The sequence below is a fragment of the Pseudomonas sp. KB-10 genome, from assembly GCF_018221585.1.
Lineage (GTDB): Bacteria > Pseudomonadota > Gammaproteobacteria > Pseudomonadales > Pseudomonadaceae > Aquipseudomonas > Aquipseudomonas yangonensis.
Genome location: NZ_QYYB01000005.1, coordinates 339,948 through 397,618, shown reverse-complemented (window position 1 = coordinate 397,618; position 57,671 = coordinate 339,948). Strand labels below are relative to the sequence as shown.

The following is a 57,671-nucleotide window of genomic DNA, read 5'->3' as shown; positions in this document are numbered from 1 at the left end:
GCCTGCTGGCACTGAGCCCACGCCTCGGGCCACGCTGGCTGGTGCGCAAACTCAGCGGCCGCCTGACCCGCCCCTTCACTGGCGCCTGATCAACCGGCATTGACCGTTCGTCCATCCGCCCAGGCACGCAAGGCTGCCAAGCGCTCGGCCATCACCACCGACAGCGGCGCGGTGTTCTGCAACGTGCGCAGCAGCAGTTGCTGATCGACCGCCTGCTGCTGCGCCTGTCCGGCGTACAAGGCGCTGACCACGGCCTGCTCGATCTCTGCGCCGGAATAGCCCTCGCTGGCCGCGGCGAGCTGCGCCAGGTCGAAGGTGGCGGGGTCCAGTTCGCGGCGCTGCAGGTGGATACGGAAGATATCGGCACGCACTTCGGCACTGGGCAGGTCGACGAAGAACAGTTCGTCGAAGCGCCCTTTGCGCACCAGCTCAGGCGGCAGGCGGTCGATGGCGTTGGCCGTGGCGACGACGAATACCGGCGCCTTGCGCTCGGCCATCCAGGTCAGCAGGGTGCCCAATACACGCTGGCTCACGCCACCGTCATGGTCGCCACTGGCCAGTCCCTTCTCCACCTCGTCCATCCACAGCACGCAGGGCGCCATCTGTTCGGCCAGGCGCAACGCCTCGCGCAGGTTACGCTCGGTCTCGCCGAAGAACTTGTTGTACAGGCAGGCGAAATCCAGGCGCAGCAGCGGCAGGCCCCAGAGCCCGGCAACAGCCTTGGCGGCCAGACTCTTGCCGCCGCCCTGCACGCCGACCAGCATCACACCCTTGGGCGCATCGATGCCACTACCTTCGAGAAAGCCCGCCTGACGCTCGGCCAACCAGCGCTTGAGGTTGAGCAGGCCACCCACTTCGGCGAAGCGCGCCGTGTCGTATTCGAAGCTGAGCACGCCCTCCAGATCCAGCAGCTGGAACTTGGTCTTGTTCAGCTCGGGAATGTCTTCCTGAGTGATCGCACCGTCGTCGCAAATGACGTTGCGCGCCAGCGCCCGCGCCTCGGCATGACTCAGGCCACGCAGGTTCTTGACCACCTGCTGCAGGGTACGATTGTCGGTGCGTACGCGTGCACCGCGGTTGCCTTCGCTCCAGCGCGCTGCCTCGTCGCGCACGATGCCCAGCAGTTCGTCCTCCGACGGCAGCGCGAGACTGAAGCGCGCCGCGAAACGCTGCACTTCGGCAGGCAACTTGAACGCATGTGACACCAGCACCAGCGTCGGCTTGTGCGCCGCCTCGCTCATGGCGATTTCCTTGAGCAGGCGTACCAGCCGCGGGTTGTCATCGAGAAATGGATGCAGATCGCACATCACGTAGAGATTCGGCTGCGGGTCGGCCTTGATCATGCGCAGCGCCGCTTCCGGCTCCAGGGTCGGCGACTCGTCGACCGGCGCGCCGCCGAAGCCCAGGCGCTGCAAGCCCTCGGTCACCGACCAGGTGTGCAGACCGAGACCGCGCTTGACCGCCAGGCCAGTAAGGGTTTCCAGCACGCGCATCTCGTCCCACGACTCGATCACCACCAGCTTGACCTTGGAATCGAGCACCAGCCCGAGATCATGAATATCGTTCTTCAACACCCGCTCCTTGTGAAGTTTGGCCAGCCGGAAAAGCAGGGTTACCATCCGCGATTTCGCAGAATCGGAGCACACAGCATGGACCGTCTGAACTGGCAGATCGTCGCCGCAGGTCTCACATCGTGCAAGTGCTGAAAGCGCGCTGCGTCACAGCCGTCGTCTCCATTGCCATCGCCACTAGTGCGCTGCTGGTGAACCGAGCGGCCGTCGCCATCGAGGCTATCAGCGATCCACTATCAAGCGGCGGCCAGGGCCCTGAAATGGTGGTTGTTCCGGCTGGCGCGTTTGCCATGGGCGATGCCAACGGTCGCGGCAACGACAACGAGCGCCCGCCAAGGACCATCGCTTTCGATCAGCCCTTCGCCATCGGTCGCTACGAAGTCACTTTTGCCGACTGGCAGAAATACGCCGACGCCAACGAGCTGCCCATGCCCGATAACGAGGGCTGGGGACTTTCCGCGCAGCGTCCGGTGATCCACGTGTCCTGGCGCGACGCCCACGCCTACGCCCAATGGCTTTCACGCGAGACCGGTGCGCGCTATCGCCTGCCGACCGAAGCCGAATGGGAGTATGCGGCACGCGGCGGCAGCTAGAGCTACTTCTGGTGGGGGGACGAACTCGACAGCAACGAACAGGCGCCACGCGCTCATTGCCGCGGATGCGCCAGCTCGCGCCTGCTGCGTAACAAGACGGCCGCCGTCGGCCAGTTCCCGGCCAATGGCTTCGGCCTGCATGACACCGCAGGCAATGTCTGGGAATGGACGGCTTCGAACTACACGCAACGCTTCGACGGCAGCGAAACGCAGAGCGCCGGGCTGCTCGACAACAGCCCGCGCGCGGTGCGCGGCGGCGCCTGGAACAGCGGCCCGGCCTACCTGCGCAGCAGCATGCGCGACCTCAAGCAACCCCATCATCGCGACTATGCATTGGGGTTTCGTGTGCTGCGCGAGCTGCCCTGAGAGACTGCCCAAAGTCTGCTGCGCATCGACCCTGCTGCGTTAAAAACAGGCTCGGAGGCCGCTTGCGGCCAACGTCCTTCAGGGCGGCCCCGAAGGGGCGAGCGGAGCGAGTCATGCTCATGTACAAAAGTACAGTCGCCCGCGACTCCGACCGTTCCTCACCTGTTTTTGCGGGGCCGCCATCGGTATTGCACGATCCTAGCTCGCGAGACTTTAGAACAGCCTCTGAGCCACGGACGGCCTGGCGACTTTGCAGTAGACTAGCGCTGTTGTTACCTCTGGAGGTGCCTTATGGCCAGCGAACGCCAGTATTCCCCCGTCGACCGCCTGCTGCTGCAAGCCGATGCCGCGCTGCGTACCCTGCTGCCCTTCAGCGGCGCATCGGGCCGACCATCACCCGCCATCGTGCAGAACGATACGGAACTGAGCAGCGAGGAGTCGCGCCACGTCGCCGGCCTGATGCGCATCAACCACACTGGCGAAGTGTGCGCTCAGGCGCTCTATCAGGGGCAGGCGCTGACCGCCAAGCTGCCGGAAGTGCGCAGCGCCATGGAACATGCCGCCGATGAGGAGATCGACCATCTGGCCTGGTGCGAACAGCGCATTCGCGAACTGGGCAGCCACCCGAGCGTGCTCAACCCATTGTTCTATGGCCTGTCATTCGGCGTGGGCGCGGTTGCCGGGCTGGTCAGTGATCGCGTCAGCCTGGGATTCGTCGCCGCCACCGAAGACCAGGTATGCAAGCATCTGGATGAACATCTGGAGCAACTGCCCGAGCATGACGCCAAGTCACGCGCCATCCTCGAGCAGATGCGCGTCGACGAGCAACAGCATGCCAACAGCGCCCTGGCAGCTGGTGGCGTACGCTTCCCGACACCGGTGAAGTTCGGCATGACCCTGTTGTCGAAAGTCATGACCAAGAGCACCTACCGCATCTGAACGAACAAGGGCGCCATCCGGCGCCCTTTTCATTTGCAGCGAGCCGGCTCAGCCCAACTCGACGATTTCGTAGTCGTGGCTGATATCGACGCCGGCACGGCCCAACATGATCGAGGCCGAGCAGTACTTCTCTGCCGACAGCTCCACCGCTCGCTTGACCTGGGCTTCCTTCAGGCCGCGACCTTTGACGACGAAGTGCAAGTGAATCTTGGTGAACACCTTGGGCTCCTCGCCTGCACGCTCGGCATCGAGAAAGACCTCGCAGCTTTCCACGGGTTGGCGCCCCTTGCGCAGGATGCTCACCACATCGAAATTGCTGCAGCCACCGAGGCCGATCAGCAACATCTCCATCGGCCGAATTCCGAGATTGCGACCGCCGGCATCGGGCGGACCGTCCATGACGACGGCATGGCCGCTACCGGACTCGCCGAGGAACAGAGCTTCACCGGCCCACTGCACACGCGCTTTCATCGATATTCGCTCCCAGAGTGGCAAAGTCAGGCAGATTAACATAGGTAAAGGACAAACCGATTTGCCCCCGAAGCGAGAAAGTTCCCTTGGCTTGTGTTACCCAGATCGCAAAAAAAAACGTACTCGTAGCACGTCTGTTAAGCTGACGCCGAATCGCTGGCACACTTGGCCAGATAACAAATAAGAAATTGCCGTTGGACAAAGGCCTTCACTTTTCATCTTCGGGACTCGGGCATGGTTGCTATCACCCTTACACCTAAAATCAAGAACCTCGACAAGCTTCTCGCGCACTGTCATCGCCGCCGCTACACCGCCAAAAGCACCATCATCTACGCAGGCGATCGCTGCGAAACCCTGTTCTTCATCGTCAAAGGATCGGTCACCATCCTGATCGAGGATGACGATGGCCGCGAGATGATCATCGCCTACCTCAACTCTGGCGATTTCTTCGGTGAAATGGGCCTGTTCGAGAAGGATGGCGCGGAGAAGGAGCGCAGTGCCTGGGTACGCGCCAAGACCGAATGCGAGGTCGCGGAAATCAGCTACGCCAAGTTCCGCGAACTGACTCAGCAGGATCCGGACATCCTCTTCGCCCTGGGCAGCCAGATGGCCGAGCGCCTGCGCAACACCACGCGCAAGGTCGGCGACCTGGCCTTCCTCGACGTGACCGGCCGCGTCGCACGCACCCTGCTCGATCTGTGCAAGCAGCCGGACGCCATGACCCACCCGGACGGCATGCAGATCAAGATCACCCGTCAGGAAATCGGTCGCATCGTCGGCTGCTCGCGGGAGATGGTCGGCCGCGTGCTCAAGTCCCTGGAAGAACAGGGCCTGGTGCACGTCAAGGGCAAGACCATGGTGGTGTTCGGCACGCGCTGAACAACCAACCCAAAAGAAAAAAGCCGGCTTGATCGCCGGCTTTTTCATGCGTCCTATTCGGGGTCGTTGCCGACCACCGCAGCGCGGCCGCGCTCGGGAAAGAACAGGCGCTGCAATTCACTGCCCGGACTTTCCGCACGCATAAAGGCTTCACCCACGAGGAAGGCGTAGACCTCGTTGATCTCCATCAGCTCAACGTCGGCGCGATTGAGAATGCCGCTCTCGGTCACCACCAGGCGATCACGCGGGATGCGCGGCAGCAGGTCAAGGGTGGTTTCCAGACTGACATCGAAGGTGTGCAGGTTGCGGTTGTTGATTCCCACCAGCGGCGTGTCCAGGGTATGCAGCGCACGCTCCAACTCCTCGCCGTCATGCACCTCGACCAGCACATCGAGGCCGACGTCCTTGGCCACCGAGGCCAGTTCGGCCATGCGCACGTCATCCAGACAGGACACGATCAGCAGCACACAGTCAGCACCCAGGGCGCGTGCTTCTACGATCTGATAGGGATCGACCATGAAATCCTTGCGGATCACCGGTAGCGCGCAGGCCGCACGGGCCTGCTGCAGATACTGGTCGGCGCCTTGGAAGAAATCGATATCGGTGAGCACCGACAGGCAGGTGGCACCACCTGCCTCGTAGCTGCGGGCGATATCGGCCGGGACGAAGTCGGCGCGCAGCACGCCCTTGCTCGGCGAGGCCTTCTTGATCTCGGCGATTACCGCTGGCTGCTTGCGCGCTGCCTGTTCCAGCAGGGCGCGGGCAAAGCCACGCGGCGCATCGGCGGCGCGGGCGGCCGCCTCGAGTTCGGCCAGGCTGACCTGGGCACGGCGCGCGGCAACCTCCTCGAACTTACGGGTGACGATCTTCTCCAGTACGGTTGGCACGCTCACCCTTCGTTCTCCTGTTTGAATACCGCGGTAAAGGACACCAGCTCCTCCAGCTTCTCACGCGCCAGCCCGGTGTGCAGCGCATCATGCGCCAGCTGGATACCTTCGCGCAGACTGCTGGCGTGATCGGCAGCATAGAGCGCAGCGCCCGCGTTGAGCACGATCATGTCGGCAGCCTTCTGGCCGTTCTCGGTCCTGCGCCGGCCCAGCGCATCGCGGATCAGTTCCAGGGACTGCTCGGCGTTGTCGACGGTCAGGCCGATCAGGCTCTGGCTCTTGATGCCGAAATCCTCGGGCTGGATGCGGTACTCGCTGACCTTGCCGTCCTTGAGCTCGGCGACGAAGGTAGGCGCGGCCAGGCTGATCTCGTCCAGGCCATCCTGCGCATGCACCACCAGCACGTGCTCGCTGCCCAGGCGCTGCAGCACTTCGGCCATGGGGCGGCACAGCGCCTGGCTGAACACGCCGATAACCTGATGCCTGGCACCCGCCGGATTGGTCATCGGGCCGAGCATGTTGAAGATGGTGCGCAGGCCCAGCTCACGACGCGGGCCGATGGCATGCTTCATCGCGCCATGATGGGACGGGGCGAACATGAAGCCGACGCCCACGCTCTCGACGCAGCGCGCCACCTGCTCGGGCTTGAGCCCCAGGTAGACGCCGGCGGCTTCCAGCAGATCGGCGCTGCCGCTCTTGCCGGAGACTGCGCGGTTGCCGTGCTTGGCCACCTTGCCGCCGGCCGCCGCGACGACGAAGGCCGCCGCGGTGGAGACGTTGAAGATGTTCATGCCATCGCCGCCGGTGCCGCAGGTGTCGACCAGGCGCTCGGCGTCGATGACCACCGGAGCCGCCAGCTCGCGCATGACGCTGGCGGCGCCGACGATCTCGTCGATGGTCTCGCTCTTCATGCGCATGCCCATGAGGAAGGCGCCAATCTGCGCGTCGGTACACTGGCCGGTCATGATTTCGCGCATCACCGCCTGCATTTCCTCGGTGGTCAGATCGAGCTGGGCGACGATCCGGTTGAGGGCTTCCTTGATATTCATGCGCGCACGCCTCCGGTCTGCTTGAGGAAGTTGGCGAACAGTTCGTGGCCCTGCTCGGTGAGGATGGACTCGGGGTGGAACTGCACGCCCTCGACGTTCAGGGTCTTGTGGCGCAGGCCCATGATCTCGTCGACCGAGCCGTCGTCATGCTGGGTCCAGGCGGTGATCTCCAGGCAATCCGGCAGGGTTTCGCGCTTGACCACCAGAGAATGATAGCGGGTCACGGTGAGCGGGTTGTTCAGACCGGCGAACACGCCCTTGTCCGCATGGAACACCGGGCTGGTCTTGCCGTGCATCACCTGGCGCGCGCGCACCACGTCGCCGCCGTAGGCCTGGCCGATGCTCTGGTGGCCGAGGCAGACGCCGAGGATCGGCAACTTGCCGGCGAAATGCAGGATGGCCTCGATGGAGACCCCCGCCTCGGTCGGCGTGCACGGGCCGGGCGAGACAACGATGCGCTCGGGCTTCAGTGCTTCGATCTCGGCGATGCTCAGTTCGTCATTGCGGATCACGTGCACGTCGGCGCCCAGCTCACCCAGGTACTGCACGACGTTGTAGGTGAAGGAGTCGTAATTATCGATCATCAAAAGCATGGTACGGCTCCTGTTATTCCTGGGCCTGGACGGCAGTCTGTTCGGCGAGCGCAACGGCGCGGAACATGGCGCGGCGCTTGTTCAGGGTTTCTTCCCACTCCAGCGCGGGCACCGAGTCGGCGACGATGCCGGCGCCGGCCTGCACGTGCAGCTCAAAGTCCTTGATCACCGCAGTACGGATGGCGATGGCGGTGTCCATGTTGCCGTTCCAGGCGTAGTAGCCGACTGCGCCGCCGTAGACGCCGCGCTTGACCGGCTCCAGCTCGTCGATGATTTCCATGGCGCGAATCTTCGGCGCGCCGGACAGGGTGCCGGCCGGCAGGATGGCGCGCAGCGCGTCCATCGCCGACAGCTCGGGCTTGAGCTGACCGGTGACGTTGGAAACGATATGCATGACGTTGGAATAGCGCTCGATGACCATCTTCTCGGTGAGCTTGACCGAGCCGATCTGCGACACGCGGCCGGTGTCGTTACGGCCCAGATCGATCAGCATCAGGTGCTCAGCGATCTCCTTGGCGTCGGACAGCAGGTCGTCTTCCAGCGCCTTGTCCGCCTCCTCGCTGGCGCCGCGCGGACGCGTACCGGCGATAGGGCGCACGGTGACCAGACCATCCTCGACGCGCACCAGCACCTCCGGCGAGGAGCCGACCACATGGAAGTCGCCGAAGTTGAAGAAGTACATATAAGGCGTCGGGTTGATGCAGCGTAGCGCGCGGTACAGGTCGATGGGCGCGGCCTTGAACGGAATCGACATGCGCTGGGAGATGACCACCTGCATGCAGTCGCCGGCCAGGATGTACTCCTTGATGGAACGAACCGCCGCCTCGTAGTCGCCCTGGCTGTAGCTGGAGCGAAACGCCGGTTCCTCGCCCAGCGGCGCGGACAGGTCCACGCCCAGGCGCGGGGTGATCGGCTGACGTAGCTTGTGCAGGATCTCGCGCAGGCGCGCATGGCCTTGCTCGAAGGCATCCGGCTGAGCCGGGTCGGCCAGAACGATGCCGTGCATCTTGCCGGCCAGGTTGTCGAACACCACCACCGCGTCGGACACCATCAGCAGGATGTCCGGCGTGCCCAGCGCATCGGGATTGACCCCCGCAGCCAGCTTGGGCTCGACGTAGCGCACGCTGTCATAGCCGAAGTAGCCCACCAGGCCACCGTTGAAACGCGGCAGACCGGCGATGGTCGGCACCTTGTAACGCGCCTTGAACTGCTCGACGAACTCCAGCGGGTCGGCACATTGGTGGCGTTCGACCTCGACGCCGTCGGTGCAGACCACCACGTCATGGCCATGCACGCGCAGCACGGTGCGCGCCGGCAGGCCGATGATCGAATAACGGCCCCATTTCTCGCCGCCCTGCACGGATTCGAGCAGGTAGGAATTGGGCGCGTCGGCCAGTTTCAGGTAGATGGACAGCGGCGTGTCGAAATCCACCAGGGTTTCGCAGGCCAGGGGAATGCGGTTGTAGCCTTCAGCGGCTAAACGCAGGAATTCTTCATGGGTCATGATCAGCCTCATGGCTCGGGGAAAACGGTCGGGTGCAAACGGGCCGCGCGCAGCGGCAGGACGAAATCAGGCGCGCCAGCGCCAACGGGCCAGGGCCTTGATGACCTTCATCCAGAGTTTGCAGCTAACCACCACGGTGCGATCTCGACAGGCGGGGGAATAAGGAGAGCGGCCAAGGTAGCAGCTACAAGCCAAGCCCTGCAAGCGGGGCAAAGCGATAGCTTGTTAGGAGCGGATTTATCCGCGATCCCAATCGCCAGTTTCGCGGATAAATCCGCTCCTACAAAAGCCGAATGGCGTAGCTGAAGATTCGTCAGAGCAACTCGGCGAGGCTATCGACCACCAGGTTCGGTTTCTCTTCGGTGATCGGGCGGCCATGGTTATAGCCGTAGCTCACCGCGACGCAGGGCACACCTGCTGCGTGAGCGGCCAGCACATCGTTGCGCGAGTCGCCGACGAACAGCGATTGCGATACCTCGACACCCGCCAGGCGCATCACCTGGAGCAACGCAGCCGGGTCGGGTTTCTGCTGCGGCAGGGTGTCGCCGCCGATGATCCAGCGGAAATAACCGCCCAGGCCGACCTGCTCCAGCAACGGCGCGACGAAGCGCTCCGGCTTGTTGGTCACCACCGCCAGTTCGACGGCAGCGGTACTCAATGCTTCGAGCAGCTCGTGCACCCCCGGGTAGAGCGCGGTCAGGTCATGACAGTCGGCGTAGATATCGAGAAAGCGTGCCAGCGCCCGCTCTGTCTCGGCCTCGCCCACCGCGGAATGATCCAGGCCACCGGCCAGGGCGCGACGCACCAGCACGCGGGCGCCATTGCCGACCCACTCGCGAACCTGCTCTACACCAGCCGGCGCGCGTCCCAGCTCGACCAGCATGCGGTCGACCGCTGCGGCCAGGTCAGGCACCGAGTCGATCAGCGTGCCATCCAGGTCGAACATCACCAGGCGCGGCAGCTCGCCGCCGCACAGCGCGCGCAGCGGTTTCATCCACGCACCTGGGCCAGTTCGGCGCGCATGGCGTCAATCACCGCCTTGTAGTCCGGCTGGTTGAAGATGGCCGAGCCGGCGACGAAGGTGTCAGCGCCCGCCTCGGCGATCTCGCGAATATTCTGCACGTTGACGCCACCGTCGATCTCCAGACGGATCTCGCGACCGCTGGCATCGATCAGCGCGCGCGCTTCACGCAGCTTGTCGAGGGTACCGGGGATGAACTTCTGCCCGCCGAAGCCGGGGTTGACGCTCATCAGCAGGATCATGTCGACCTTGTCCATCACGTACTTGAGCACGTCCAGCGGAGTAGCCGGGTTGAATACCAGGCCGGCCTTGGCGCCGCCCGCCTTGATCAGCTGCAGCGAACGATCGATGTGCTCGGAGGCTTCCGGGTGGAAGGTGATGTACGACGCGCCGGCTTCGATGAAGTCGCCGATGATGCGATCCACCGGCTTGACCATCAGGTGCGCGTCGATCGGCGCGGTGATGCCGTATTTGCGCAGCGCCGAGCAGACCATCGGGCCGATGGTCAGGTTGGGCACGTAGTGGTTGTCCATGACATCGAAGTGGACGATGTCCGCCCCGGCGGCGAGTACGTTGTCCACTTCCTCACCCAGGCGGGCGAAGTCGGCGGAAAGGATCGACGGAGCGATGGCGAAGGGTTGCATGGCGCACCTCTGAGTGCTGGATCACGGTGGCGCGCATTGTAGCGGCTGTGGCGCCCTTGATCGACAAGCGCAGGAGACAGTGGGAGGCGCTTTAGCCGCGAGCTTCTGGCTTTTGTGCCAAGCCGGTCGCGGCTAAAGCCCCTCCCACAATAGCGACCTGATTCAAATACCGCCGAGGCAGAGGTACTTGATCTCCAGATACTCGTCCAACCCGTACTTGGAGCCTTCACGACCCAGGCCGGAAGCCTTGATGCCACCGAACGGCGCGACTTCATTGGAGATCAGCCCGGTATTGATGCCGACCATGCCGTACTCCAGCGCCTCGCCGACGCGGAAGGCGCGGCCCAGGTCGCGGGTGTAGAAGTAGCCGGCCAAACCGAACTCGGTGTCATTGGCCTGGCGGATCACTTCCGCTTCGTCGCTGAAGCGGAACAGCGGCGCCAGCGGGCCGAAGGTTTCCTCGCGGGCCACGCGCATGTCCGGAGTCACGTCGGCCAGCACGGTGGGCGCGAAGAAATTGCCGCCCAGCGCCTGACCGCCCTGCAACACCCTGGCGCCCTTCTCCAGCGCATCGGTCAGATGCGCCTGCACCTTGGCCACGGCATTGGCGTCTATCAGCGGGCCGGTGGTCACGCCAGCTTCAGTGCCCTGGCCAACCTTGAGCCCTGCCACCGCTGCCGCCAGTTTCTCGGCGAAGGCGTCGTACACACCGTCCTGCACGTAGATACGGTTGGCGCACACGCAGGTCTGGCCGGCGTTGCGGTATTTGGCGACCATGGCCCCCTCGACCGCAGCGTCGAGATCGGCATCGTCGAAGACGATGAACGGCGCATTGCCGCCCAGCTCCAGGGACAGTTTCTTCAGGGTCGGTGCGCATTGCTCCATCAGCTTGATGCCGACGCCGGTGGAGCCGGTGAACGACAACTTGCGCACGATGGGGTTGGCGCACAGCTCACCGCCCACTTCACGGGAGCGCTCGACATCCGCCGGAAGCACACTGAACAGTCCGGCCGGGACGCCAGCGCGTTCGGCCAGCACAGCCAGGGCCAGGGCACTGAAAGGCGTCTGCGGCGCGGGCTTGAGCACCATGGCACAGCCGGCGGCCAGGGCCGGGCCGGCCTTGCGGGTGATCATCGCCGCAGGGAAATTCCATGGAGTGATCGCCGCGGCTACACCGATCGGTTCCTTGGTGACGATCAGGCGCTTGTCGGCCTGGTGGCCGGGAATGGTGTCGCCATAGACGCGCTTGGCCTCCTCGGCGAACCACTCGATGAACGAGGCGGCGTAGAGCACTTCACCGCGGGCTTCGGCCAGCGGCTTGCCCTGCTCGGCGGTCATGATCTGCGCCAGATCGTCCTGGCTGGCGAGCATCAGCTCGTACCATTTGCGCAGACGCGCGGCGCGCTCCTTGGCGGTCAGCGCACGCCAGGTCGGTTGCGCGGCCCGGGCGGCTTCGATGGCGCGGCGTGTTTCGTCTGCCCCCAGGTTCGGTACATGGCCAAGGGACTCGCCGTTGGCCGGGTTGAAAATTTCCGTGACGGCGCCGTCGGGCGCGTCACACCATTGGCCATCGATGTAGGCCTGATGGCGCAGCAGATCGGGATCATTGAGTTTCATGCACTACTCCTGCAGCCGGAGACACAAGGCTCCGGCTGGTCAATTCGAAAAGCTCACTCGCTTGGCGGCAGATCCTTGGTGAAGGTCTGGTCGTTTTCGCCACGGAACATCTGCGCCCCGTAGATCAGCGCGCACAGGCCGACGCCGATGGCGAAGGCCCAGGCGGCACCCTTGATCGCCAGCACCGCGCCGATTACCCCGGCGATGCCCAGATCACGCTGGCTGCGCGCCTCCATGATGCCCAGGCGTACGCTGACGTAGCCCTGAATCAGCAGGGTCAGCGCCAGTGCTACACCGAGAATCGGCTGCAGCAGGGTGACCACCGGCAACAGCAACAGGCCGGTGTTGGTGCCCCAGCGGAACGAGCCGACGCCACCGTAGATGGACTTCATCGCCTGGGCGCCGCCCTTGAAACGCTCGGTGATCACCACCTGCATGGCCGACCACTGCGGGCCGCACATGGCCACGTCAGGGCCGAAAATGCTCATGAAAGCGTTGCGCCCGCCAAAGATCATGTGCGATCGGTTGGGGTTGAAGTCGACCTTCTCGTCACTGCGGATATGGTCGGCTTCGCCCAGAATGGCCTTGGCGCCCAGTACGTCGCCGAACACCACCAGGTAGGCGGCGAACACGGTAGGGATGGCGGTGATGAACATCATCAACGGCGGCATGCCGAGGCCGAACACCGTGTATTCGTTCCACAGGGTGACGAAGTCAGGCTTGCTGATGCCCCACTCGATACTTGGCCACGGCGCCTCGCCGAAGATCGGCGCGACGAACACCGCCAGCAGGATGATCGGGAAGATGCCCAGCTTGGCGAAGTTCCACCAGAAGCGGCTGCGCTTCTTCAACTGCTGGAAGTGCAGCGAGAACACCAGGTAGAAGGCGATGCCGACGGCGATGGAAATGGTCCAGGGGAAGCTGTCGAAGCGCCCGCCTTCCTTGAACACGGTGACCACCGCACTGAGGCCGGCACCCATGATGATGCCGGCCTTGAGCGCCGAGGGCACCAGCGACACCACCTTGCGCGCCATGCCCGTCATCCCCAGTCCTATGGAGAACGCCCCCAGCATCAACTGGAAGGCGATCAGCGCATGCACCCGCTCCGGGCCCTCCGGGAACTGACTGCAGTAGGCCATCAGCAGGGGGATCGCCGGGGTGATCCACCCCGGCACCACCGGGTCGCCGAGTAGATGGTGGGTCAGGTACAGCAGGCCGTTTAGCATGACCACCGCCAGCGCCACCTCGAAAGGCATGCCGAGGAATTCGGTCATCAGCGGGATTGCCGCCAGGTCCACCGCGCACATGAGCAGACCCTGCATGTAATCGGAGAGTTCGAAGCGGTAGTGAATGAACGGCAGCCGTACCTTGAACGGCCCCAGCGGCCAGTACGCGGTTTCGACGCCCAGATTTTGTTGATGCGGTTCGGACATGTGAATCACCCAATGTTATTAGAGTTGTAAGCAGCGAGCCCCGGCTTGGCCGGGGCTGTTGGTCATCGGTAGCGGCGAGGGTTCAGTAGGCGGCGCGGTAGATCTGCTCGATGTCGCCGGCAGTCAGGCGCCGCGGATTGTTGCGCATCAGGCGGTCGATCTTGCTGGCCTCCTCGGCCATCGCCGGGATGGCATCCTCGGGCACGTTGAAGCTGCGCATGCCCTTGGGGATGTCGACGCTGGCGCACAGCTCGGCCATGGCCTCGACGGCCAGGTCGGCAGCAGCCTTGTCGCTCAGGCCGTGAGTCTGCACGCCCAGGGCGGCGGCGATCTCGGCCATGCGCTCGACGCAGGCCAGCTTGTTCCAGGCCATCACGTAGGGCAGTAGCAAGGCATTGCTGACGCCGTGGGCGATGTTGAAGCGCCCGCCCAGCGGATAGGCCAGGGCGTGCACGGCACCAACCCCGGCGTTGCCGAAGGCCATGCCGGCCATCAGGCTGGCGGTGGCCATGTCTTCACGCGCCTGCAGATCGGCCGGATTGGCGTAAGCCTTGGGCAGCGCCTTGGCGATCAGCTTGATGGCGCCGATGGCCAGGGCGTCGGTGATCGGCGAGGCATTCACCGACAGGTAGGATTCCACCGCGTGCACCAGGGCATCGACACCGCTGGCGGCGGTCACGCTACGCGGACAGGTCAGGGTCATCACCGGGCTGACCAGGGCCACGTCGGGCAGCAGATAGTCGCTGACGATGCCCTTTTTCAGCTGCGCCTGCTTGTCCGACAGGATCGACACGTTGGTCACTTCCGAGCCGGTGCCGGCAGTGGTGGGGATGGCGATCAGCGGCGGGCCCTTGCGCTTGACCTGATCGACACCGAACAGCTCCTCCAGGGCGCCGTCATGACCAACATAGCCAGCCACCGCCTTGGCGATGTCGATGGCACTGCCACCGCCGACACCGATCAGACCATCGTGCCCTCCGTCGCGGTAGACCTTGGCGCAAGCCTCGACTATGGCGATCTCGGGCTCCGGTTCCACAGCGTCGAAAATGCCGTAGGCACGCTCGCCGAGCTGCTTGAGCACGTGATCCACGGTGCCGGACTTGAGCAGGATGGCGTCGGTGACGATCAGTGGATTGTCGATTTTCAGACGGGGCAGCTCGTGCGCCAGTTGCTCCACAGCGCCTTGGCCGGTCAAAAGCTTATTGGCGATCTTGAAGGCAGCGATAGTCATCATCAGGCCCTTTTGTGCATTGTAAAAACTGGACGGGTTCGAGGCCTGCCTTAGCCATTCCTGTGCCAGCTCGCGCAAACCAGCGCCCTAGAAGGCTTGCGTCGATTTGTCACAGCTCGACCCAAGGCCCTAGCGATTAGAAAATCAATCAAAAGATCGCCTTATGATCCATTTCCCAATCATCCCTGTTCCCAGCGTTTCATCTTCTGCACCAGCGTCGCCTGGCTGAGGCCAAGGGCCTTGGCCGCCTCGCGTGTGGTCTTGTGCTGCACCAGTGCCTTGCGGATCAGGCGCCGCTCCAGGTTCTCTACCTGCTTGCGCAGCGGCAGCAGGTTATCGTCGGTAGCGTCTTGGCGAGCCGCGCGCACCTCGTCTGGCAGATCGAACAATTCGATCGACTCGCCGATGCAAGTCACCACTAGGCGCTCCACCAGATTGATCAGCTCACGGATATTGCCCGGCCAGGCATAGTCGGTAAGTTCATCCAGAGCTTCCATGCCCCAGGTCAGCGCGCGGCCATAGCGCTGGTTGAATTCGGCCAGGTAGAACTGCAGCAGCGGCTGGATTTCATCGGCCCGCTCGCGCAATGCGGGTATGTGGATAGGCACGACGTTGAGCCGGTAATAGAGGTCGGCGCGAAAACGCCCTTCGGCGACCATCTTGCGCAGGTCGTGGTGGGTAGCGGTGATGATGCGCACATCGACCTCTTTCAGCTCCAGCCCACCGACCGGAATGAAACGACTCTCCTCGATCACCTTGAGCAACTTGACCTGCAGCGCCAGCGGCAGGTCGCCGATCTCGTCGAGAAACACCGTGCCGTGGTTGGCCAACTCCAGCAGGCCGCGCTTGCCCTTGCTGCCGGCACCCGTGAAGGCGCCCGCGACATAACCGAACAGCTCCGCCTCAATCAGGTTCTCTGGCAGCGCTCCGCAGTTGAGCGCCAGGAACGGTTGCGCGGCACGCGCGCTGCTCTTGTGAATGTATTGGGCGATCAGCGTCTTGCCGACACCGGTTTCCCCCTGTAGCAAGACCTTCACGTCGCTGGCGGCAACCTGGCGGGCCTGGGCGAAAATACGCCCCGAGGCCGGACGATCAGCCACCGGCGAGGCATGGAGCAGGTCGTCACGCTGGCCGGCGTGCAACTTCGCCGTGCTGTTACGTAGTTGCTTGAGCTGCTGCAGCTCGTCGCGCTCGTGCTTCATGCGCAGCAGCTCGGTCATGTCTCGCACGGTGCTGACTACGTAGCGCACCTTGCCGTCGGCGGCAAAAATAGGCGTGCCACTGACCAGCAGGCGTTTGCCCTGACTGACGCTCTGCATCAGCGACAACGCCTTACCCTCCTTCAACACGCGCAGCGACACCGACTGCGAGATGACGCCCTGCTCCACCAGCGCCTGCATGTGCTGGCCGACCACATCTTCGCTGCGCAGCCCAGTCAGACGTTCATAGGCGCTGTTGACCTTAAGAGTGATGCCATCGGCATCGGTGATGTAAAGGCCATCGTGCAGCGCATCGATCAGCTCACGAAATCCGGGATCATCGAAGTCCATCTGGCCGCCTTGTTACACAGGAGAAACGGCACATTCTACGCCCGGAAACGACCAAGGCCCCGCCGGTTTCCCGGCGAGGCCTTGGTCTTACAGTTGCGGCGGTTTATTCCGGCGTCGAAGTGCGCAGCTTCTCGCTACGCCCGCGCAGCCACTCCAGGGTCAGCAGCAGCAGGATGGAGAAGCCGATCAACAGTGTGGCGGCGGCGGCGATGGTCGGCGACAGGTTCTCGCGGATGCCACTGAACATCTGTCGCGGCAGGGTGGCCTGCTCGGGGCCGGCGAGGAACAGGGTCACCACCACTTCATCGAACGAGGTGGCGAAGGCGAACAGCGCCCCGGAGATCACCCCCGGCGCGATCAGCGGCAGGGTCACGCGGCGGAAGGTGGTCAGCGGCGAGGCGCCGAGGCTGGCGGCGGCGCGCACCAGATTGTGGTTGAAGCCCTGCAGCGTGGCCGACACGGTGATGATGACGAAGGGCACGCCCAGTACCGCATGCACCAGAATCAGCGAGATGTAACTGTTGCCCATGCCCAGCGGGGCGAAGAACAGGTAGCTAGCGACACCGATGATCACCACCGGAACGATCATCGGCGAGATCAGCAGGCTCATCACCAGCGCCTTGCCACGAAACTCGCCACGGGTCAGGCCGATGGCCGCCAGGGTACCGAAGACCATGGCCAGCAGCGTCGCGGCCGGCGCGATGATCAGGCTGTTCTTCAGCGAACGCATCCAGTCGGCGGACATGAAGAAGTCTTCGTACCAGCGCAGCGAGAAGCCCTGCAGCGGGTAGACCAGGAAGGTGCCGGAGTTGAACGACAGCGGCACGATCACCAGTACCGGCAGGATCAGGAACAGCAGCACCAGGGCGCAGATGATACGCAGGCCGTAGTACCAGAGGCGCTCGACGGGTGACATGTAGGGGCTGAGCATGGCTGTGACTCCATTTAGCGTTTAGCTCCCCTCTACCGCTTGCGGGAGAGGGGTTGGGGGAGAGGGTTTGGTAAACAGCCGCCCTCTCCCGCCCTTCGGGCACCCTCTCCCATGAATGGGAGAGGGTCATCAGATGGTCTGCTACGCAGACCGCTTTTTAACCAAGCCTCAGCTTGCTGGCGCCGACCAGCCAGCTGTACACCACGTAAAGCACCAGGGTCGCAGCCAGCAACAGGCCGCCAAGGGCCGTGGCCATGCCCCAGTTGATGGTGGTGTTGGTGTAGAAGGCGACGAAGTAGCTGATCATCTGGTCGTTCGGGCTGCCCAGCAGCGCCGGGGTGATGTAGTAGCCGATGGACAGGATGAACACCAGCAGGCAACCGGCGCCGACACCGGCCAGGGTCTGCGGGAAATACACCCGCCAGAAACTGGCGAACGGATGGCAGCCAAGCGACACCGCCGCGCGCATGTAGCTGGGCGAGATGCCCTTCATCACGCTGTAGATTGGCAGGATCATGAACGGCAGCATGATGTGCACCATGGCCACGTAAACACCACTGCGGTTGAACACCAGCTGCAGGGGCTGCTCGATGATGCCCAGCGACATCAGCGCGCTGTTGATCAATCCGCCCGACTGCAACAGCACGATCCAGGCCGCCACCCTCACCAGAATCGAGGTCCAGAACGGCAGCAGCACCAGAATCATCAACAGGTTGCCGGAGCGGGTCGGCAGGTTGGCCAGCAGATAGGCCAACGGATAGGCCAGTACCAGGCAGATGGCGGTGATCACCAGGCTCATCCAGAAGGTGCGGGCGAAGATGTCCAGATAGATAGCCTGATCCGGCGTGGCCTTGGCCAGTTCACCGAGATCGTCGATACGATGATCGAGCGCAGCCAGCAGGTAATAGGGCGTGACCGGCGAGGCGTTGCGGCGGATCACTTGCCAATAGGCGGGATCGCCCCAGCGCTCGTCCAGGTCGAGGAAGGCCTCCTGGTAGGACGCCGGCTCCTCGCGCAACGGCAGCTTGCGTGCGGTGCTGCTGACCAGGCTGCGAAAGCCCGCCAGCTCCATGTTCAGGCGCTTGGACAGATCGCCCAGGCTCTGGTTGCGGCGCGCCTCGACGATGTCACTGGCAATGGCCTGGTACACCGACTCGTCCGGCAGGCCGCGGCCATCCCAGGCACTGATCGCCTCGACGGTGCGCGGCAGACTGCCGACCACTTCCGGGTTGTCGACGCTGCGCAGCAACAGGGCGCCGATGGGCAGCAGGAAGGTCAGCAGAAGGAACAGCAACAGCGGCAGGATCAGCGCCTTGGATTTCAGACGATTGAAACGCTCGGCTCGGGCCAGACGCTGCTTCAGGCTCGGCCCGGGCAACTCGGTGGCAGGCAGTACGGCGGCCATGGACAACTCCGCAAGCAAGAAGAAAATTCAGACGGCCCTGCCAGCAGGCAGGGCCGGATCGAGTCGCAGAACCTGTTCACGAGCTGGCGAGCTAGAGCGATGCAAGGCGCTACGTTAGTAACAGCCTTCGGCTGGTCAAAACACGTGAGGAACGGTCGGAGTCGCGGGCGACTTTACGAGCTGTAAATGAGCATTCCGAACATGTTTTTAACGCAGCAGCGCCGACGCGCAGCAGGTCGTAAATCGGTTCTTAGCGCGCGGCCCAGGCGTTGAAACGTTGCTCCAGCTGCTCGCCGTAGTCAGCCCAGAAGGTCACGTCGATGGCCACCTGGTTGGCGATGTTTTCCGGCGTGGTCGGCATCAGGTTCAGACGCTCCGGCGCGAGCAGATCGATGGCCTGCTTGTTGGCCGGACCGTAGGCGATGTTCTCCGAGTAGGTCTTCTGCGCTTCGGGCTTGACCGAATAGGCGATGAACTCCTTGGCCAGCTCGGCGTTCTTCGCGCCACGCGGGATGGCCCAGGAGTCGAAGTCGTAGATGCCGCCGTTCCACACCACCTGCAGGTTGCTCTCGCCCTGCACCGCGGCGATACGGCCGTTGTAGGCCGAGCTCATCACCACATCGCCGGAGGCGAGGTACTGCGGCGGCTGAGCGCCGGCTTCCCACCACTGGATGTTGGGCTTGAGCTCGTCGAGTTTCTTGAATGCTCGATCCTGGCCTTCCTTGGTGGCCAATACCTTGTACACATCCTTGACCGGCACGCCGTCAGCCATCAGGGCGAATTCCAGGGTGTACTTGGCGCCCTTGCGCAGGCCACGCTTGCCCGGGAATTTCGCAACGTCCCAGAAATCGGCCCAACTGGTCGGCGCCGCGCTGAGCTTGTCGGCGTTGTAGGCCAGCACCGTGGACCAGACGAAGAAGCCGACGCCGCACGGCTGAATGGCGCCATCGATGAAGTCGGATTCATCGCCGAACTGCGCCGGGTCGAGTTCCTCGAACAGGCCTTCATCGCATCCGCGGGCCAGTTCCGGCGACTCCACCTCGACCAGATCCCAGCTCACGCTGCGGGTATCGACCATGGCTTTGACCTTGGCCATTTCACCGTTGTATTCGCCGCCCAGCACCTTGTTGCCGGTTTCCTTCTCGAAGGGTTCGTAGAACGCCTTGACCTGCGCCGCCTTGTTCGCGCCGCCGAAGGATACCGCCGTCAGGTCCACCGCCAGTGCCGGCATGGCGCAGCTAACGCCCAGGGCCAATGCCGCCAGCTTCAGGGATTTCGTCATTCTTATCAGCTCCTCTGTGTTACGGGGTAAAGGTGAAGCACTGCGCGAAGCGCTCACTCGGCTTGGAGTGGGTCGAGCGCGCGGACATGCTCGACAGACCAGCCGAGCGGAACCAGGTCACCAACCGCCAGCTGCGGATCGAGCTCGGCCACGGGTTGCTTGACGTAGAAATCGGATTTGCCGCAGACCTCCATGCGGATGCGCACGTGGTCGCCCAGGTAGATGAACTCGGCGATGCGCCCGGAGAAACGGTTCGGGCAGGCCTCGCTGTGACCGTTGAGGCGGATGCGCTCGGGGCGGATCGACAGGCTCACCGCCTCGCCCACGGCGCCGACGTTGACCGCCGTGGCGCGCACTTCCTCGCCGCGTGCCAGTCGCACCACGCACTCTTCACCCTCTCGGCTGACCAGCTCGCCGGCCAGGCGGTTGTTCTCACCGATGAACTGGGCGACGAAGGTGTTGTGCGGCGCCTCGTAGAGGTCGCGCGGCGGGGCGATCTGCTGGATCTCGCCCTGGTGGAACACGGCCACGCGGTCGGACATGGTCAGCGCCTCACCCTGGTCGTGGGTCACGTAGACCACGGTCACGCCCAGGCGCTGGTGCAGGTGCTTGATTTCCATCTGCATGTGTTCGCGCAGTTGCTTGTCCAGCGCGCCGAGGGGTTCGTCCATCAGCACCAGTTGCGGCTCGAACACCAGCGCACGGGCCAGTGCCACGCGCTGCTGCTGACCACCGGAGAGCTGGCCCGGATAACGATTGCGGAAGCTGTCGAGCTGCACCATGGACAGTGCGCGCTTGACCCGCTCGCTGATGTCGGTGCGCGACATGCCGCGCACACTCAGCGGGAAGGCGAGGTTCTCGGCCACGGTCATGTGCGGGAACAGCGCATAGTTCTGGAACACCATGCCGATGTCGCGCTTGTGCGGCGGCAGTTTGTTCAGCGAACGGCCGTCGAGGAGGATCTCGCCGGCGGTCGGAGTTTCGAAACCGGCCAGCATCATCAGGCTGGTGGTCTTGCCGGAGCCGGACGGGCCGAGCAGGGTCAGGAACTCGCCCTTGCGGATATCCAGGTTGAGGTCTTTGACGATCAGCGTCTCGCCATCGTAGCTCTTCTGCACGCCGCGGAAGCTCACCAGTACATCGTTTGCCATCACACCACACCCTTGTTCTTGTCTCAGGCCGATGACCCAAGATTAGGGCGGCTAAGCAGGGTGAAAAATCGGGCGGGATGACAAGCTGATATCAGGCGCGAGGAGAATCTGCTGTAGGAATTGCCCTACAAAATCCGAGTATTTGCTTCGGTTTTCGAGCGCCCGACGAAGCGTAGGAGCGGCTTCAGCCGCGAAGCTCCCGTAGTCAATTCATCGCGGCTGAAGCGGAATGCCGCGCAGCCGCTCCTACAGATTCCGCTATCAGACCAGACGGTGCTCCATCGCGTAGCGCACCAGATCGGCCATCGAATGGGCGCCTAGCTTCTGCATCAGGCGCGCCTTGTGCGTGCTCACGGTCTTGTTGCTGATCGCCAGGTGCAGGGCAATATCGTTGACGCCCTCCCCTCGCACGAGACGCTCGAATACCGAGAACTCGCGCTCGGACAGTTGTGCATGAGGCGGACGCGAATCGGTCAGGCCAACCTCGAAAACCATGCGATCGGCCAGGGCCGGGTCGATATAGCGACCACCGCTGGCCACCTTGCGAATCGCGGTTATCAGCAGCGCCGGGTCGCTGTCCTTGGTGGCGTAACCGGCAGCGCCAGCCTTGAGCGCACGGGCCGCCATCTGCGCCTCGTCGTGCATCGACAGCACCAGAATCGCCGGCGCCTCGGTCAGCGCGCGAATGCGCGGAATGGCCTCCAGACCGTTGACGCCCGGCATGGAGATATCCAGCAGCACCACGTCGCAAGGCGTACGGCGCAGTACCTCGAGCAGCTGCTCGCCGTTGCACGCCTCGCCCGCCACCTCGAGATCGCGGGCCATGCCGATCAGTTGCTTGATGCCTTCCCGCACGATGGTGTGGTCTTCGGCCACCAGTACCCGAATCACGCCGCGATCTCCTCATCCAGGGTTATGCGCGCGTACAGCGTAGTGCCCTCACCCGGCCGGCTGTCAATCTGCAACTGGCCGCCGAGCATGAGCATGCGCTCCTGCATGCCGACCAGACCGAAGGACTGCCCGGGCTTGCGCATGGCGGCATCGAAGCCCTTGCCATCGTCGCTCACCGACAGGCACAGATTGCCCGCTTCCTGCCACAGGCGCACCACCACACTGTGCGCGCCGGCATGACGCATGACGTTGGTCAGTGCCTCCTGGAGGATGCGGAACAGGCCGATGGCCTGAGCATCGGGCAAACGCGGCAAATGCTCGGGCACCTCCACCAGACAGGGGATCTGCGTGCGCTCCTCGAAGCGGCGCACCTGCCATTCGATGGCCGAGGCGATACCGGCATCGAGAATCGGTGGACGCAACGCCGTGGCCACGTCGCGTACCAGCTGGAACAACTGGGCGATCAGGCGCTTCATACTGGCCAGGCGCTCATCCAGTTCGGGAATCTGTCCGGCGCAGACCAACTCGCACATGGCGGTTTCCAGCTTGAGCACCGTCAGCACCTGGCCCAGTTCGTCGTGCACCTCGCGGGCGATGCGCGCCTTTTCCTCCTCACGCACGCTTTCCAGATGCGCGGACAGTTCGCGCAGGCGCGCCCGCGAGTCGGCCAGCGCCAGCTCGGCCAGCTTGTTCTCGGTGATGTCCCAGAGAATGCCGTCCCAGACCACCCGACCGCCGCCGAGCGAACGCGCGGTGGTGCGGATGTCGGCCCACAGCACCTCCTGCTCGGCAGTGAGGATGCGCCCCTGCCAGTACCAGTCGCTCTCGCCTTCCAGCGCCAGCGTCTGGCTGTTGAGGTAGCTGGGGAGATCCTGCGGGTGCACCAGGCTGCGAATGCCGCGATCCTCGCGCTGCAGCTCATGCGCCGGCCAGCCGACCATCTCCTGACTGGCCTCGCTGATATAGGCGAAGTTGACTGTCTGCCCCGGCCCGGAGCGCTCCAGGCGAAACACCAGGCCGGGCACGTTGCCGGCGATGCCCTTGAAGCGCGCCTCGCTCTCTTCCAGTGCCGCGCGCGCACGGCGGCGCTCGGTCACGTCGCTGAGAAACACCACCAGATATTCGGCCTGACGATAGCGCAGAAAGCTCAGCGAAACGTCGGCCGGCATGCGGCTACCGTCGGCGCGCAGGCAATCGATTTCGAAACTTGTCGAGCCACCGCCCTGTTCGCGCACCTGCTTCCACAGGTTGAGCCAGCGATCCATGTCGAGGCCCGGTTCCAGCAGGCTCAGAGGCTTGTCCACCAGCTCACCGGCGGCGTAGCCGAGCATGCGTTCGGCAGCGCGGTTGGCATAGCGCAGGTGACTGTCCCAGTTGACCCAGAGAATGCCCACCGTGCTGTGATCGATGGAGAACTGGCTCAGGCGCAGCGCCTCGGCCGCCTGCTGGTGGCGGTCCAGCTCGCCGCGCGCGCCCAGCAAACCCCGTTCGAGCAGGCGCGTCTGCTGACGCTGGCGGTAGAGCGCCGTGGCGCCGATCAGCAGCAGCAACGCAAGAAACAGCGTGAGGGTCTTCCAGAAGCCGACAAAATCGCTGGACTGCGGGTAACGCAAGGGCATCCAGGTTTCGCGCAGTTCCTCCAGCTCGCGCGCAGGCAGTGCCTGCAGGGTCCGATCAACGATGCCGGACAGCGCTGGCTGGTCGCGGCGCGTGGCCAGGCGCAGCAACTGCGGCAGACCGATGTCGCCGACGATGCTCAGGTTGGCGAAGCGTGATTCCCGCAGCAGCAGGCTGAGGCTCGCTTCATCCAGCACCGCGTAACTGACCTCCTGATTCAGCACCCGCTGCAACGCGGCGCGTTCCGAAGATGCGGCGCGCAGGCGCAGGTTGGTATGGGTGCGCTCCAGGTATTCGGCAGCCTGACTCGGTGAGCGCACAGCGACCATCTGCTCCAGCGGCAGTTGATCGAGATCCACCGCACCGTTGCCGCTGCGTTCGCCCACCACCAGATGCGGCACGCGCAGGTAGGGCATGGAGTAATGCCAGATGCGCAGGCCGGCTGGCGTCTGCTGCAGCCCCGGCGCCAGGTCCACCTCACCCGCGCTGGCCGCTCGCTCCAGCGACTCGTGGTCCGCATACAGGCGCCAGTCAGGGACTACGCCCATGCCCTCCAGCAAACGCTGCATCAGCTCGACATTGGCCCCGGTCAGTTGCCGACTCTGACCGCGCTGAACCCAGGGCGCCTGCTGGACCAGGCCCACGCGCAGCACGGGATGTTCCCTGAGCCAGGCACGCTGCTCGGCATCGAAAGCCGGGCGCAGCGGCATGCGCGGGTTTTCAGCACAGGCGTTGGAGATCACCAACAGCAGCAACAGGGAGAGGGAGGAAAGAAGGGATTTCATGCACGGCGAATCCGCTGACGCGATCCCATACCTTACTCCAGTCTTGCCCGAGTCGCCTGACAAAAGCGGAGCGCGGCATTAGGCTCTGTAGCAGACGACCAGGAGCCTCATCGATGCGCCTTCATTCACTAGCACTGCTCGGTTTCTGCCTGCTCTCCTGCCCCGCAGCCTGGGCCGAAGAGCCGGTCGAGGACGCGCCGGCTGATACTATCGACGCCCCCGGCGCGAACGAGCGTCCGCTGCTGCCCGAACGCAGCATCAGCGACGCGCAGACGCTGGAGCAACGCCTGGACAAGCGTGAACAGCAAATGCTGCAGGCTGGTGCCGAGAGTTTTCTCGCCCTGTGGCTGCCGGCCAACGTCGGCGAGCCCAGCGGTGCGGTGATCCTGTTGCCTGGCGACGTGGAAAACGCCGATGGCGCTGCCGCAGTCGGCCCGTTACGGCGCAAGTTGCCCGATGCCGGCTGGCACAGCCTGAGCATCACCCTGCCCGATCCCGACGGCGACCCGCTACCGCCGCGCACCACAGCCGTCGAAACGCCCCCCGCCACTGAGAACGAAGCCACCGACGCCGTGCCGGAAAACGCTGCCGAGGATTCGCCGGAGCCGCCAGCCGCACCCGCCGCTCCGGAAATCAGCTCCGAACAGCGGCGCCAGGCGCATGTCGAGCGGGTCATGGCCCGCATCGAAGCGGCCATCGCCTTTGCCCAACAGCAGCAGGCCAAGGAGATCGTGCTGCTGGGCCACGGCAGCGGCGCTTACTGGGCTGCGCGTTACCTGAGCGAGCGCAAGCCGGACAATGTGCACAATCTGCTGATGGTCGCAGCCGAGTTGCCAGCAGGCTTCGCTCCACCGCTGGACGAATTGGTGGCGCAGTTGCCGGTGGCCACCGGCGACTTCTATTACAAGGATCAGGTCACCGACCGCACTGCGGCCCTGAAACGCCTGCAGGCGAGCAAACGTGCCAAATTGCCCACCTATATCCAGGTGTCGATGAAAGCTCTGCCGGGGAATCTGGACGTGCAGCAGGAGCAGCTCTACCGTCGTTTGCGCGGCTGGCTACAGCTGCATATCCGCGCGACCGGCAGCTAGCGCAAGCCTCGACGCTGGCGGATCAGCGCATAGGCCTGATGCAACTGACGAGTGGTTTCGGTCGCTTCCCGAATGCGTTCGGGCGAAGCGCCGGAACCAGCCAGCTTGTCCGGGTGATGGCGACTGAGCAGGCGCCGGTAGGCACGCTTGATCTGCTCGGGCTCGCTGCCCTCGGCGACGCCCAACAGACGCAGCGCTTCCTGATAGCTGCCGCCCGCCGGTGCCGGTTGCTGGCTTCGACGCGGCGCATATTCCTCGCCCAGGCTGTCGAGCCGGGCACTGTCCCAGCCGAGCCATTTGCCCCACAGCAGGATCAACTCGTGCTCGCTAGGCGATACCCGCCCATCGACCCAGGCCATGCGCCAACAGGCCCGCAGCATCGCATCGGCGTGCTGGCGCTGGCGCTGCAGCGGCCTGCGCAGATTGTCGCGCCCGGTCTTGCCCCGGGCGAAGGCTTCGATAGCACGGCGCTGAGCAGCGGCGTCCAAGCCGAGTCGCTGCATTTCCGAGCGCGCCTGCTGGATATGACTCTGCACCACACGGCCGCCGCTCTTGGCCAGGCGCCCCAGCATGAGAAACAGCAGGTCATCGTCGGCTGGAGCCGCGCGGCCGCCCAGACGTTGGCGCAGATTGTCCCAGTCATGCAGGCGCAAGCGCCGATCCAATACCTGCCCGAGCAGACCGCCAAGCAAGGCGCCCGGGATGCTGGCCAGGGCCAGTCCGGCCGCAGCGCCTAGCAGAGTCGCCGGCCAAAGCACCTAGCGTGCCTCCTGCAGCAGACGCTCGACTTCAGCCAGGCGCTCGTGCGTGCCGACATCGATCCAGCAGCCGCCGTAATGCTCACCACTGACCTGCCCTGCCGCCATCGCCTCGCGCAGCAACGGCGCCAGCTTGAAGGCGCCTGGAGCACAGGCAGCGAACAGACGCGGATGCAGCACGGCAAGACCGCTATAGGTCAGCCGCTCGCCCATCGTGCCGCTGTCCTGCACCTGGCCGGCGGCCAGGACGAAGTCGCCCCGCGGGTGATGCGCAGGGTTATCCACCAGCACCAGATGCGCCAGACCGGCGAGCGGTTGGCGTAACGCGGCAAAGGCGTAGTCGGTGAAGACATCGCCGTTGACCACCACGAAGGGTTCATTGCCCAGCAGGGGTAGCGCCTTGAAAATGCCGCCGCCAGTTTCCAGCGGCTCACCTTCGGCCGAATAAAGGATGCTCACGCCAAAGCGCGCGCCATCGCCGAGGTAATCCTCGATCTGCTGGCCCAGCCAGGCGTGATTGATCACCAGCTCGGTGAACCCGGCGGCGGCGAGGGCGCGGACGTGATACTCGATCAACGGTACGCCGGCCGCCTTCACCAGCGGTTTCGGCGTATGCAGGGTCAGCGGACGCAGGCGTTCGCCCTTGCCGGCGGCGAGAATCATCGCCTTCATGCAAGCGCCCCTTCTTCTATCGCCAGGCTGGCGAACAGTTCATCCAGCTCGGCCAGCTCCGGCCGACGCGCCAGCACCGCCTGGATATAGGCGAAGAAGCGCGGCACGTCGCCCAGATATTTGGGCTTGCCGTCGCGGTGGCAGATGCGTGCGAAGATGCCGATGACCTTGAGGTGGCGCTGCACGCCCATCAGATCGCTGGCGCGCAGGAAATCCTCAAGCGATGCCTGAACCGGGATACCAGCAGCCCGCGCCCGCTCCCAGTAGCCCTGCAGCCAGCCTCGCACGCGCTCCTCGGGCCAGCTGAGGAAGGCATCCTTGAACAGGCAGGTGATGTCGTAGGTAACCGGGCCATTGACAGCATCCTGAAAGTCCAGCACGCCGGGGTTGGGTGCGCTCTGCATCAGGTTGCGCGGCATGAAGTCGCGGTGCACCACGACCTTGGGCTGCGCCAGGGCACTGTCGATCAGCAGTTGGCTGACGCGTTGCCAGGCGGATTGCTGCTCGGCGGTAAAGGTGCGCCCCAGATGGCGCTGCACATACCACTCGGGGAACAGCTGCAATTCACGACGCAGCAAGGCGTCGTCGTAATGCGGCAGGTTGCCATCGAGCGGCAGGCGCTGCTGCTTGAGCAATGCCTCGATGGCGTCGTCGAACAGCTCATCGGCGTTGTGCTCGTCGATCACGTCCAGGTAGGTCTGGCGGCCCAGATCATCGAGAATCAGAAAACCCTGCGCGAGGTCGGCGGCCAATACCTGCGGCACATGCACGCCGGCACTGGCCAATAGCGCAGCGATACGGACGAACGGCTCGCAGTTCTCCTGCGGGGGAGGCGCATCCATCAGAATCAGGCTGCGCTCCCCCGCCTGCCAGCGGAAATAACGACGAAAACTGGCGTCGCTGCTGGCGGCAGTGAGCTCGGCGGCAGGCACTGCCCCCCAGCCGCGTGCGGCGAACAGAGCGGGCAGTTGCCCGGCGAGCCAGGCTTGCAACTGTTGCAGACGTACATCGTGTTCAGACATCAAGGGGTCTCCGACGGCGCTAGCCGTTGCGCGGGTCATGCTTTATTATCCAGCATCTTTTTCAGCCCATCGAGAGGCGTGCGGCCCCTGGGCCGGTAGCGCGCAGGAAGCCCGGACTAACAAGATGGCAGTAAAACACCCCGCGTTCCGCAAGAAATTCCCACTGCTGGTTACCGGCAGTTTTCTGGCCTTACAGCCCGTGTTCAGCCTACAGTCCTTTGCCGCCGAGCAATACGATTGCCAGGCGTCGCCAACAGGCGGCTGGGCATGCGCGCCGAAATCAGCCGCCAACGCCCTGCCACCACGTCCGGTGCACAGTCGTGACGCTGTCAGCAGCAGCGGCACGACCGGCGAGGCGGTAGCCAAGCAGGACGCCGCTCCGGTGCTGGTGACCGAGAGCAAGGGCCGCGCCCTTGCCTCGCGTAGCCCTGACTACAGTCACTTGGACTGGGTCCCGCGCGATAAGTTGACCGCAGCGCAGCTGGCCGAGGCCGGTCCGTACTGCGCAGGCGCCTACATCGAGCCGCTGCGTCCGGGCATGGATGACACCACGCCGCTGGACGAGTCGCCGATGTACGTGTCTGCCAAGGCCTCGCGCTTCGAGCAGGAAAAACAGATCGCTACCCTCGCTGGCGATGTGGTCCTGCGTCAGTCCGGCATGCAGGTCGAAGCCGATGAAGCCAGCCTGCACCAGACGGAAAACCGTGGTGAGCTGGTCGGCAACGTGCGTCTGCGTGACAAAGGCACCCTGGTGGTCGGCGACCGCGCCGAGCTGCAGCTGGATAACGGCGAAGCCCGTATCGACAACGCCGAGTACGTCATGCATCAGGCTCACGTACGCGGCAGCGCGCTCTACGCCAAGCGCGAAGAGACCGCAATCATCCGTCTTAAGGACGGCACCTATACACGCTGCGAGCCGGGTGACAATGCCTGGCACCTGAAGGGCAACAACGTCACGCTGAACCCGGCCACCGGCTTCGGCACCGCGACCAACGTGACGCTGCGGGTCAAGGACATTCCGGTGTTCTACACCCCGTACATCTATTTCCCGATCGACGACCGTCGCCAGTCCGGCTTCCTGCCGCCCAGCCTCGGCACGTCGAGCAGCAATGGGTTCTCGCTGCAAACGCCCTACTATTTCAACCTGGCGCCGAACTACGACGCCACGCTCTACCCGACCTACATGGCCAAACGCGGCCTGCTGATGGAAGGTGAGTTCCGCTACCTGACCGAAAGCAGCGAAGGCCAGGTCGGCGGCGCCTGGCTGAATGACCAGGAAGACGAGCGCAAACTGCAGTCCGAGTACGAAGACCAGCGCTGGATGTACAGCTGGCAGCACAGGCAGGGGCTGAACTCACGCCTGCTGGCCGAGGTCGACTATACCGACATCAGTGATCCCTATTACTTCCAAGATCTGAACACCGACCTGGGCATCGAAACCCAAACCTATGTCAACCAGCGCGGCACCCTGACCTATCGCGGCGACAGCTACACCGCGCGCCTGAATCTGCACGCCTACGAGCTGGCCAACATCACCGATGTGACCCCGTACGACCGCCTGCCGCAGATCACCCTGGACGGCAAACTGCCCTTCAACCCGGGCGGTCTGGATTTCACATACGGTTCAGAGCTGGTTCGTTTTGATCGTAGCCTGCGAAGCGGGGAGTTCATCAACAAGGACGGTGTCTCCGAAGGTCCATGGCACGATGCGAATATTTCTGGTCTGGCTCGTGCCAATGGCACGCGGCTGCACCTTGAACCCGGCGTGAGCCTGCCGCTTGACTGGAGCTGGGGCTTCGTCAAACCGCAAGTCAAGTATCTGCAGACCAATTACGATTTGGATCTCGACCAGCGCGGTAAAAACACACTCCTGCCCAACGAGCAATACAGCAGCAGCCAGAACCGTGGCGTAGGTCTGTTCAGCGTCGACAGCGGTCTGTACTTCGACCGCAACACAACGCTATTCGGTCGCGAAGCACGTCAAACTCTTGAACCGCGCCTGTTCTACCTCTACGTTCCTGAAGAAGATCAGACCGACATCCCGGTATTCGACAGCAGCGAAAGCACCTTCAGCTATGCGTCGCTGTGGCGTGAAAACCGCTTCACCGGCAAGGATCGCATCGGTGACGAGAACAAGATGTCGCTGGGTGTGACCAGCCGCTGGATCGAGTCCAACGGGTTCGAGCGTCAGCGCATCAGCCTCGGTCAAGCCTTCTATTTCGAAGACCGCAAGGTACAGATGCCGGGCATCGACTACCGCACCCGCGAAGAAGCCCAGTCGTCGGTTTCGCCGTACGCCCTGGAATACATGTACCGCTACAATCAGGACTGGCGTTTCACCTCAAGTTTCAATTGGGACCCAGACAGTCACCGCACCCGTTCCGGCAGCGCCATGTTCCACTATCAGCCTGCCGACAACCCGCGCAAGATCATTAACGCTGGCTATCGCTATCGTAATGACACCCTCAACTACGACCAGAGAACCGGTCGCTGGTCGTACGGTGGCGATTACGGCACCCCAACGGATTCGTACTACATAAAGGACTACTACAAGATCGACCAGCATGACTTCTCCGTCATCTGGCCGTTGGCTCCGCAGTGGAGCCTGATCTCGCGCTGGCAATACGACTACGGCCGCAACCGTACCCTCGAAGCCTTCGGTGGCTTCGAGTACGACAGCTGCTGCTGGAAGCTGCGCCTGATCAACCGCTACTGGATCGATTACGACGAAGTCAGCCTCGACCCATCGCGCAACGACGAGCCGGACCGCGGCATCTTCCTGCAGATCGTCCTCAAGGGCCTCGGCGGCGTTGTTGGCAACAAGGTGGAAACTTTCCTCGACCAAGGCATTCAAGGTTACCGTGAACGTGAAGACCAAGCTTTCTGATTGCCTGCGCCCCCTGTTGTTGGGCGTAGCGCTACTGGCGGCAACGGCTCAGGCCCAGGTTCGCCCACTGGACCGCGTCGTGGCCATCGTCGACAACGATGTGGTCATGCAAAGCCAACTCGATGCGCGCCTGCGTGAAGTGCAACAGACCATCGACAAGCGGGGCGGCTCCCTGCCACCCGAGCACGTGCTCAGTCAGCAGGTGCTCGAGCGCCTGATCATCGAGAACATCCAGCTGCAGATCGGCGAACGCTCCGGCATTCGCATCACCGACGAAGAGCTGAACCAGGCCATGGGCACCATTGCCCAGCGCAACGGCATGAGTCTGGAGCAGTTCCGCGATGCCCTGGCACGTGACGGCCTCTCCTATGCCGACGCCCGTGATCAGGTGCGCCGCGAGATGATCATCAGCCGCGTGCGCCAGCGCCGGGTCGCCGAGCGCATCCAGGTGACCGATCAGGAAGTGCAGAACTTCCTCGCCTCCGATCTGGGCAAGATGCAGCTGTCGGAGGAATTCCGTCTGGCCAATATCCTGATTCCGGTTTCCGAAGGTGCCTCCTCCAGCGAAATCCAGGCCGCCGACCGTCAGGCGCAGGAGCTGTATCAGCAACTGCAGCAAGGCGCGGACTTCGGCCAGCTGGCGGTCTCTCGCTCAGCCAGCGAGAACGCTCTGGAAGGTGGTGAAATGGGCTGGCGCAAGGCCGGTCAGCTGCCGCCGCCCTTCGATAGCATGATCAGTCAGCTGAACCCGGGCGAGGTCACCGAGCCGGTGCGTACACCGGGCGGCTTTATCATCCTAAAGCTGATCGAGAAGCGTGGTGGCGACACTCAGGTGCGTGACGAAGTGCATGTCCGTCACATTCTGATCAAGCCCAGCGAAATCCGCAGCGAAGAGGAAACCCGCCGCCTGGTCGAGCGCCTGTATCAGCGTATCGTGGATGGCGAGGATTTCGCCGAGCTGGCCAAGAGCTTTTCCGAAGACCCGGGCTCGGCGCTCAACGGCGGCGATCTGAACTGGATCGACCCCAACGCGCTGGTGCCCGAGTTCCGTGAGGTGATGAACAATACCGCCAGTGGCGAGCTGTCCAAACCGTTCAAGAGTCCTTACGGCTGGCACGTGCTGCAAGTTCTGGGGCGCCGCGCCACTGACAGCAGCGCGCAGTTCCGCGAGCAGCAAGCTGCCAATCTGCTGCGTAATCGCAAGTACGATGAGGAACTGCAGGCCTGGCTACGCCAGATCCGCGACGAAGCCTACGTCGAAACCAAGCTGTAAAAGCCGTTTCGAAAGACAAAAGCCCGGCCCAGTGCCGGGCTTTTTCGTTCCTGGCCCGGCAGCGTACACTGGCGCCCCACGCATACCGAGAGCGACCATGACTGCTCAGCAATGCTTTGCCCTTACCCCAGGCGAGCCCGCCGGCATCGGCCCCGATCTCTGCCTGTTGCTGGCCCAGCAGGCTCAGCCTGCACCGCTGGTCGCCATTGCCAGCCGGGACCTGTTGGCTGAACGCGCAAGGCAACTGGGACTGGATATCGAGCTGCTGGACGCAGGCCCGACGCAGTGGCCAGATCGCCCTGCCCCTGCAGGCGCGCTGTATGTCTGGGATACACCACTGGCCGCTGCTGCAACGCCAGGCAAACTGACCCCCGCCAACGCTGCCTACGTGCTGGAAACCCTCACCCGGGCTGGCCAGGGCTGCCTGGACGGGACCTTTGCCGGAATGATCACGGCCCCCGTGCACAAAGGCGTGATCAACGATGCAGGCATCGCTTTCTCTGGCCATACCGAGTTTCTCGCCGAGCTGACCCACACCGAGCAGGTGGTGATGATGCTGGCGACCCATGGCTTGCGCGTGGCTCTGGTTACCACTCACCTGCCGCTGAAGGATGTTGCAACCGCCATCACCGCCGAGCGCCTGGAGCGGGTCACCCGCATCCTGCACGCAGATCTGCAAAGCAAGTTCGGCATCGCCGAGCCGCGCATCCTGGTCTGCGGGCTCAATCCGCATGCAGGCGAAGGCGGCCATCTGGGCCGCGAGGAAATCGAGATCATCGAGCCGACGCTGGAACGTCTGCGCAGCGAGGGCATGAACCTGATTGGCCCGCTGCCGGCCGACACCCTGTTCACCCCCAAATATCTCGAACAGGCCGATGCGGTGCTGGCCATGTACCACGACCAGGGTCTGCCCGTGCTCAAGTTCAAGGGGTTCGGCGCGGCGCTCAACGTCACCCTGGGTCTGCCGATCATCCGGACCTCGGTGGATCATGGCACTGCGCTGGATCTCGCCGGTACGGGCAAGATCGACATCGGCAGCTTGCAGGTAGCGCTGGAGACCGCCTACCAGATGGCTGCCAGCCGCAAGCGATGAACCGCTGAGCCCCATGGCCCGCGCCCGCGACGCCATTCGCTGGTAGACTGTGCGACTTTCTTTTTTGTATTTAGCCTCGAGCGCCACGCTTCGGGGCGCTGCGCGGAGCCGCACATGTCCGAATATCAACACCGCGCGCGCAAGCGCTTCGGCCAGAACTTCCTGCATGACGCCGGAGTGATCGACCGCATCCTGCGCGCCATCCGCGCTAAGGAAGATGAGCGCCTGCTGGAAATCGGCCCGGGCCAGGGTGCGATTACCGAGGGTTTGCTCGGCAGCGGTGCGCAGCTCGACGTGATCGAACTCGACCTTGACCTGATCCCCATCCTGCAAAGCAAGTTCGGCGACAATCCGCGCTTTCGCCTGAACCAGGGCGACGCATTGAAATTCGACTTCGCCCGCCTCGAAGCGGCGCCACGCAGTCTGCGAGTAGTCGGCAACCTGCCCTACAACATCTCCACGCCGCTGATTTTCCATCTGCTGGACAACGCGCCCCTGATTCGCGACATGCACTTCATGCTGCAGAAGGAAGTTGTCGAGCGCATGGCCGCCGGCCCGGGTGGTGGCGACTGGGGCCGCCTGTCGATCATGGTGCAGTATCACTGCCGTGTGGAGCATCTGTTCAACGTCGGCCCCGGCGCCTTCAACCCGCCACCCAAGGTGGACTCGGCAATCGTACGTCTGGTACCGCATGAAACCCTGCCGCACCCGGCCAAGGATCACCGCCTGCTCGAGCGCGTGGTGCGCGAGGCCTTCAACCAGCGCCGCAAGACCCTGCGCAATACGCTCAAACAGCTGTTGCCGGCCGAAGCCATCGAGGCGGCCGGTGTCGACGGCAGTCTGCGCCCCGAACAGCTGGATCTGGCCGCCTTCGTCCGCCTGGCTGACCAGCTGGCTATGCAGCCCACTGCTGCGCAGGACTAAACTGCAATCAGGCTCAACGGATCATACGCATGTCCGACCCTCGTTATCAGATCGACGTCAGCGTCACCACCCGCTATCTGGCTGCGCAGTCGCAGCCGGAGCAGAACCGCTACGCGTTCTCCTACACCGTAACCATCGTCAACAATGGCGAACTGCCCGCCCAGTTGTTGTCGCGTCACTGGATCATCACCGATGGCGACGGCCGCGTACAGGAAGTCCGCGGCGCCGGGGTGATCGGCCAACAACCGCATATCGAACCCGGCGCCAGCCACATTTATAGCAGCGGCACGGTAATGGCCACCCAGGTTGGCACCATGCAGGGCAGCTACCAGATGCTCGCCGAGGACGGCAAACGCTTCGACGCGACCATCGCGCCGTTCCGCCTGGCGGTGCCGGGAGCGCTGCACTGATGGCCGTCTATGCCGTCGGCGACCTGCAGGGCTGCCTGAAACCATTACAGTACCTGCTCGAGCGGGTTTCCTTCGATCCGGCCGAAGACCAGCTGTGGCTGGTAGGTGACCTGGTCAACCGCGGCCCGCAGTCGCTGGAAACCCTGCGCTTCCTTTATTCCATCCGCCAGGCGGTCACCTGCGTGCTGGGCAACCATGACCTGCATCTGCTGGCGGTAGCGCACAACATCGAGCGCCTCAAGAAGGGCGATACTCTGCGCGAAATTCTCGACGCGCCGGATCGCAACGACCTGCTCGACTGGCTGCGCATGCAGAAACTGGTGCACCACGACGCCGAGCGCAAGGTGACGCTGGTGCATGCCGGCATCCCGCCGCAGTGGACGCTGAGCAAGGCGCTGCGCCGGGCCGCCGAGGTTGAAGAGGTGCTGCGTGACGACGCCCGCCTGCCGCTGTTCCTCGATGGCATGTACGGTAACGAGCCGGCCAAATGGAACAAGGATCTGCAGGGCGCTGCCCGCTTGCGGGTGATCACCAACTACTTCACCCGCATGCGCTTCTGCAAGGCAGATGGCACGCTGGACCTGAAGACCAAGGAAGGCATCGACAACGCGCCCCCCGGCTTCGCGCCCTGGTTCAGTCACCCGCAGCGCAAGATGCGCGGCGAGAAGATCATCTTCGGTCACTGGGCGGCACTGGAAGGCCATTGCAACGAGCCAGGCCTCTACGCACTGGACACCGGCTGCGTCTGGGGTAATGCGATGACCCTGCTCGACGTCGACAGCGGAGAACTTCACCGCTGCACCTGTCCCAAGGAATAAGCCCGCCAACCCCGGTAAAGGTCCCGAACATGAGCGAATTCAAGCGTATCTCCCCTCAACAGGCGCAAGAGCTGCGCGCCCACGGCGCCGTGGTGGTCGACATTCGCGACCCGCACAGCTTCGCCAATGGCCACATCAGCGGCTCGCGCCATCTGGACAACCACTCACTGCATGACTTCATCACCCACGCCGACCTCGACGCGCCGCTGATCGTGTCTTGCTACCACGGCAACTCCAGCCAGAGCGCTGCTGCCTACCTGGTGGGCCAGGGCTTTTCCGAAGTCTACAGCCTCGACGGCGGTTTCGAGCTTTGGCGCGCCACCTACCCAAGCGAGACGGCACAAAGTTCCGAAGAATAAATTTCTTCACGCGGCAGGCCGCGCCCGCTCTGGCCTGCCGCCGCTTCCCGAGGCACGGTAACATCCAGTTATCGTTGTCCCGACCTTGACGCTCTGCAGAACGAACTATTCTGTTACTCAGGCCATCCCACTGAAGGTAGAGCCGGCCAACCGGCATCGGGCCATCGGAGCGACTTTTAGGTTTTGGGGGATTGTTCCCGACTTCTTCGGAGCCGGCGCCACCCAGCACCTGCATGCACGACCGATCCCGAGCCAGCTTTCAGCATCGAGCGAGGTGAAGTCATGAGCATTTTCAGTCACTTCCAACAACGTTTCGAGGCGACCCGCCAGGAGGAGTACTCGCTGCAGGAGTACCTCGAACTGTGCAAACAGGATCGCAGCGCCTATGCCACTGCGGCCGAGCGCCTGCTGATGGCCATTGGCGAGCCGGAGTTGCTGGACACCTCCAGTGATCCACGGCTGTCACGCATCTTCTCCAACAAGGTGATCCGCCGCTATCCGGCCTTCGCCGACTTCCATGGCATGGAAGAATGCATCGACCAGATCGTCTCCTACTTCCGCCATGCGGCGCAGGGCCTGGAAGAGAAGAAGCAGATCCTCTACCTGCTGGGTCCGGTGGGCGGCGGTAAATCCTCGCTGGCCGAAAAGCTCAAGCAGCTGATGGAGAAGGTGCCGTTCTACGCCATCAAGGGCTCGCCGGTGTTCGAGTCGCCGCTGGGGCTGTTCAATGCCACCGAAGACGGCGCCATTCTCGAAGAGGACTACGGCATCCCACGGCGCTACCTCAGCTCGATCATGTCACCCTGGGCCACCAAACGCCTGCAGGAGTTCGGCGGCGACATCAGCCAGTTCCGCGTGGTCAAGCTGTACCCCTCGATCCTCAACCAGATCGCCGTGGCCAAGACCGAGCCGGGCGACGAGAACAACCAGGACATCTCCGCCCTGGTGGGCAAGGTGGATATCCGCAAGCTGGAGGAATACCCACAGAACGATGCCGACGCCTACAGCTACTCGGGCGCGCTGTGCCGGGCCAACCAGGGCCTGATGGAATTCGTCGAGATGTTCAAGGCGCCGATCAAGGTCCTGCACCCGTTGCTGACCGCAACGCAGGAAGGCAACTACAACAGTACCGAGGGCCTCGGTGCGATTCCCTACAGCGGCATCCTGCTGGCCCACTCCAACGAATCGGAATGGCACAGCTTCCGCAACAACAAGAACAACGAAGCCTTCATCGACCGGATCTACATCGTCAAGGTGCCCTACTGCCTGCGCGTCACCGATGAAATCCGCATCTACGACAAGCTGCTGATCAACAGCTCGCTGGCCAAGGCGCACTGCGCGCCCGACACCCTGAAGATGCTCGCCCAGTTCAGCGTGCTGAGCCGCCTCAAGGAGCCGGAAAACTCCAACATCTACTCGAAGATGCGCGTCTACGACGGCGAGAACCTCAAGGATACCGATCCGAAAGCCAAGTCGATCCAGGAGTACCGAGACAGCGCCGGCGTGGACGAAGGCATGAACGGCCTTTCGACCCGCTTCGCCTTCAAGATCCTCTCCAAGGTGTTCAACTTCGACCCGCACGAGGTGGCGGCCAACCCTGTGCACCTGCTCTACGTGCTGGAGCAGCAGATCGAGCAGGAGCAGTTCCCCGCCGAGGTACGCGAACGCTACCTGCGCTATATCAAGGAATACCTGGCGCCGCGCTACATCGAGTTCATCGGCAAGGAAATCCAGACCGCCTACCTGGAGTCCTACAGCGAGTACGGGCAGAACATCTTCGACCGCTACGTGCTGTATGCCGACTTCTGGATCCAGGATCAGGAATACCGCGACCCGGAAACCGGCGAAATCCTCAACCGCGTCGCCCTCAACGAGGAACTGGAGAAGATCGAGAAGCCGGCCGGCATCAGCAACCCGAAGGATTTCCGCAACGAGATCGTCAACTTCGTGCTGCGCGCCCGCGCCAACAACAACGGCAAGAACCCCACCTGGCTCAGCTACGAGAAGCTCCGTGTGGTCATCGAGAAGAAGATGTTCTCCAACACCGAGGACCTGCTCCCGGTCATCAGCTTCAACGCCAAGGGCAGCAAGGAGGATCAGCAGAAGCACAACGACTTCGTCAAACGCATGGTCGAGCGCGGCTACACCGAGAAGCAGGTGCGCCTGCTGTCGGAGTGGTACCTGCGGGTACGTAAATCGCAATAAGCGGCGTCAGGCAACAGGCTGCAGGCTCCAGGCGAAAGCGCTTGCAGCCTGCGGCCTGAAGCCTGCAGCGCCCGGAGGGCTCGTATGAGTTATGTGATCGACCGGCGCCTCAACGGCAAGAACAAGAGCACGGTGAATCGCCAGCGCTTTTTGCGGCGTTACCGTGAACACATCAAGAAGGCGGTGGAGGAAGCCGTCAGCCGGCGCTCCATCACCGACATGGAGCACGGCGAGCAGATCAGTATTCCCGGCCGCGATATCGACGAGCCGGTGCTGCATCATGGTCGCGGCGGCAAGCAGACCATCGTTCACCCTGGCAACAAGGAATTCACCACCGGCGAACGCATTCCACGCCCGCAAGGCGGTGGCGGCGGACGAGGCAGCGGCAAGGCGAGCAATTCCGGCGAAGGCATGGACGAGTTCGTGTTCCAGATCACCCAGGAGGAATTTCTCGACTTCATGTTCGAGGATCTGGAGCTGCCCAACCTGGTCAAGCGTCACCTCACCGGCGCCGACACTTTCAAGACCGTGCGCGCGGGCATCAGCAACGAAGGCAACCCTTCGCGCATCAATATCGTGCGCACCCTGCGCTCGGCACATGCGAGGCGCATCGCCCTGTCCGGTTCCAGCCGCGCCAAACTGCGTGAAGCCAAGGCCGAGCTGGAGCGCCTACGCCGTGAAGAGCCGGACAACTTCGGCGATATCCAGGCCATTCAGGAGGAAATCGAACGCCTCAGCGCGCGCATCCACCGCGTGCCCTTCCTCGACACCTTCGACCTCAAGTACAACCTGCTGACCAAGCAGCCCAACCCCAGCTCCAAGGCGGTTATGTTCTGCCTGATGGACGTGTCCGGCTCCATGACCCAGGCCACCAAGGATGTCGCCAAGCGCTTCTTCATCCTCCTGTACCTGTTCCTCAAGCGCAATTACGACAAGATCGACGTGGTGTTCATCCGCCATCACACCAGCGCCAAGGAAGTGGACGAAGAAGAGTTCTTCTACTCCCGCGAGACCGGCGGCACCATCGTCTCCAGCGCGTTGAAGCTGATGCAGGAAGTGATGGCCGAGCGCTATCCGATCAACGAGTGGAATATCTACGCCGCCCAGGCGTCGGACGGCGACAACTGGAACGACGACTCCCCGGTATGCCGGGATATATTGATCAACCAGATCATGCCGTTCGTGCAGTACTTCACCTACGTCGAGATCACCCCACGTGAGCACCAGGCGCTGTGGTTCGAGTACGAACAGGTGGCCGAAGCCTTTGCCGACAGCTTCGCCCAGCAGCAACTGGTGTCCGCCGCGGACATCTACCCGGTATTCCGCGAACTGTTCCAGCGTCGCCTGGTGAGTTGAGGGCCAAGCCATGAATGCCAGTACGAGAAAGCGCGAGCCGATCTCCACCGGTTCGGAATGGACCTTCGATCTGATCCGCCAATACGACAAGGAAATCGCGCGCATCGCCGAACGCTATGCGCTGGATACCTACCCCAACCAGATCGAAGTGATCACCGCCGAGCAGATGATGGATGCCTACGCCTCGGTGGGCATGCCGCTGGGCTATCACCACTGGTCCTACGGCAAGCACTTCCTCGCCACCGAAAAAGGCTACAAACGCGGTCAGATGGGCCTGGCCTACGAAATCGTGATCAATTCCGACCCTTGCATCGCCTATCTGATGGAGGAAAACACCATCTGCATGCAGGCGCTGGTGATCGCCCACGCCTGCTACGGCCACAACAGCTTTTTCAAGGGCAATTACCTGTTCCGCACCTGGACCGACGCCAGCTCGATCATCGACTACCTGGTGTTCGCCAAGCAGTACATCATGCAGTGCGAGGAGCGTTACGGCATCGACGCAGTGGAGGAACTGCTCGACTCCTGCCATGCCCTGATGAACTACGGCGTCGACCGCTACAAGCGCCCCTACCCCATCTCCGCCGAAGAGGAGCGGCGCCGCCAGAAGGACCGCGAAGAACATCTGCAGAAGCAGATCAACGACCTATGGCGCACCATTCCCAGAAACGCGGACAAGGCCAGCGAGAAGGACAACAAGCGTTTCCCGGCCGAGCCGCAGGAAAACATCCTCTATTTCCTCGAGAAACACGCCCCGCTGCTGGAGCCCTGGCAGCGCGAGGTGATCCGCATCGTGCGCAAGATCGCCCAGTACTTCTACCCGCAGCGCCAGACCCAGGTGATGAACGAAGGCTGGGCCACCTTCTGGCACTACACCCTGATGAACGACCTGTACGACGAGGGGCTGGTTACCGACGGCTTCATGATGGAGTTCCTGCAGTCGCACACCAGCGTGGTCTACCAGCCGCCGTTCGACAGCCCCTACTACAGCGGCATCAACCCTTACGCACTGGGTTTCGCCATGTACCGCGACATCCGCCGCATCTGCGAAGAGCCCACCGAAGAAGACAAGCGCTGGTTCCCCGACATCGCCGGCAGCGATTGGCTGACCACCCTCAAGTTCGCCATGACCAGTTTCAAGGACGAGAGCTTCATCCTGCAGTTCCTCTCGCCCAAGGTGATTCGCGACTTCAAGCTGTTCGGCATCCTCGATGACGATCAAAAGGACGAGCTGCTGGTGCCGGCCATCCATGACGAATCCGGCTACCGCACCATCCGCGAGCTGCTCGCAGCGCAGTACAACCTGGGCAACCGCGAACCCAACGTGCAGATCTGGAACATCGACCGCCGCGGCGACCGCTCGCTGACTCTGCGCCATCAGCAGCACGACCGCAAACCGCTGGGCGACTCCACCGGCGAGGTGCTCAAGCATCTGCATCGGCTGTGGGGCTTCGATATCCATCTGGAGGTGTGCCAGGGCGACCAGCTGATCACCACTCAGCATGTGCCGCCACGCGGCAACGCGGAGAGCGACAACGAATACCCGCGGCTGGACCTGGTCATTCCACCCATTTGATCGGTTGCCGGTCATGGTCAGGGGCATCAGCATCGCATGCAGACTCCGCGAGATGCCATGCATGCGCCTATTCCTTGTGATTCTGCTGTGCCTGGGGCTGGCCACCTGTGCCAGCCATGTCCCGCAGGCACGCATCCTCAGCCCCGCCGATGCCTCGCTGGCCGGGCGCCACAGTTTCGAACTGATCGACCCACAGGCCAGCCTGGAGGGCGAAGCGCCCTTTCCCGAGCGCTATCGCCAGTTGCCGCAACTGCTGCGCCATGGGCTATCCAACCGCGGTTATCACGAGAGCCAGCAGCCACAGTTACGCGTTTATTACTGGCTGGCCGTGCAGGATGGTCCGCTGCTGTTCAAGGTCGACACGCCGCCGCCCGACCCGCTCGGCCCCTACCAGGCGATCCATCGTTTGCGTGACGAAACCGGCACCTTGCGCCTGCGCCTGACCGACCTCGACCAGCGCATCCTCTGGGAAGGCGTGATCAGCACCGGACTGAGCCCGGCACGCGACAGTGCCGAGCTGCTGGAGCGTGCCGTGCGAGTGTTGACCGAGCAGATTCCGCAAGCCACACCGTAGCCCGGATGCAATCCGGGGATATCCGCGCGAACGTCCCGGATTGCATCCGGGCTACCTCCCAGTCCCGACCAGCCGCTATCCTCTGCGCTCAGCGGAGGAACACACATGCAGATTTACAAAGTCGGCGGTGCAGTGCGTGATCGCCTGCTCGGCCGTCCCGTCAGTGAAGTGGACTGGGTCGTGGTCGGCGCCAGCGCAGAGCAGATGCTGGAGCTCGGTTATCGCCCGGTTGGCGCCGATTTTCCGGTGTTCCTGCACCCGCAGACCGGTGAGGAATACGCCCTGGCGCGCACCGAGCGCAAGAGTGGCCGCGGCTATGGCGGTTTCACCTTTCATGCCAGCCCGGATGTCACGCTGGAAGACGACCTGATCCGCCGCGACCTGACCGTCAACGCCATGGCCGAAGACGAACATGGCCGGCTGATCGATCCGTATGGCGGCCAGCAGGATCTTCAGGTCCGCCTGCTGCGCCACGTTTCCCCGGCCTTCGCCGAAGATCCGCTACGCGTACTGCGTGTTGCCCGCTTCGCCGCACGCTATGCGCCGCTGGGATTCAGCGTGGCGCCAGAAACCCTCGAGCTGATGCGCCAACTGGCGGAGTCCGGCGAACTGGGCCATCTCACCGCCGAACGTAGCTGGAAGGAAATCTCCCGCGCGCTGATGGAGCCGCGCCCGGACGTTTTCATCCAGGTGCTGCGCGATTGCGGCGCGCTGGCGGCGCTGCTGCCGGAAGTGGATAAGTTGTTCGGCGTGCCGCAACCGCAGGCGCATCACCCCGAAGTCGACACCGGCGTGCATGTACTGAGCGTGCTGCGTCAGTGCGCAGAGCATGACCAGCCGCTCAACGTACGCTGGGCCTGCCTGCTGCATGATGTCGGCAAGGGGCTGACGCCCGAGGCTGACTGGCCGCGACATATCGCCCATGAACACAAGGGGCTGCGCCTGATCCAGGCGATCAACGAGCGCTGCAAGGCGCCGCGCGACTGCGCCGAGCTGGCAGCGCTGGTGGGAGAGTTCCATACCCATGGGCACCGAGCACTGGAACTGCGGCCCTCGACGCTGCTGGAGTTACTGCAACGCTTCGACGTCTTCCGCCGCCCGCAACGCTTCGCCGAATTCGTCGCCGCTTGCGAGATGGATGCCCGCGGGCGCCAGGGCCTGGAACAGCGCGACTATCCACAAGCCGCTTACCTGCTGGACGCCGCCGAGGTAGCGCGGCAGGTGGCGGTCAAACCGCTACTGGAGAAGGGCTTCAAGGGTGCGGAGTTGGGCGAGGCGCTCAATCGCGAGCGCCTGCAGGCACTCAAGGCCTACAAACAGCAGCACGCCTCGTAGGAGCGGCTGGGCGGCATTCCGTTTCAGCCGCGATCATCACAGCTCCGCGGCCCGCCTTTTCGCGGATAAATCCGCGCCTACCGATCAAGTCCACGTAGCCCGGATGCAATCCGGGAAACAGGTCTTGCCGAGGCCCCGGATTGCATCCGGCTACGAAGAGGGCGCCTGCAACAGCTCGGCCGGCGTCAACTCGGCGCCGCGCCACTGGAAGGCGGCCGGCCATAGCTGCTGATCGATCTGCGCCGTGGACCATAATTCTGCGAACGAACGACCATCGAGCGGGTGACACACTTGCGGCGCCAGCAAGGCCAGAGGCCAGAGCACGAAGGCGTTCTTGAGAATTTCCGCACGCGGCAATATCAGGCCGTTGAAATTACCGACCTGCTCGCCGTACAGCAGCACATCGATATCCAGCGGCAAACCCTTGCGATCCGGCGCGTAGCGGCCGTTATCGGCCTCGATGAACTTCAGCCGGCGATCCAGCTCCAGCAGCGGCAGCTCGGTTTCGCCCACCACCACCAGATTGAAGAAATTACCGCTCTTGATACCCACCGCATGGCTTTCGAAGACCGGCGAGCAGCGCATGTCGCTGAGCACGCCAGCCAACGCATCGAGCCCGGCACAAAGGTGAGCCTCGCGCTGCACATTGCTGCCGAGGCCGAGAAAGACCCGAGTCAGAGGCATCCGCGCTCGATCTCCACACCCACGCCGCCACGTGCGGCCGGCACTGCGCCGGGCTTGGTCAGCTTCAGGCGAATCCAGGGAATGTTGAATTCGTCCATCAGGAGCTGTACCAGGCGCTCGGCGAAGGTTTCGACCAGAATGAACTGCGATTCGGCCGCAAAGGCCTGGATACGCGCGCAGACGCTGGCATAGTCGAGTGCCAGGTTGAGGTCATCACCTGCCGCAGCCGGGCGGTTGTCCCAGGCCATCTGCAGGTCCAGGCGCAGGCACTGGCGAATGTCGCGCTCCCAATCGTAGGCGCCGATCACCGTGTCGACTTCCAGCCCCTCGATAAATACTCTGTCCACCGCACTCTCCGCGCCACGACAAGGGCGCCGCACCTCGTTAGAATCGGGCCACCCCATGCCCTGGAATGGCCACCATGTTCTGGCTTCTGGCAATCCTTGCCTACCTGCTCGGTTCGTTGTCCTTCGCCATCCTGCTCAGCCGACTCGCTGGCGGGCCGGACCCGCGTGCCAGTGGCTCGGGCAACCCCGGCGCGACCAACATGTTGCGCGTGGCCGGCAAGAAGCTCGCCGTCATGACGCTGATCGGCGACCTGTTCAAGGGCCTGCTGCCGATCCTCATCGCCAAGCTGCTCGGCCTGAGCCTGCACCAGCAGGCCTGGATCGGCCTGGCGGCCGTCGTCGGCCACCTTTACCCGCTGTACTTCCGTTTTCGTGGCGGCAAGGGCGTCGCCACTGCCGCCGGCATGTTGCTCGGCCTCTATCCACCGGCCGCCTTGCTCGCCCTGGCAGCCTGGGCGCTGGTATTCCTGCTCACCCGCACCAGCTCGCTGGCATCACTGATCGCCACGCCGCTGACGCTACCGCTGCTGGCCTGGCAACAACCGGCGGCCCTGCTGCCGGCCTGCGTACTCACCGGGCTGATCGTCTGGCGGCACCGCAGCAATCTGCGCGATCTGTTCGCCGGCCGCGAACGGCGTTTTTGATTCGATAACAAAAAAACTGTAGGAGCGAGCTCTGCTCGCGAATTTTTCGGTTCGCGAGCAGAGCTCGCTCCTACGCGTAAATCCCTTGGGGCGCTCACAGCGCCGGCAGCGACTCCATCGGCCAGCGCGCCTGCACCTTGATTGCCAGATCTTCATGCTGCCCGGCCAGCAAACGCTGGCAACCGGCGTAGGCGATCATCGCGCCATTGTCGGTACAGAAACGCGGCCGCGCATAAAACACCTTGCCCTTCATTTCGCCCAGCATACGTTCCAGATGCTCGCGCAGCGCCTTGTTGGCACTCACCCCGCCAGCGATCACCAGGCTGTTCAGCCCGCTCTGCTTGAGCGCACGTTTGCACTTGATGGTCAGAGTCTCAACCACCGCCTGCTGGAAGGCCAGCGCGATGTCGCGCCGGGCTTGGTCGAGGTCGTCGCCACTGTCGCGGCATTGCTGCCAGGTATTCAGAGCGAAGGTCTTCAGGCCGCTGAAACTGAAATCCAGCCCCGGCCGATCGGTCATCGGCCGCGGGAAGACGAAACGCCCCGGCATACCCTGCTCGGCCAGCTTGGCGATCTCCGGGCCACCGGGGTAATTCAGCCCCATCAGCTTGGCGGTCTTGTCGAAGGCTTCACCGGCGGCATCGTCCAGCGACTCGCCGAGCAACTGGTACTGGCCGATGCCATCGACCCGCACCAGCTGCGTGTGACCACCGGACACCAGCAGGGCGACGAACGGAAAGGCCGGCGGCTGCTCTTCGAGCATCGGTGCCAGCAGATGACCTTCCATATGGTGCACGCCGACGGCCGGCACGCCCCAGGCAAAGGCCAGCGCCTGCGCGCAGGAGGCCCCCACCAGCAGTGCCCCGACCAGGCCCGGGCCGGCCGTATAGGCCAGCGCATCGATATCGCTGGCCTGCTTGCCGGCTTCATCCAGCACCTGGCGGATCAGCGGCAGCATACGTTTGACGTGATCACGCGAGGCCAACTCGGGCACCACGCCGCCATATACACGGTGCAGGTCGATCTGGCTGAACAGGGCGTCAGCCAGCAGGCCACGCTCGCTGTCATAGAGCGCGACGCCGGTTTCATCGCAGGAAGTTTCCAATCCCAGTACGAGCATGGAGCTTGAACCTTGGTTTGCCGCGTGGAACAAAGGCGCGCATGATAAGCGCCGCCCGGCGGAGCGGCCAGCGCTTTTCGATCAGAGGCTTTGCATTCCGCAGCCCGAGACGGTAACATCCGCAACCCTTAAAAACCGACGCATCCCGAGCCTCATTTGCCGGGTACGCGTTAAACCCGGTAATTAAAGATAGGTACGACCTGGATGCCAGCCGTCAAAGTTAAAGAGAACGAACCCTTCGACGTAGCCCTGCGTCGTTTCAAGCGCTCCTGCGAAAAAGCCGGTGTACTGGCTGAAGTTCGCAGCCGCGAATTCTACGAAAAGCCGACCGCAGAGCGTAAGCGCAAAGCCGCTGCCGCTGTTAAGCGTCACGCCAAGAAAGTGCAGCGCGAGCAGCGCCGCAGCGTTCGCCTGTACTAATACCGTACACGCCACGCTCGAATGCCCGGCTCCGGCCGGGCATTGCATTTACAGAACTCCGCTTCGCCTGCTGGCGAATGGCCGGAGTTTTTTGCTTTTCTACCCATCACTGTTCCGCTTACGCGCCGAGCAGTATGCTGAGCGCCTATGGCCGGCCTGATCCCGCAATCCTTCATCGATGACCTGCTCAACCGCACCGACATCGTCGATGTGGTGAGCTCGCGCATCCAGCTGAAGAAGACCGGCAAGAACTACAGCGCCTGCTGTCCTTTTCACAAGGAAAAGACCCCCTCCTTCACCGTCAGTCCGGACAAGCAGTTCTACTACTGCTTCGGCTGCGGCGCCGGTGGCAATGCCCTCGGCTTCGTCATGGACCACGATCAACTGGAGTTCCCCCAGGCGATCGAGGAACTGGCCAAGCGCGCCGGCATGGATGTGCCGCGCGAGGAAAGCGGCCGCGGGCGCACACCGCGCCAGCCGGTGGACTCGCCGCTCTACCCGCTGCTCAATGCCGCCGCCGAGCACTATCGCCAGGCTCTGAAAAGCCATCCGCAGCGTAAGTACGCAGTGGATTACCTCAAGGGCCGCGGTCTGACGGGGGAAATAGCCCGTGACTTCGGCATCGGCTTCGCCCCGCCCGGCTGGGACAACCTGCTCAAGCAACTGGGCGCCGACGCCCTGCAGCAGAAAGTCATGATCGACGCCGGCCTGCTGATCGAGAACGCCGAGAACGGCAGGCGCTACGACCGCTTCCGCGACCGCATCATGTTCCCCATCCGCGACAGCCGCGGCCGGGTGATCGCCTTCGGCGGCCGCGTGCTGGGCGACGACAAGCCCAAGTACCTGAACTCACCGGAAACCCCGGTGTTCCACAAGGGTCAGGAACTCTACGGCCTGTACGAGGCGCGCAAGCACAACCGCGATCTCGACGAGATCATGGTGGTCGAAGGCTACATGGACGTCATCGCCCTCGCTCAGCAGGGCCTGCGCAATGCCGTGGCGACCCTCGGCACGGCCACCAGCGAGGAGCACCTCAAGCGCCTGTTCCGCATCGTGCCCAGCGTACTGTTCTGCTTCGACGGTGACGCCGCCGGGCGCAACGCTGCCTGGCGCGCCCTGGAGTCGACTCTGCCGAGCCTGCAGGACGGTCGCCGCGCGCGCTTCCTGTTCCTGCCCGAAGGCGAGGACCCGGACACCCTGGTACGCGCCGAAGGCACCGATGCCTTCCGCGCACGCATCAACCAGCACGCCCAGCCGCTGGCCGATTACTTCTTCCAGCAGCTTTGTGAAGAGGCCGACCCGCGCTCGCTGGAAGGCAAGGCGCATCTGGTGACGCTGGCCGCGCCACTGATCGACAAGATCCCCGGCAACAACCTGCGCGCCCTGATGCGCCAGCGCCTGAGCGAAATCACCGGCCTTTCCGGCGAAGCCGTGAGCCAGGTCGCCAGCGCCCCGCGCAGCCATGCGCCGAGCACGCCGAACCACGCCCCCAGCAGCGACTACCCGGATTACGGCGATATCCCCGACAGCGCCTACTACGACAGCTTGCCGGACGTCGGCGGCTACGAGCAGCCCGCACCGCCCCAGCAGCAACACTACGAACGTAGCAACGAAGGCGGCAAAGGCAGCTGGAAAAAAGACGGCAGCGGCAAGTGGAACAAGAAGGGCAAGGGCGATTTCGCGCCACGTGCCCCGCGCACCGCGGTGAGCGTCGAATCACCACATCTGATCGCCCTGCGCACCTTGCTGCACCATCCGCAGCTGGCGCAAAAGGTCGAGGATGTCAGCCACTTCGCCGACGAAGAGGACACCTACGCGCAACTTCTGGTAGCGCTGGTCGGTGCCCTGCAGAAAACGCCCAACCTGCGTTCGCTGCAACTGATCGCTCGCTGGCACGGCACCGAACAGGGCCGTTTGCTGCGGGCACTGGCGGAGAAGGAATGGCTGATTCAGGGCGACAACCTTGAACAGCAGTTTTTCGACACCATTACTACACTTGCAAACAGTCAATCGCAGAGGCGGCGTGAAAAGGCGCTCCGCAGCATCATTCATAAAAGCCCCAGCGAGCTCACAGACGAGGAAAAGACATTGCTCAGAGAGCACTACAGCCTCACTTCGTCACCGAGCAGCAAGTCCCCAACTGGCGCCTAAAGCCAAAACCGAGGTATAATCCTCGGCTTGTTTTCAGCCCGCCAAGACCTTCAGTGGATAGGGTGTTATGTCCGTAAAAGCGCAACAGCAATCTCGTTTGAAAGAATTGATCAGCCGCGGTCGCGAGCAGGGTTACCTGACGTACGCGGAGGTCAATGACCACCTGCCGGAAGATATTTCCGATCCGGAACAGGTGGAAGACATCATCCGCATGATCAACGACATGGGGATCAACGTATTCGAGAGTGCTCCGGATGCGGACGCCCTGTTGTTGGCCGAAGCCGACACCGACGAGGCTGCAGCCGAAGAAGCCGCTGCCGCCCTCGCCGCCGTTGAGACCGATATCGGCCGCACCACCGACCCGGTGCGCATGTACATGCGCGAAATGGGCACCGTGGAGTTGCTGACCCGCGAAGGCGAAATCGAAATCGCCAAGCGCATCGAGGAAGGCATCCGCGAAGTCATGAGCGCCATCGCTCACTTCCCCGGCACCGTCGAAGGCATCCTCGCCGAGTACAACCGCGTCACCACTGAAGGCGGCCGCCTGGCCGAAGTCCTCAGTGGCTACATCGACCCGGATGACGGCAGCGTGCCCGACGAAGCCGCCGCCCCCGTTCCCGTCAAGGAAGGCGCCGCCGCTGAAGAAAGCGACGACGACGAGGAAGACGAGAGCGGCGACGACGAGGAAGAAGAAGGCGACGGCGGCCCGGACCCGGAAGAAGCGGCTCGCCGTTTCAGCGCCGTGGCCGAGCAGCAGGACAAAGTCCAGAAGGCCCTGAAGAAGCACGGTCGCGGCAGCAAGCAGGCCACCGAAGAGCTGGCCGCACTGGCCGAGCTGTTCATGCCGATCAAGCTGGTGCCCAAGCAGTACGACGCCCTGGTCACCCAGGTGCGCGACGCCCTCGACCGTCTGCGTGCGCAAGAGCGCGCCATCATGCAGCTGTGCGTACGTGATGCGCGCATGCCGCGTGCCGACTTCCTGCGCCTGTTCCCGGGCAACGAAATCGACATGGACTGGGCCGCTGATCTGGCCAAGGGCAAGGCCAAGTACGCCGAAGCCCTGGGCAACCTGCAGAGCGACATCCAGCGCTGCCAGCAGAAGCTGGCCGACCTGGAAGCCGAGTGCAGCCTGAGCCTGGCCGAGATCAAGGACATCAACCGTCGCATGTCCATCGGTGAAGCGAAAGCTCGCCGCGCCAAGAAGGAAATGGTCGAGGCCAACCTGCGTCTGGTGATCTCCATCGCCAAGAAGTACACCAACCGCGGCCTGCAGTTCCTCGACCTGATCCAGGAAGGCAACATCGGCCTGATGAAGGCGGTGGACAAGTTCGAATACCGTCGCGGCTACAAGTTCTCGACCTACGCCACCTGGTGGATTCGCCAGGCGATCACCCGCTCGATCGCCGACCAGGCGCGCACCATCCGTATCCCGGTGCACATGATCGAGACCATCAACAAGCTCAACCGCATCTCCCGTCAGATGCTCCAGGAAATGGGTCGCGAGCCCACTCCGGAAGAGCTGGGTGAGCGCATGGAAATGCCCGAGGACAAGATCCGCAAGGTATTGAAGATCGCCAAAGAGCCGATCTCCATGGAAACCCCGATTGGCGACGACGAAGATTCGCATCTGGGCGACTTCATCGAGGACAGCACCATGCAGTCCCCGATCGACGTGGCCACGGTCGAAAGCCTCAAGGAAGCCACTCGCGAAGTGCTGGCCGGCCTCACCGCCCGTGAAGCCAAGGTCCTGCGCATGCGCTTCGGCATCGACATGAACACCGACCACACCCTCGAGGAAGTCGGTAAGCAGTTCGATGTTACCCGTGAGCGTATCCGCCAGATCGAAGCCAAAGCGCTGCGCAAGCTGCGTCACCCGACGCGAAGCGAGCATCTGCGCTCCTTCCTCGACGAGTGATAACAAACCCCCGGCCCAGGCCGGGGGTTTTGCTTTCTGGCCCCCGTGGCATGGGCCCTTCCCGAGCGTCGCAATCAAACTGCCATCCCCGCAGCGGCCGGTCTACACTGCGACCATATCGATTCTGAAACGAGGCCGTTATGCCCCGCCTGCCGGCCATTTTGCTGTTGTGCCTGGCGTACTGGATGACTTCCGCCCAGGCCCTCACACTCAACGAGAATGAGCGCACCTGGCTGGCGGCTCATCCCGAACTGAGTCTGGGCGTCGATGCCGCCTGGCCCCCTTTCGAATTCCGTAACGAACAGGGCCAGTACCTCGGCCTGACCGCCGACTACGTGCGCTTGATCGAAGAGCGTCTCGGCGTGACCTTTCGCCCAGTCGAGCAAGGCAGCTGGAGCGCGATACTGGAACAGGCGCGCAGGGGCGAGGTCGACCTGCTGCCCGGCGTGATGTCGACTGCCGAGCGTCAGCAATACCTGAGCTTCACCCGTCCGTACCTGGACTTTCCCATCATCATCCTGGCGCGCGAGGGCGGCCCGCAACCCAAGCAACTTACCGACCTGTATGGCCTCAAGGTCGCGGTGGTAAGCGACTACGCTCCGCATGAATTGCTGCGCCAGCATCACCCCGACCTCAACCTGCTACCGCTGCCCAACGTCGCCGCCGCGCTGCAGATGCTGGCCACCCATCAGGCCGACGCCATGGTGGGCGATCTCGCCTCCAGCGTCTGGAGCCTGCGCCAGCTCAAGCTCGACGGCCTGTATATCAGCGGCGAAACACCCTATCGCTATCAGCTGGCCATGGCCGTACCGCGCAACCAGAGCATGCTGGTCGGGATTCTCGACAAACTCTTCGCCGAGCTCGGCGCCGAGGAAGTCGCCGCCTTGCAGGCTCCCTGGGTCGGCAGCGTACTGGACGCTCGCAACGCCTGGCACAAAACCCTCCTCTATGGCCTGCCAGCCGTGCTCGGCCTGCTGGCGATCATTGCCATCATCCTCAGCATCAACCGCCGGCTGAAACGCGAGATGCGCAACCGCGAAGCTCTGGAACAGGAGCTGCGCAGTCGCGAGCAGCATTTTCGCGACATGGTTGAAAGCCTTTGCGCCATCACCTGGGAAACCGATTCGAGCGGGCTCACCTACACCTACGTGTCACCGCATGCGGAGAAGCTCCTGGGTTATCCCCTGCACGAGTGGCTCGAACCCGGCTTCTGGCAGCGCCACCTGCACCCCGACGATCAGCAGCGCACTCTGCGCAACTGCCTGGAGCAGTCCTCGGCCGGCAAAGACCACTCGCTGGAATACCGCCTGCTCGCCGCCGACGGCCGCACGGTGTGGGTACGCGACATCGTCACCTTGCTGCAGCGGGGTGACCAGCAGGTGATACGCGGCCTGATGATCGACATCAGCGAAGCCAAGCAAACCGAACAGGCCCTGCGCCAGTCGGAACAGAAATTCGCCTCCGTGTTCCAGCAGTGCCCGGACATCCTGATCATCGCCCGCCGGGTCGACGGCGTGCTGCTGGAGGTCAATACCGCGTTCACCGAGCAAACCGGCATCAGCGTCGACCAGGCCATCGGCAACACCGCTACCGACCTCGACCTGTGGGGCGTGCCCGGCATCGGCCCGAGCCTGCTGCTACGCCTGCAGGACGAATGCCTGCGCAATCTGGAGCTGCCCTTTCGCCGCGCCGACGGCAGCTTGTTCACCGGCCTCATCTCCGCCAGCCCCTTCACCCTCGACAATACCCCGGCACTGGTGGTGGTGGTGCGTGACATCAGCGAGCTCAAGAGTACCCAGCAGCGGCTGCAGATATCCGAGGAGAAGTTCGCCAAGGCCTTTCACGCCTCGCCCGATGGCCTGCTGATCACCCGTCTGCGCGACGGCCTGCTGGTCGAGGCCAACGAAGGTTTCAGCCGCATCACCGGCCATAGCCTCGACCTGGTCGGCCAGCACAGCACGCTCAGCCTCGGCATCTGGGCCGACCCGAAGGATCGCGAACGCATGGTGCAGGGCGTTCGTGAGCACGGTGTGGTGCGCGACATGATCGCCCCGGTGCGCACCCGCAGCGGCCAACTGCGCCTGTGCGATCTGTCCGCACAACCGCTGTCCATCAATGGCGAGGAATGTCTGCTGACCATCGCCCGCGACATAACCGAACGCCAACGGATGCAGGAAGAACTGCAACAGGCCGCCACCGTATTCGAAAGCACCGCCGAAGGCGTACTGATCACCGACCTCGAACAGCGCATCACTGCGGTCAACCGCGCCTTCACCGAGATTACCGGCTACAGCGAGGCCGAAGCCCTCGGCCAGCGCCCCAGCCTGCTCTCCTCCGGCCAGCACGACAACGCCTTCTATACCGCCATGTGGCATAGCCTCGCGGCCAACGGGCACTGGCAGGGGGAAATCTGGAACCGGCGCAAGAACGGCGAACTGTACCCGGAGTGGCTGACCATCAGCGCCGTGCGCAACAGCGACAATCAGATTACCCACTTCGTCGGCGTGTTCGCCGACATCTCCAGCCTCAAGCATGCCCAGGCACGCCTCGACCACCAGGCCCACCACGACCCACTGACCGGTCTGCCCAACCGTCTGCTGTTCGAGAACCGCCTGCGCAGCGCTCTGGACGGCACGCGTGCCGACGACCAGCTCGGCGCCGTGCTGTTCCTAGACCTCGACCGCTTCAAGCAGATCAACGACAGCCTTGGCCATCCGGTCGGCGACCAGTTGCTCAAGGCCATCGCCGAACGCCTGAGGCTGCAGTTACGCGACATCGACACCGTGGCTCGCCTCGGCGGTGACGAATTCATCATCCTGCTGCCCGGCCTGCACCAGTTGCAGGATACCGAACAGGTCGCGCAGAAGCTCCTCGCCTGCTTCGGCAAGTCGTTCCAGCTCGACAACCACGAGTTCTTCATCAGCGCCAGCATTGGCATCAGCCTCTATCCCGCCGACGGCCAGGACGTGGCCACCCTGGTGAAGAACGCCGATGCGGCCATGTACCAGTCCAAGGCCAAGGGGCGCAATCGCTACGAGTTCTACACCCGCTCGCTGACCTTCGAAGTCAACGAACGCATGGCCATGGAACAGGAACTGCGCCGCGCCCTCGAACGCAACGAACTGTGCCTCTACTACCAACCCAAGTTCTGCCTGCGCAGCCAGAGCCTGGTGGGCGCCGAAGCCCTGGTGCGCTGGCCGCACCCGGTATTTGGCGACATCCCACCGGATCGCTTCATCCCGGTGGCCGAAGAAAGCGGTCTGATCCTGCCCCTGGGCGATTGGGTACTGGAGCAAACCTGCCGCCAGTTGCAGGCCTGGCAGGAAAGCGGCCGCGGCTTTGGCGCCCTATCGGTCAACCTCGCCGGCGCGCAACTGCACCAGCCCAGCCTGCTGCCGCGCATCAGCGAGCTGCTGCAACGCTACAACCTGGCGCCGGGGCTGCTGCAGCTGGAGATAACCGAAAGCTTCATCATGAACCAGGCAGGCGAAGCGCTGGACATCCTCCACCGCCTCAAACAACTCGGCGTACAGCTGGCCATCGACGACTTCGGCACCGGCTACTCCTCGCTCAGCTACCTCAAGCGCCTGCCGCTGGACGTGCTGAAGATCGACCAGTCCTTCGTCCGTGGCCTGCCGGACGACCCGCACGATCTGGCGATCACCCGCGCCATCATCGCCTTGGGCAACAGCATGCAACTGACGGTGATCGCCGAAGGCGTGGAGACCAAGGCCCAGGAGCTCTGCCTGGCCGCAGAAGGCTGCCTGCAGATCCAGGGCTACGTGGTCAGCCGTCCGCTCTCGGCCGATGCCTTCGCCCGGAAATTTCTCCCGCCAGGTCAAGCGGTTGGCGCTGGCGAGAACGCGCCGGTATAATCCGCCGGCCTTCTGGGGGCCTATAGCTCAGTTGGTTAGAGCAGAGGACTCATAATCCTTTGGTCCACGGTTCGAGTCCGTGTGGGCCCACCACCTTCAAAGCCGCGCACTGCGCGGCTTTAAGCTTTTCAGGGTTGTGGCATCTGGATCAGCCCATGGTCCAAAGGTACAAAATCGGTACAGTACTGGTTAGCCAGTCTGCCTTTGGAGTCCTTATCTGATGGCAACAATCGTCAAAACCCCTGCCGGCACATGGAAAGCCGTAGTCCGAAAAACGGGCTGGCCGACCAACGCCAAAACCTTCCGCACCAAGCGCGACGCCGAAGACTGGGCACGCCGCACCGAAGACGAGATGGTGCGCGGCGTGTACATCCAGCGCAGCGGCTCCGAGCGCATGACGCTGGAGAAAGCTCTAGAGCGCTACCTGTCCGAGGTGACGCCCAGCAAGAAGCCCACTACGCGCAAAGCCGAAGCCACCAAGGCCAAGCAGTTGATCCAGCACCTGGGCAAATACTCCATGGCCGCCCTCTCCGCTGAAGTCATCGCCAAGTACCGGGACACAAGGCTCGGCACCCTGAGCAAGCGCGGCCTCCCCACCAGCAACAATACCGTGCGGCTTGAACTGGCCCTTCTCAGCCACCTTTTCACGGTAGCTATTCAGGAATGGGGCCTGGGCCTTACCTTCAACCCGGTGCTTAATATCCGCAAGCCGAGCCCGGGGGATGGCCGCGACCGGCGACTGTCCGCCGACGAAGAAAAGCGCCTGCTCGCTGCGGTGAACAACCACAGCAACCCCATGCTGGGCTGGATCGTCCGAATCGCCTTGGAAACGGGCATGAGGTCGTCGGAGATAACCGGCCTACGTTGCCATCAGGTAGACCTGAAAAAGCGCGTGGTGCGGCTCGCAGACACCAAGAACGACAGTGCTCGCACCGTTCCCCTTACCAAGCTGGCAACCGAAACATTTAGGGCCGCCCTGGAGAACCCTGTTCGCCCCAAAGACTGCAATCTGGTGTTCTTCGGTGAACCAGGTAAGGACGAGAAACGTCGCCCCTATGCCTTCACCAAAACCTGGGGGCTGCTGAAGAAGAAACTTGGGATGCCCGATCTGCGCTTCCACGATCTACGTCATGAGGCGGTCAGCCGGCTGGTCGAAGGTGGCCTGTCCGATCAGGAGGTCTCGGCCATCAGCGGCCACAAGTCGATGCAGATGCTCAAGCGCTACACGCACCTGCGCGCTGAAGACCTTGTCAGCAAGCTGGATAAGCTGGAGAGGAAAACGACCAGGCGCAGTAAGCAAACTTCTGACAACTGATCAAAAACCACGCAGTCGAGGCGTTTTTCAGCGACCTCATTGAGAGCATGAAACTGCCCCAGCTCCAGTCACCAGCCTTCAGGCATCGTCGTTGTCTGGCTTGTAGAAAAGATCCCAGCTGCTCTGGTGCGTGACGCGAGGGTCTTGTCCGTATACTGGGGCCGACGTGAGGCCGAGAGATTTCCTCTCTTCCAACTGCCGCTCCCACGGGCGATCAGTGCCTAGAACCCGACCAACATACTGAGCACGAGACTCTTCTCGGCCCTCCCAAGCCCTGACAAGCTCCTGGTACTCATCGCTGGCCGCCAGTCGATAAGCCACGTCAACCAGATCACTCCCAACCCAATGCGAAAAGGGAAGCGTCCTCTCAACTGCCGCAAGACGCGCTTCATCGCTCTCCAGATCGACCTCACCCTCTTCATACAGTCGCTTTGCCAGGGCAATGGCCTTGCTGAAATACGCATCAGCACCAGGCTGCTCCGCATGAAGAAACTCAGGGAAGGTCAGCGCCGTTAATGGCGCCACATGACCATTGGCCGCATCGGTCACGCCAGTAACCAGCCAGAACGCATATTTCGGCCACAGGTGGGCAACCGACTCGATCATGGCTGAGGTCGGTTTCTGCTTGCGCGAGAACGCACTACGCCACCGGGCAGACGGAATGCCTGTGAGCTGGGAGAGCTTTTCCCAGAAGCCGCGACCAGCGTACGGCGGTTGACTCCACAGGCTGAGCAGCGCTGAGAACGGCCCTTCGTGCCCCTTCAGGCTCTCAAGGTCAGCCGGAGTCATCTGCTCCTTCAGAATCAGAATGACGCGGTCTTCAATCGTGCTTGACATCGTAAGCCTTCGATCATAAAAAGAACTAAATGTCTAAAATATGGACATTTAGTATTTTTTTGGGACTCTTACGCCTTTTTCGCGTAATGAGCGCAGTGTATCGCAAGCCATACAAGGAGTCGCAAGATGACAGTCGAAGAAACCCTGCTCAACCGCTACGGAGGATCACCACTGCTTTCCCTCGAGCAGCTCGCAGAGGTGCTACATCGCAGCAAAAACGGCCTGAGGATCTCCCTGAGCGGCGACAACGAGCTGTCCGCGAAGCTGCGCTCGTGCAAGGTCAAGATCGGCCGGCGGATCTATTTCAAAACCTCTGCAGTCGCTCGCGTCATCGAAGAAGCCTGATCGCTATGAGCATCAAAGCCATGAACTGGGCATGGGAGCAGCCGCTCCCGCCTGTGCCGAAGCTAGTCCTCATGGCGCTCGCTGATAACGCAGATGATCACGGCTACTGCTGGCCGAAGATGAAGACGATTGCAGCGAAGTGCAGTACTTCGGAGCGCACCGTCCAACGCACTATCAAAACCCTGCTGACTGCCGGTCTGCTTAGGAAGGACGCTCGATTCGATGCCAGCGGCCGGCAGGTTTCCAACGGCTACACACTCGCTTTGACCTACCCCGACAAATTGTCACCCCCGGCTGGTGACATCGCCAGGGAGGGTGACACCACTGTCACCCCCGGGGTGACACAGCTATGTCAGGGGGAGGGTGACATAGCTATGTCACCCCTAGAACCACCATATGAACCCTCATATGAATCATCAGTACGCCGCACGGCAAAACTGACGCGGCTTGGTGCATCGGAGAGTCAACAGGTCGCCCTGTTGATCAGCTCCGCTCCTGCTGATCAACAGGAAGCGATCACCTCCCAACTGTTGACCGCCCTGGCCAAGGGAACCATCCGTACTTCCCCATCACGCTGGTTGAACGCTGTCATTCGACGGACAGCGAGCCACATGCATCCACAGAATGCGCCAGGGCTGTCTGAAGCGGACTATGTGAAACGTCTGGTTCAAGGCGGAATATCGCATGAGGACGCTCAGCGCATTGCCCAAAAGACCTTTAGTCGCCATGTAATGGCAGCACCACGAATCGCAAACGCTCCCTTCGATCATTAAGCAGATACCCAAGACACCCTCCGATACTAGCCATAGCTAACTGGTGAAGGGCGTTCAGCTCTTATCTTGCTTTTACTGATATTGAACGGGAGAATGGCCAACCAGCTAGAAATATTGCACTCAATAAACTAACCATAAGAGCAATAGCACCAGGCGCAAGCCAATGACCAATTCTGACTTTACTATGAATCTATAACTTTCAACCTCGGCACGCCACAACACCCATATGAACACATAAGGAAATACCCAGCATGCCACGCAGGATTCCCGATAAAATAATCGCACTACTTGTTCTCCTAGCAGCAATTACCATTGCTGCCTATGTTTTTTTTAGCATCTCAGACCCAGTATCCTACTTCATTTCGGCATCATTCTTTTTCATTGGCATTGTAGTATCATATAGCATTGCATCAACAGCAGGATTTGATGCGGCACTTATGCACTTCAAAGAGGTCATAATTGGATCAACAAATATCGGGCTA

Annotated in this window: 49 protein-coding genes, 1 tRNA gene and 2 pseudogenes (2 of these 52 cut by a window edge); 27 read left to right on the top strand and 25 right to left on the bottom strand. The window is 63.0% G+C overall.

Annotated features, from left to right (window positions below; translation table 11 throughout):
• Positions 1-89, top strand: the 3' portion of a protein-coding gene (locus tag DXK50_RS16540) for an SDR family NAD(P)-dependent oxidoreductase (RefSeq protein ID WP_212631068.1). It extends 700 nt beyond the left edge of the window; only the last 89 of its 789 coding nucleotides appear in the window; its start codon lies off the left edge, out of view; it ends in the stop codon at positions 87-89.
• Here the strand turns inward: DXK50_RS16540 and DXK50_RS16535 are convergent, their stop codons facing one another.
• On the bottom strand, positions 90-1,571 hold the full coding sequence (locus tag DXK50_RS16535; RefSeq protein WP_212631067.1) for an AAA family ATPase: 1,482 nt from the start codon (positions 1,569-1,571) through the stop codon (positions 90-92).
• A gap of 260 nt (positions 1,572-1,831) precedes the next feature.
• On the opposite strand from DXK50_RS16535, the pseudogene DXK50_RS16530 reads away from it, so the two are divergent.
• Both DXK50_RS16530 and coq7 read left to right on the top strand, forming a co-directional pair.
• Positions 1,832-2,530, top strand: a pseudogene (locus tag DXK50_RS16530) (formylglycine-generating enzyme family protein).
• Between the two features lie 291 nt (positions 2,531-2,821).
• Positions 2,822-3,469 carry a 2-polyprenyl-3-methyl-6-methoxy-1,4-benzoquinone monooxygenase gene (gene coq7, locus DXK50_RS16525; protein ID WP_212631066.1) on the top strand — a complete coding sequence of 216 codons (648 nt, stop codon included), beginning with the start codon at positions 2,822-2,824 and terminating at the stop codon, positions 3,467-3,469.
• Between the two features lie 48 nt (positions 3,470-3,517).
• On the opposite strand, the gene DXK50_RS16520 is transcribed toward coq7, so the two are convergent.
• On the bottom strand, positions 3,518-3,940 hold the full coding sequence (locus DXK50_RS16520; RefSeq protein WP_161865922.1) for an OsmC family protein: 423 nt from the start codon (positions 3,938-3,940) through the stop codon (positions 3,518-3,520).
• Between the two features lie 234 nt (positions 3,941-4,174).
• Between DXK50_RS16520 and crp the strand changes: the two genes are divergently transcribed.
• Positions 4,175-4,819, top strand: coding sequence for a cAMP-activated global transcriptional regulator CRP (gene crp / locus DXK50_RS16515; protein ID WP_004373483.1), 645 nt, complete (start codon positions 4,175-4,177; stop codon positions 4,817-4,819).
• Positions 4,820-4,872: 53 nt separating this feature from the next.
• On the opposite strand, the gene trpC is transcribed toward crp, so the two are convergent.
• The 16 genes from trpC to DXK50_RS16430 form a co-directional block, all read right to left on the bottom strand.
• Positions 4,873-5,712 carry an indole-3-glycerol phosphate synthase TrpC gene (gene trpC / locus DXK50_RS16510; protein WP_161865923.1) on the bottom strand — a complete coding sequence of 280 codons (840 nt, stop codon included), beginning with the start codon at positions 5,710-5,712 and terminating at the stop codon, positions 4,873-4,875.
• Positions 5,709-6,755 carry an anthranilate phosphoribosyltransferase gene (gene trpD, locus DXK50_RS16505; RefSeq protein WP_161865924.1) on the bottom strand — a complete coding sequence of 349 codons (1,047 nt, stop codon included), beginning with the start codon at positions 6,753-6,755 and terminating at the stop codon, positions 5,709-5,711. Before trpD ends, trpC begins: the two co-directional genes overlap by 4 nt.
• Positions 6,752-7,348, bottom strand: coding sequence for an aminodeoxychorismate/anthranilate synthase component II (locus tag DXK50_RS16500; protein WP_012019798.1), 597 nt, complete (start codon positions 7,346-7,348; stop codon positions 6,752-6,754). Before DXK50_RS16500 ends, trpD begins: the two co-directional genes overlap by 4 nt.
• A 13-nt stretch (positions 7,349-7,361) precedes the next feature.
• Entirely contained in the window at positions 7,362-8,852 is a 1,491-nt protein-coding gene (gene trpE / locus DXK50_RS16495; RefSeq protein ID WP_212631065.1) for an anthranilate synthase component I, read from the bottom strand.
• 313 nt (positions 8,853-9,165) lie between these two features.
• The gene (locus DXK50_RS16485) at positions 9,166-9,846 is read right to left on the bottom strand and encodes a phosphoglycolate phosphatase (RefSeq protein ID WP_212631064.1); all 681 of its coding nucleotides are present in this window, start codon (positions 9,844-9,846) and stop codon (positions 9,166-9,168) included.
• Complete coding sequence (rpe, locus tag DXK50_RS16480; protein ID WP_013717380.1) at positions 9,843-10,517, bottom strand: ribulose-phosphate 3-epimerase; 675 nt, start codon at positions 10,515-10,517, stop codon at positions 9,843-9,845. Before rpe ends, DXK50_RS16485 begins: the two co-directional genes overlap by 4 nt.
• A 162-nt stretch (positions 10,518-10,679) precedes the next feature.
• Positions 10,680-12,134, bottom strand: coding sequence for an NADP-dependent succinate-semialdehyde dehydrogenase (gene gabD, locus DXK50_RS16475; protein ID WP_212631063.1), 1,455 nt, complete (start codon positions 12,132-12,134; stop codon positions 10,680-10,682).
• Positions 12,135-12,187: 53 nt separating this feature from the next.
• On the bottom strand, positions 12,188-13,567 hold the full coding sequence (locus DXK50_RS16470) for a hypothetical protein (RefSeq protein ID WP_212631062.1): 1,380 nt from the start codon (positions 13,565-13,567) through the stop codon (positions 12,188-12,190).
• An 82-nt stretch (positions 13,568-13,649) separates the two neighbouring features.
• The gene (locus tag DXK50_RS16465; protein WP_212631087.1) at positions 13,650-14,798 is read right to left on the bottom strand and encodes an iron-containing alcohol dehydrogenase; all 1,149 of its coding nucleotides are present in this window, start codon (positions 14,796-14,798) and stop codon (positions 13,650-13,652) included.
• A 179-nt stretch (positions 14,799-14,977) separates the two neighbouring features.
• A complete protein-coding gene (locus tag DXK50_RS16460; RefSeq protein ID WP_212631061.1) occupies positions 14,978-16,348 on the bottom strand; it encodes a sigma-54 interaction domain-containing protein in 1,371 nt (456 codons plus the stop codon).
• Positions 16,349-16,451: 103 nt separating this feature from the next.
• Positions 16,452-17,279: an ABC transporter permease gene (locus DXK50_RS16455; protein ID WP_012019852.1), complete on the bottom strand. Its 828-nt coding sequence runs from the start codon at positions 17,277-17,279 to the stop codon at positions 16,452-16,454.
• Positions 17,280-17,436: 157 nt separating this feature from the next.
• Entirely contained in the window at positions 17,437-18,684 is a 1,248-nt protein-coding gene (locus DXK50_RS16450) for an ABC transporter permease (RefSeq protein WP_012019853.1), read from the bottom strand.
• A 250-nt stretch (positions 18,685-18,934) separates the two neighbouring features.
• Positions 18,935-19,966, bottom strand: a complete 1,032-nt coding sequence (locus tag DXK50_RS16445) for an ABC transporter substrate-binding protein (RefSeq protein ID WP_212631060.1) — start codon at positions 19,964-19,966, stop codon at positions 18,935-18,937.
• Between the two features lie 53 nt (positions 19,967-20,019).
• Positions 20,020-21,117 carry an ABC transporter ATP-binding protein gene (locus DXK50_RS16440; RefSeq protein WP_212631059.1) on the bottom strand — a complete coding sequence of 366 codons (1,098 nt, stop codon included), beginning with the start codon at positions 21,115-21,117 and terminating at the stop codon, positions 20,020-20,022.
• A 261-nt stretch (positions 21,118-21,378) separates the two neighbouring features.
• Positions 21,379-22,008, bottom strand: a complete 630-nt coding sequence (locus DXK50_RS16435; protein WP_003463520.1) for a response regulator — start codon at positions 22,006-22,008, stop codon at positions 21,379-21,381.
• Positions 22,005-24,410: a PAS domain-containing sensor histidine kinase gene (locus DXK50_RS16430; protein ID WP_212631058.1), complete on the bottom strand. Its 2,406-nt coding sequence runs from the start codon at positions 24,408-24,410 to the stop codon at positions 22,005-22,007. The genes DXK50_RS16435 and DXK50_RS16430 overlap by 4 nt, the downstream gene beginning before the upstream one ends.
• 113 nt (positions 24,411-24,523) lie before the next feature.
• Between DXK50_RS16430 and DXK50_RS16425 the strand changes: the two genes are divergently transcribed.
• Positions 24,524-25,501, top strand: coding sequence for an alpha/beta hydrolase family protein (locus tag DXK50_RS16425; protein ID WP_212631057.1), 978 nt, complete (start codon positions 24,524-24,526; stop codon positions 25,499-25,501).
• Here DXK50_RS16425 and DXK50_RS16420 read toward each other — a convergent pair.
• Genes DXK50_RS16420 through DXK50_RS16410 form a run of 3 tightly spaced genes read right to left on the bottom strand, consistent with a single transcriptional unit; the run spans position 25,498 to position 27,953 of the window.
• Positions 25,498-26,259, bottom strand: a complete 762-nt coding sequence (locus tag DXK50_RS16420) for a DnaJ domain-containing protein (RefSeq protein ID WP_212631056.1) — start codon at positions 26,257-26,259, stop codon at positions 25,498-25,500. The two genes, DXK50_RS16425 and DXK50_RS16420, sit on opposite strands and share 4 nt — an antisense overlap.
• Positions 26,260-26,931, bottom strand: coding sequence for an N-acetylmuramate alpha-1-phosphate uridylyltransferase MurU (murU, locus tag DXK50_RS16415; protein ID WP_212631055.1), 672 nt, complete (start codon positions 26,929-26,931; stop codon positions 26,260-26,262). It abuts the gene before it with no gap.
• Positions 26,928-27,953 (bottom strand): aminoglycoside phosphotransferase family protein, encoded by a 1,026-nt coding sequence (locus DXK50_RS16410; RefSeq protein WP_212631054.1) that lies wholly within the window; start codon positions 27,951-27,953, stop codon positions 26,928-26,930. The genes murU and DXK50_RS16410 overlap by 4 nt, the downstream gene beginning before the upstream one ends.
• A 124-nt stretch (positions 27,954-28,077) precedes the next feature.
• On the opposite strand from DXK50_RS16410, the gene DXK50_RS16405 reads away from it, so the two are divergent.
• From DXK50_RS16405 to DXK50_RS16350, 12 genes and pseudogenes are all read left to right on the top strand, one after another.
• Positions 28,078-30,840 (top strand): LPS-assembly protein LptD, encoded by a 2,763-nt coding sequence (locus tag DXK50_RS16405; protein WP_212631053.1) that lies wholly within the window; start codon positions 28,078-28,080, stop codon positions 30,838-30,840.
• On the top strand, positions 30,821-32,113 hold the full coding sequence (locus DXK50_RS16400; protein WP_161865937.1) for a peptidylprolyl isomerase: 1,293 nt from the start codon (positions 30,821-30,823) through the stop codon (positions 32,111-32,113). Before DXK50_RS16405 ends, DXK50_RS16400 begins: the two co-directional genes overlap by 20 nt.
• Before the next feature lie 97 nt (positions 32,114-32,210).
• Complete coding sequence (gene pdxA, locus DXK50_RS16395) at positions 32,211-33,206, top strand: 4-hydroxythreonine-4-phosphate dehydrogenase PdxA (protein WP_212631052.1); 996 nt, start codon at positions 32,211-32,213, stop codon at positions 33,204-33,206.
• 114 nt (positions 33,207-33,320) lie between these two features.
• On the top strand, positions 33,321-34,130 hold the full coding sequence (rsmA, locus tag DXK50_RS16390) for a 16S rRNA (adenine(1518)-N(6)/adenine(1519)-N(6))-dimethyltransferase RsmA (protein WP_212631051.1): 810 nt from the start codon (positions 33,321-33,323) through the stop codon (positions 34,128-34,130).
• Between the two features lie 29 nt (positions 34,131-34,159).
• Positions 34,160-34,540 carry a Co2+/Mg2+ efflux protein ApaG gene (gene apaG, locus DXK50_RS16385; RefSeq protein ID WP_161865940.1) on the top strand — a complete coding sequence of 127 codons (381 nt, stop codon included), beginning with the start codon at positions 34,160-34,162 and terminating at the stop codon, positions 34,538-34,540.
• Positions 34,540-35,386: pseudogene (locus tag DXK50_RS16380) on the top strand (symmetrical bis(5'-nucleosyl)-tetraphosphatase); the annotation flags it as partial. The gene apaG and the pseudogene DXK50_RS16380, both read left to right, overlap by 1 nt.
• Position 35,387: 1 nt before the next feature.
• Positions 35,388-35,717, top strand: a complete 330-nt coding sequence (glpE, locus tag DXK50_RS16375; protein WP_161865942.1) for a thiosulfate sulfurtransferase GlpE — start codon at positions 35,388-35,390, stop codon at positions 35,715-35,717.
• 282 nt (positions 35,718-35,999) lie between these two features.
• The gene (locus tag DXK50_RS16370) at positions 36,000-37,922 is read left to right on the top strand and encodes a PrkA family serine protein kinase (RefSeq protein ID WP_161865943.1); all 1,923 of its coding nucleotides are present in this window, start codon (positions 36,000-36,002) and stop codon (positions 37,920-37,922) included.
• 84 nt (positions 37,923-38,006) lie between these two features.
• Positions 38,007-39,278 carry a YeaH/YhbH family protein gene (locus tag DXK50_RS16365; RefSeq protein ID WP_161865944.1) on the top strand — a complete coding sequence of 424 codons (1,272 nt, stop codon included), beginning with the start codon at positions 38,007-38,009 and terminating at the stop codon, positions 39,276-39,278.
• A 10-nt stretch (positions 39,279-39,288) separates the two neighbouring features.
• Positions 39,289-40,854 (top strand): SpoVR family protein, encoded by a 1,566-nt coding sequence (locus DXK50_RS16360; protein ID WP_212631049.1) that lies wholly within the window; start codon positions 39,289-39,291, stop codon positions 40,852-40,854.
• 61 nt (positions 40,855-40,915) lie between these two features.
• Entirely contained in the window at positions 40,916-41,428 is a 513-nt protein-coding gene (locus tag DXK50_RS16355; protein ID WP_212631048.1) for a DUF4136 domain-containing protein, read from the top strand.
• 105 nt (positions 41,429-41,533) lie between these two features.
• Entirely contained in the window at positions 41,534-42,763 is a 1,230-nt protein-coding gene (locus DXK50_RS16350) for a multifunctional CCA addition/repair protein (RefSeq protein ID WP_212631047.1), read from the top strand.
• Positions 42,764-42,913: 150 nt separating this feature from the next.
• On the opposite strand, the gene folK is transcribed toward DXK50_RS16350, so the two are convergent.
• Together folK and folB are read right to left on the bottom strand one after the other, a co-directional pair.
• Positions 42,914-43,447 carry a 2-amino-4-hydroxy-6-hydroxymethyldihydropteridine diphosphokinase gene (gene folK / locus DXK50_RS16345; RefSeq protein ID WP_212631046.1) on the bottom strand — a complete coding sequence of 178 codons (534 nt, stop codon included), beginning with the start codon at positions 43,445-43,447 and terminating at the stop codon, positions 42,914-42,916.
• Entirely contained in the window at positions 43,438-43,794 is a 357-nt protein-coding gene (gene folB / locus DXK50_RS16340) for a dihydroneopterin aldolase (protein ID WP_212631045.1), read from the bottom strand. The genes folK and folB overlap by 10 nt, the downstream gene beginning before the upstream one ends.
• Before the next feature lie 74 nt (positions 43,795-43,868).
• On the opposite strand from folB, the gene plsY reads away from it, so the two are divergent.
• Positions 43,869-44,438, top strand: coding sequence for a glycerol-3-phosphate 1-O-acyltransferase PlsY (gene plsY / locus DXK50_RS16335; RefSeq protein ID WP_024309705.1), 570 nt, complete (start codon positions 43,869-43,871; stop codon positions 44,436-44,438).
• A 94-nt stretch (positions 44,439-44,532) separates the two neighbouring features.
• Here the strand turns inward: plsY and tsaD are convergent, their stop codons facing one another.
• Positions 44,533-45,558 carry a tRNA (adenosine(37)-N6)-threonylcarbamoyltransferase complex transferase subunit TsaD gene (tsaD, locus tag DXK50_RS16330; protein WP_212631044.1) on the bottom strand — a complete coding sequence of 342 codons (1,026 nt, stop codon included), beginning with the start codon at positions 45,556-45,558 and terminating at the stop codon, positions 44,533-44,535.
• 204 nt (positions 45,559-45,762) lie between these two features.
• Between tsaD and rpsU the strand changes: the two genes are divergently transcribed.
• From rpsU to DXK50_RS16300, 6 genes are all read left to right on the top strand, one after another.
• Entirely contained in the window at positions 45,763-45,978 is a 216-nt protein-coding gene (gene rpsU, locus DXK50_RS16325; RefSeq protein WP_003290642.1) for a 30S ribosomal protein S21, read from the top strand.
• Positions 45,979-46,125: 147 nt separating this feature from the next.
• Complete coding sequence (gene dnaG, locus DXK50_RS16320; protein WP_212631043.1) at positions 46,126-48,129, top strand: DNA primase; 2,004 nt, start codon at positions 46,126-46,128, stop codon at positions 48,127-48,129.
• Between the two features lie 67 nt (positions 48,130-48,196).
• On the top strand, positions 48,197-50,044 hold the full coding sequence (rpoD, locus tag DXK50_RS16315; RefSeq protein WP_212631042.1) for an RNA polymerase sigma factor RpoD: 1,848 nt from the start codon (positions 48,197-48,199) through the stop codon (positions 50,042-50,044).
• A 140-nt stretch (positions 50,045-50,184) separates the two neighbouring features.
• Positions 50,185-53,919, top strand: coding sequence for a bifunctional diguanylate cyclase/phosphodiesterase (locus tag DXK50_RS16310; RefSeq protein WP_212631041.1), 3,735 nt, complete (start codon positions 50,185-50,187; stop codon positions 53,917-53,919).
• A gap of 16 nt (positions 53,920-53,935) precedes the next feature.
• Positions 53,936-54,012, top strand: a tRNA-Ile gene (locus DXK50_RS16305).
• Between the two features lie 127 nt (positions 54,013-54,139).
• Positions 54,140-55,234, top strand: a complete 1,095-nt coding sequence (locus DXK50_RS16300) for a tyrosine-type recombinase/integrase (RefSeq protein WP_034008529.1) — start codon at positions 54,140-54,142, stop codon at positions 55,232-55,234.
• A gap of 78 nt (positions 55,235-55,312) precedes the next feature.
• Here DXK50_RS16300 and DXK50_RS16295 read toward each other — a convergent pair whose 3' ends face one another.
• Positions 55,313-56,071 (bottom strand): hypothetical protein, encoded by a 759-nt coding sequence (locus DXK50_RS16295; protein ID WP_212631040.1) that lies wholly within the window; start codon positions 56,069-56,071, stop codon positions 55,313-55,315.
• Between the two features lie 126 nt (positions 56,072-56,197).
• Here DXK50_RS16295 and DXK50_RS16290 point away from each other — a divergent pair, with 126 nt between their 5' ends.
• The 3 genes from DXK50_RS16290 to DXK50_RS16280 form a co-directional block, all read left to right on the top strand.
• On the top strand, positions 56,198-56,416 hold the full coding sequence (locus DXK50_RS16290) for a plasmid-related protein (RefSeq protein WP_096825472.1): 219 nt from the start codon (positions 56,198-56,200) through the stop codon (positions 56,414-56,416).
• Positions 56,417-56,421: 5 nt separating this feature from the next.
• Complete coding sequence (locus tag DXK50_RS16285) at positions 56,422-57,189, top strand: helix-turn-helix domain-containing protein (RefSeq protein ID WP_212631039.1); 768 nt, start codon at positions 56,422-56,424, stop codon at positions 57,187-57,189.
• A 251-nt stretch (positions 57,190-57,440) separates the two neighbouring features.
• Positions 57,441-57,671 carry the 5' end (the start) of a nucleotidyl transferase family protein gene (locus DXK50_RS16280; protein ID WP_129482576.1) on the top strand. 1,110 nt of this gene lie beyond the right edge of the window, so 231 of the gene's 1,341 nt are visible here — the first part of the coding sequence; the start codon lies at positions 57,441-57,443; its stop codon lies off the right edge, out of view.

Coding starts and splice junctions, on each gene's coding strand:
- glpE (WP_161865942.1), top strand. CDS start 35,388: ATGAGCGAATTCAAGCGTATCTCCCCTCAACAGGCGCAAGAGCTGCGC.
- DXK50_RS16285 (WP_212631039.1), top strand. CDS start 56,422: ATGAGCATCAAAGCCATGAACTGGGCATGGGAGCAGCCGCTCCCGCCT.
- murU (WP_212631055.1), bottom strand. CDS start 26,931: ATGAAGGCGATGATTCTCGCCGCCGGCAAGGGCGAACGCCTGCGTCCG.
- DXK50_RS16290 (WP_096825472.1), top strand. CDS start 56,198: ATGACAGTCGAAGAAACCCTGCTCAACCGCTACGGAGGATCACCACTG.
- DXK50_RS16365 (WP_161865944.1), top strand. CDS start 38,007: ATGAGTTATGTGATCGACCGGCGCCTCAACGGCAAGAACAAGAGCACG.
- rpsU (WP_003290642.1), top strand. CDS start 45,763: ATGCCAGCCGTCAAAGTTAAAGAGAACGAACCCTTCGACGTAGCCCTG.
- DXK50_RS16355 (WP_212631048.1), top strand. CDS start 40,916: ATGCGCCTATTCCTTGTGATTCTGCTGTGCCTGGGGCTGGCCACCTGT.
- DXK50_RS16370 (WP_161865943.1), top strand. CDS start 36,000: ATGAGCATTTTCAGTCACTTCCAACAACGTTTCGAGGCGACCCGCCAG.
- rsmA (WP_212631051.1), top strand. CDS start 33,321: ATGTCCGAATATCAACACCGCGCGCGCAAGCGCTTCGGCCAGAACTTC.
- rpe (WP_013717380.1), bottom strand. CDS start 10,517: ATGCAACCCTTCGCCATCGCTCCGTCGATCCTTTCCGCCGACTTCGCC.
- DXK50_RS16460 (WP_212631061.1), bottom strand. CDS start 16,348: ATGGACTTCGATGATCCCGGATTTCGTGAGCTGATCGATGCGCTGCAC.
- DXK50_RS16520 (WP_161865922.1), bottom strand. CDS start 3,940: ATGAAAGCGCGTGTGCAGTGGGCCGGTGAAGCTCTGTTCCTCGGCGAG.
- DXK50_RS16425 (WP_212631057.1), top strand. CDS start 24,524: ATGCGCCTTCATTCACTAGCACTGCTCGGTTTCTGCCTGCTCTCCTGC.
- DXK50_RS16445 (WP_212631060.1), bottom strand. CDS start 19,966: ATGACGAAATCCCTGAAGCTGGCGGCATTGGCCCTGGGCGTTAGCTGC.
- DXK50_RS16310 (WP_212631041.1), top strand. CDS start 50,185: ATGCCCCGCCTGCCGGCCATTTTGCTGTTGTGCCTGGCGTACTGGATG.
- DXK50_RS16405 (WP_212631053.1), top strand. CDS start 28,078: ATGGCAGTAAAACACCCCGCGTTCCGCAAGAAATTCCCACTGCTGGTT.
- gabD (WP_212631063.1), bottom strand. CDS start 12,134: ATGAAACTCAATGATCCCGATCTGCTGCGCCATCAGGCCTACATCGAT.
- DXK50_RS16295 (WP_212631040.1), bottom strand. CDS start 56,071: ATGTCAAGCACGATTGAAGACCGCGTCATTCTGATTCTGAAGGAGCAG.
- plsY (WP_024309705.1), top strand. CDS start 43,869: ATGTTCTGGCTTCTGGCAATCCTTGCCTACCTGCTCGGTTCGTTGTCC.
- DXK50_RS16465 (WP_212631087.1), bottom strand. CDS start 14,798: ATGACTATCGCTGCCTTCAAGATCGCCAATAAGCTTTTGACCGGCCAA.
- DXK50_RS16500 (WP_012019798.1), bottom strand. CDS start 7,348: ATGCTTTTGATGATCGATAATTACGACTCCTTCACCTACAACGTCGTG.
- DXK50_RS16360 (WP_212631049.1), top strand. CDS start 39,289: ATGAATGCCAGTACGAGAAAGCGCGAGCCGATCTCCACCGGTTCGGAA.
- rpoD (WP_212631042.1), top strand. CDS start 48,197: ATGTCCGTAAAAGCGCAACAGCAATCTCGTTTGAAAGAATTGATCAGC.
- DXK50_RS16440 (WP_212631059.1), bottom strand. CDS start 21,117: ATGGCAAACGATGTACTGGTGAGCTTCCGCGGCGTGCAGAAGAGCTAC.
- tsaD (WP_212631044.1), bottom strand. CDS start 45,558: ATGCTCGTACTGGGATTGGAAACTTCCTGCGATGAAACCGGCGTCGCG.
- crp (WP_004373483.1), top strand. CDS start 4,175: ATGGTTGCTATCACCCTTACACCTAAAATCAAGAACCTCGACAAGCTT.
- DXK50_RS16410 (WP_212631054.1), bottom strand. CDS start 27,953: ATGTCTGAACACGATGTACGTCTGCAACAGTTGCAAGCCTGGCTCGCC.
- DXK50_RS16470 (WP_212631062.1), bottom strand. CDS start 13,567: ATGTCCGAACCGCATCAACAAAATCTGGGCGTCGAAACCGCGTACTGG.
- apaG (WP_161865940.1), top strand. CDS start 34,160: ATGTCCGACCCTCGTTATCAGATCGACGTCAGCGTCACCACCCGCTAT.
- dnaG (WP_212631043.1), top strand. CDS start 46,126: ATGGCCGGCCTGATCCCGCAATCCTTCATCGATGACCTGCTCAACCGC.
- coq7 (WP_212631066.1), top strand. CDS start 2,822: ATGGCCAGCGAACGCCAGTATTCCCCCGTCGACCGCCTGCTGCTGCAA.
- DXK50_RS16455 (WP_012019852.1), bottom strand. CDS start 17,279: ATGCTCAGCCCCTACATGTCACCCGTCGAGCGCCTCTGGTACTACGGC.
- pdxA (WP_212631052.1), top strand. CDS start 32,211: ATGACTGCTCAGCAATGCTTTGCCCTTACCCCAGGCGAGCCCGCCGGC.
- DXK50_RS16350 (WP_212631047.1), top strand. CDS start 41,534: ATGCAGATTTACAAAGTCGGCGGTGCAGTGCGTGATCGCCTGCTCGGC.
- DXK50_RS16430 (WP_212631058.1), bottom strand. CDS start 24,410: ATGAAATCCCTTCTTTCCTCCCTCTCCCTGTTGCTGCTGTTGGTGATC.
- DXK50_RS16485 (WP_212631064.1), bottom strand. CDS start 9,846: ATGAAACCGCTGCGCGCGCTGTGCGGCGGCGAGCTGCCGCGCCTGGTG.
- folK (WP_212631046.1), bottom strand. CDS start 43,447: ATGCCTCTGACTCGGGTCTTTCTCGGCCTCGGCAGCAATGTGCAGCGC.
- DXK50_RS16450 (WP_012019853.1), bottom strand. CDS start 18,684: ATGGCCGCCGTACTGCCTGCCACCGAGTTGCCCGGGCCGAGCCTGAAG.
- trpE (WP_212631065.1), bottom strand. CDS start 8,852: ATGACCCATGAAGAATTCCTGCGTTTAGCCGCTGAAGGCTACAACCGC.
- DXK50_RS16300 (WP_034008529.1), top strand. CDS start 54,140: ATGGCAACAATCGTCAAAACCCCTGCCGGCACATGGAAAGCCGTAGTC.
- trpD (WP_161865924.1), bottom strand. CDS start 6,755: ATGAATATCAAGGAAGCCCTCAACCGGATCGTCGCCCAGCTCGATCTG.